A 51,480-nucleotide genomic window follows, 5' to 3' on the forward strand; every position below is an offset into this window, starting at 1 on the left:
GACAGCACGCCGCCGCCGCAGCCGATATCGACCAGCGCCAGCCCCTCCAGCGATCGCAGCGATTTCGGATCGCGCCCGAAGCGTTCGCAGGCGAGATCCTTTACGAAACCGAGCCGCACCGGATTGAACTTGTGCAGCACGGCCATGGGACCCTTCGGGTCCCACCAGGTCCTGGCCATGGCATCGAAGCGCGCAACCTCGGCAGCATCGATCGTCGAGCCGGTTTGAGACGCTGCGGATACCATGCGTGATTCCCCCTTTGTGCCAATCGGGCGCGGACCGCATTGACACTTGCGGTGCTGCCCGTCATCTACACCCGCCCTTCGCCCGGCGCGAGGGGGTCCTTTCGTCCCGGCACGTCGCTGGGCGTTTCTAGAGAGCCCTTGGACCGCTATGGCCCGTCTGGTGATGAAATTCGGCGGGACCTCCGTCGCCACTGTCGAGCGTATCAAGAATGCCGCCCGCCACGTCAAACGCGAGTTCGACGCCGGCAACCAGGTCGCAGTCGTCGTCTCCGCCATGTCGGGCAAGACCAACGAACTCGTGGCCTGGTGCAAGGAAGCGGCACCGCTTTACGATCACGCGGAATATGACGCCGTGGTCGCATCCGGCGAGCAGGTCACCTCCGGCCTGATGGCAATCGTGCTCCAGTCCATGGGCCTGCCGGCGCGCTCCTGGCAGGGCTGGCAGATCCCGCTCTTCGGCTCGGACGCCCATGGCTCCGCCCGCATCGAGGGCGTCGACGGCGCCGGCATCCTCGCCGGCTTCGACCGCAATCGCGAGATCGCGGTCTGCTCCGGCTTCCAGGGCATGCACGCAACGACGAAACGCATCGTCACGCTCGGGCGCGGCGGCTCCGACACCAGCGCGGTCGCGCTTGCCGCCGGCCTCAAGGCCGATCGCTGCGACATCTACACCGATGTCGACGGCGTCTACACCACCGACCCGCGCGTCGTGCCGAAGGCCCGGCGCATGGACAAGGTCTCCTTCGAGGAGATGCTGGAAATGGCCTCGCTCGGCTCGAAGGTGCTGCAAGTGCGCTCGGTCGAGATCGCCATGGTCCAGCGCGTACCGACCTATGTGCGCTCCTCCTTCGACGACCCCGACAATCCCAATCCAGGCACCCTCATCTGCGACGAGGACGACATCGTGGAACAGCAGATCGTCACCGGCATCGCGTTTTCGCGCGACGAAGCCCAGATCACGCTCCGGCGTGTCGCCGACAAGCCGGGCGTGGCCGCGGCCATCTTCGGCCCGCTCGCTGATGCGAACATCAATGTCGACATGATCATCCAGGTCGTCTCGGACGACCAGGCGACCACCGACATCACCTTCACCGTCCCGACCGCCGATTACGAGCGCGCCAAGACGCTGCTCGAGAGCCGCCACGACAGCATCGCCTACCAGAGCCTGCAGGGCGCCACCGACGTGGTGAAGATCTCGGCCATCGGCGTCGGCATGCGCAGCCACGCCGGTGTCGCGGCCCGCGCCTTCCACGCGCTCGCCGAGAAGGGCATCAACATCCGCGCGATCACGACCTCCGAGATCAAGTTCTCGGTGCTGATCGACGCCGCCTATACGGAGCTCGCCGTGCGGACGCTGCACTCGCTCTATGGGCTGGATGCGGCCTGATCCTCAGCGCGTCACGACCGCGCGCAGCACAGCGCGCGGTTTGGAGCCCAGCTGATGCAACACGCGGCCCAAGCCGCCTAGCCGCGCGAGAATTGCAGCCGATGGGCGGTTGGCGTGGTGCGCAGACGCTGCCGGAAATGGTGGCGCAGCGCCGCCGCGGAACCGAGGCCCGCGCGGTAGGCGACCTCGTCGACCCCGAGCGTGGTCGTCTCCAGCAGATCGCAGGCATGGGCGACACGCTCGTTGAGGATCCACTCGCCCGGCGCGCTGCCAGTGGCCTCTGTGAAACGCCGGAAGAACGTGCGCTGGCTCATGCCGGCCCGGTCGCTGAGCCGCTGCAAGGTCAGGTCCTCGGCCAGCGACGAACGCATCCAGTCGAGCAATGGCGACAGGCGCGACCCGGTCTGCGGCGGTAGCGGGCGACGGACGAACTGTGCCTGGCCGCCGCTGCGATGCGGCGGCACGACCATGCTGCGCGCCACCAGGTTCGCAGCCTCGGGCCCATGGTCGCGGCGGACGATATGCAGGCAAAGGTCGATGCCGGCCGCGCTGCCGGCCGAGGTCAGGATGTCGCCCTCGTCGACATAGAGCACATCGGGCTCGAGGCGCACCGCGGGGTAGCGCTTCGCAAAATCAGCACCGTACTGCCAATGGGTCGTCGCCCTGCGCCCGGCCAACAGGTCGGCAGCCGCCAGCACATAGGCTCCGCCGCAGATCGAGACGACGCGGCTGCCGCCGCGATGCGCCGCGCGAAGCGCGCCCGCCAGCGGCTCCGGCACCGGCTCGGCCAGGCCGCGCCAGCCGGGAACGATGATGGTGCCCGCCCCCTGCAGCAGGTCGAGCCCGCCATCAGCCTCGACCGCAAGGCTGCCATGGGCGCGCAAACGCCCGGCCTCGCCGGCGGCGGTGCGGAATTCGTACCAGTTTTCCGGCAGCCCGGGCCGGCGCGAGCCGAACACCTCGGCGACAATGCCGTATTCGAAGGTGCAGAGCCGGTCATAAGCAACCGCGACGACGCGGTGCGGGGCCTGCGGAGATGCCTTTATGCGCTTTGGCATGATTTTTACGATAGTCGTCTATCTCGCCACTTACCAGCACCGCGTTGGGCGCGCATGGTCCGGCCCGTGATCGCGAGGTACCGGGCATGGTGATGCAAGTCGAGATGGTCAGGGACAAGCGGAGCAACCGAACGATGTTGCTGGCGGTCGGCCTCGTGCTGTCCTCCAGCCTGCTCTATGTCCTGGGCTACTCCCTGTCGAAGACCCTGGTCTCCTCCTACGGATTGAGCGCGCTGCAGGTGACCTTCCTGCGCTGTCTTCTGGTCCTGGCGGGAAGCCTCGTCCTGTTGGCCTGGCCGAGGAGCGGCGTCACGCGGGCGCGGTTGCTGCACCCGCCGCGCGCATGGGAACAGCGCGCCGCGGCTGCTGCGCTGGTCGCCTCGAACGTGCTGGCGATCGTCGCCTATAGCCTCATGCCGGTCACGGCAGCCTCGGCGCTTGGATTCACGGCGCCGCTTTTGCTCACCGCACTGGGCGGGCTCTTGCTCGGCGAGCGCGTCTCGCTCGGACGTTGGCTCGGTGCTGCGAGCGGCTTTGCCGGCATGCTGCTGATCGTCAGGCCGGGCGAAGGCGGAGCCTGGCTGGGTATCCTCGCCTCGATCGGCGCGGCCGCCAGCTATGCGCTGTATCAGATCCTGGTGCGCCGGCTGCGCGATGTCGCGAACAGCCTCGATACCGCCATGCAGGTCGCGGTCGTCGGTTTCGCGCTGCTCGCGGCAACGATGCTCTGGTTCTGGCATCAGGTCAGCGCGGAGGCCTTCGCCCTCGTTCTGCTCTTCACGGTGATCCAGACGGCTGCCCTCGCCTGTATCGCTGGCGCGCTCCGGCGCGGCGAAGCCTCCGGACTCGCGCCCTGGCAATTCTCCGGCCTGCTCTGGGCGATGCTGATCGACACCCTCCTATTCACGACACTGCCCTCCCCCGTCTCGCTCCTCGGCGGCGGCCTGATCATCGCGGGAGGCTTGCTGGCACAGGGCAGGGGACGGAGGACGGCCTGAGGCGGCGATCAGCGACCAGCCCAGCTACGCCGCCTGCCTATAGGCGGCGGCGACCTCCCGCATCCAGGCGCAGAACGCCGCAACCCCGGGCCGCGCCCGGCCTGTATCGGGGAAGACGAGAAAATAGGCGAAATCCTCGAGCAACGCGACATTCGCGAGCTGGACGAGCCGCCCCTCCGCGATGTCGGTTTCGATCATCGCCGCCGGCAGCAATCCTGCGCCCTGCCCCGAGAGCACCGCTTTCAGCATCAGGCCTGAATCGTCGAAGGACGGCCCGCGCGGCGCACTGAATTCCTCGACACCCTGCGCCTGAAACCAGCTCTGCCAGGCCTTGCGCTCGCTGTCATGGACATGCGGCCAGCGCGCCAGGCAAGCCGCATCCTGCGGCCTGCCGAGGGATGCGAGCAGGGCCGGAGCCGCGACGGGAACGACCTCGACCGCAACCAGAAGCTCGCTGCGCAATCCCGGATAATGGCCGAAGCCATGCCGGACCGCGACATCGACCCCGTCGCGGACGAAATCGACCAGAGCAGTACCGGTCACGACCCGCAGATCGATATCGGGATGGGCGGCGTGGAACTGCTTGAGGCGTGGCACCAGCCAGGCGCTCGCGAAGAATGGCGTCGTGCTGATCGTCAGCGGGCCCGTGCCGGGATCGGCGTCAATGCGCCGGGATGCCTCGGCGATCTGCCGGAAGGCGTTGCGCACCGGCGGCATCAGGCTCTGCCCGGCGGGCGTGAGGGCCATGCCGCGGTTGATCCTCCGGAAGAGCTGCGTGCCGAAATGAAGCTCCAGGGCCTTGAGCATCTGGCTGACCGCGCCCGGCGTCACGCAGAGCTCATCGGCGGCCTCCTTCACGGAGAGATGCCGAGCCGTGGCCTCGAAGGCGCGCAGAGCATTCAGCGGTGGCAGCCGATCGGTTTTCATTTAGTTTTTCTAACTTATTTTCGCAGAATTGCTAGTTTGCCCCTAGCCCGATCATTCGTCAAATTAGCTACAACTGATCACTTCATTGCAGCGGATCGCCCGCTCCCCTGAAGTGACCAGCAAGAGAAAAACTCAATCATTAGTTATCCATTCAAGCCGGAGCCATGCATGCCCAGCCTCCCCGACGCGACGCATTACCTCTCATTGTCGGAGCTCGCGGCGCGCATCCAGACGCGCGACATCTCGCCCGTGGCAGTGACACGGTCGCAGCTCGAGCGCATCGAACGCCTGGACACGGAGCTTCACAGCTTTGCCGGCGTGATGGCCGATACCGCGCTGGCCGAGGCAGAGGCCGCGGAGGCAGAGATCACGGCCGGGCGCTATCGCGGACCGCTGCATGGCGTGCCGATTGCCGTGAAGGACCTGTTCTGGACGCGAGGCTTTCCGACGGCCGGTGGGATGCGGATCCACAAGCAGCACAGGCCGCGGGAGGATGCGACGGTTGTGCGCCGCCTGCGGGAAGCGGGAGCCGTGGTGCTGGGCAAGCTGCAGATGACGGAAGGGGCCTATTCCGACCACCACCCCATGGTGACGCCGCCCCGTAACCCCTGGAATGCCGCGTACTGGACCGGAATCTCGTCGAGCGGCTCGGCTGCCGCGACGGCGGCCGGCCTGTGCTACGGCTCGCTCGGTTCCGATACCGGAGGGTCGATCCGCTGGCCCTGCGCCGCGACCGGCCTGACTGGGCTGAAACCGAGCTGGGGCCGCGTCAGCCGTCACGGCGCATTCGAGCTGGCCGCAACGCTGGACCATGTCGGGCCGATGGCGCGCGATGCCAGGGATGTCGCCGCGATCCTGCACGTCATCGCCGGTGCCGATCCCGCGGATCCGACCGCGCTCGGCGCGCCGGTTCCCGACTATCGCGCAGCGACCCGGCAAGGCGTCGGCGGCGTACGGATCGGCATCGATCCAGCCTGGAACAGCGAAGGGGTCGATGCGACGACGCAAATGGCTCTGAACGAGGCCATCGCAACCTATCGCGCGCTCGGAGCCGAGATCGTCGAGGTCCGCTTTCCGGATGTGAAGCAGATCGTCGCCGATTGGGCACCGAACTGCGCAGTGGAAGCCGCCATCGCCCATGAAGCGACCTACCCCGCGTGCAAGGACGAATACGGCCCGGTTCTCGCCTCGGTCATCGAGACGGGCCGCGCGCTGTCGGGCCTCGACTATCAGCGCCTCCTGCTGCGACGCATGGCCTTTCGTGGACGCATCGCCGCCCTGTTCGGCACGATCGATCTGCTGCTGACCCCGGTTCAGCCTTTCGCGCCGCTGACGCTCGCGACGATCAGTACATTGGGAGAGCAGCCCGGGCTGATCGCCGACCTGCAGCGCTATACCTGCCCCTTCAACATGACCGGCAACCCGACGCTCACATTGCCCGGCGGCTTCTGCGAGGGAATGCCTATCGGGCTCCAGCTCGTTGCAGCGCAACTGGGCGAGGCCATGCTGATCCGTGCCGGCACAGCCTTCCAGGCAGAGACCACATGGCACCGCCAGCACCCAACCCTTTGAGGAGCCTTGCGATGAGCACCAATCCGGCGCGTCCCGCCTCCCCGATCTTCCATGGCCGGCTTGTGGTCGCGGCGGCGTTTGCGGTCACCTTCGTCGGTTTCGGCAGCGCCTATACCTTCAGCGCCTTCGTCGAATCCCTGCAGGCGGATTTTTCCGCCTCCCGCGCTTCGGTTTCCCTGGTCTTCTCCCTCGCCGGCTTTCTCTATTTCGGCTTCGGACTGATCAGCGGCCCGCTTGCGGACCGCTGGGGAGCCCGTAGGCTTGTCTTCCTCGGCATGCTCCTCACCGGGCTTGGCATGGCCGCGGCGGGAGCGGCGCGGAGCCTGACCGAGATCTACCTGGCCTATGGCCTTGGCGTCGGGCTCGGCATCGGCTGCTCCTATGTTCCAGCGCTGGGCGCGGTGCAGCGCTGGTTCGTCAAGCGCCGCGGCTTCGCATCGGGTCTCGCGGTCAGCGGCATCGGTGTCGGCACGCTCGTGATGCCGCCGCTCGCCTCGCTCCTGATCGAGCAGATCGGCTGGCGGAACGCCTATTTCACGCTTGGCGGGCTCGCGGCGATCATTGGTGCAGCGATGGCGCTCCTGATCGAAAGCGATCCGCGCCGCCGCGGGCTGCTGCCGGACGGGGACGCTCTGCCCCCAGGTGGCATCACGGCACAGGCGACCGGTCTATCGATTCGCGAGGCGGTGTGGTCACGGCCCTTCATCAGGCTCTACGCAGCCTGCCTGATCGGCTCGTTTGGGGCCTTCGTCCCCTTCGTCCACCTCGTGCCCTACGCGCTGGATCGCGGCGTCCCGCAGGGCCGGGCCGTCCTGCTGCTCGCGCTGATCGGTGTCGGCAGCACGGCCGGCCGCTTCTGCCTCGGGAATCTGGCGGACCGGATCGGCCGCCACCGCGCCCTTCTCGTCATGTTCCTGGGCATGGCCGGCGCTCTGGGCATCTGGTGGCTCTCGAGCGGATTCGCGATGCTGGCCGTCTTCGCCCTGCTCTATGGCGTCTTCTATGGCGGCTGGGTCGCCGTGCTGCCGGCGGTCGTCATGGACAATTTCGGCGGGCGCAATGTCAGCGGGATCATCGGCATTCTCTATACGAGCGTCGCGTTTGGAACCCTGATCGGACCGACGGCCGCCGGGCTCATCTTCGATCTGAACCAGAGCTATGCGATCGCGATCCTCGCCTGCGCCTGCGCCAACCTCCTCGCGGCTCTCATCGTGGCACGCTCCGCAAGCCCCCCACGCTCCCTGCCGCGTTGACCTCGCCTCCTGCCGCCCCGATGATGCCGGCATGTCCGCCGGCCCCGCCTCCGCCGCCCCCGAATTCGATCCTGCCCGGCTCGAAGCCTTCCTGCGCTCCGCCCTGCCCGGGCGGGCGGCCGGCGCGATGGCGCTGGAGCGCATCAGCGGCGGGCAGTCGAACCCGACCTTCTTCCTCTCCTTTCCCGAAGCCGGCACGCGGCTGGTCATGCGCAAGAAGCCGCCGGGCCCGCTGCTGCCCTCGGCCCATGCGGTCGACCGCGAATACCGCATCCTCAAGGCGCTCGCGGGTTCGCAGGTGCCGGTGCCGCCGGTGCTGCTGTTCCACGCGGAAGACGATATCGTCGGCACGCCCTTCTATCTGATGGAGCGGCTCGACGGCCGTGTCTTCCATGACGCGGCGCTGCCGGGCGTGGTGCCGGCCGAGCGTCGGCAGATGTATTTCGCCATGGCCGAGACCCTGGCAGCGCTGCATCGCTTCGACTGGCAGGCGGCTGGGCTCGCCGATTACGGCAAGCCGGGAAACTATTATGCCCGACAGCTCGCGCGCTGGGGCCGGCAATGGCGCGAGACCAGGACCCGCGAGATCCCCGAGATCGATCGGCTGATCGATTGGCTGACCGCCCATCTCGATGAAAGCGCGGAGACGACCATCGTCCACGGCGATTTCCGGCTGGGCAATCTGATGTTTCACCCGGTCGAGCCGCGCGTCGTCGCCGTGCTCGACTGGGAGCTCTCGACGCTCGGTCATCCGCTCTCGGACGCCGCCTTTTCCTGCCTGCCCTGGCATTCCGGCCCCGCCATGTATCAGGGCATCATGGGCCTCGACCGCGAGGCGCTCGGCATCCCGACGCAAGCCGAATACCTCTCCCGCTATTGCGCAGCGGCCGGGCGCAAGGACGGGCCGGGACGCTTCCATCTCGCCTTCTCGCTCTTCCGCTTCGCCGTCATTCTCGACGGCATCGCGGCGCGCGCCAGGGCCGGCAATGCCGCGGCGGAGAATGCGGTCGCGGTCGGCGGGATGGCGGAGAGCTTCGCGCGGCAGGCCGCAACCATCATCGACCAGAGTTGAACGGGGATCACCATGGATTTCGCCTATTCCGCCAGGGTCGAAGAGCTCCGCTCACGGCTGCAGGCCTTCATGGATGCCCATGTGCAGCCGGCCGACGCCATATGGAAACATGAGGTCGAGGCCGGGCGCTATCCGCTGGCACTGATCGACGGGCTGAAGGAGAAGGCGAAATCCGAGGGCCTGTGGAACCTGTTCCTGCCGGCGCTGAAGCCCGACGAGCCCGGCACACGGCTGAGCAATCTCGAATACGCCCCCCTGGCGGAGATCATGGGCCGGATCTTCTGGTCATCGGAGGTGTTCAACTGCAACGCCCCGGACACCGGCAACATGGAAATCCTGCACATGTTCGCGACGCCGGCGCAGCGCGAACGCTTTCTCGTGCCGCTGATGAAGGGCGAGATCCGCTCCTGCGTCGGCATCACCGAGCCCGGCGTCGCCTCCTCCGATCCGACCAATCTGCAGACCACGATCACCCGCGACGGCGATGACTATGTCATCAACGGCCGGAAATGGTGGACCACCGGCGCCCTGCATCCAAACGTCAAGTTCTGCATCGTCATGGGCCTCTCGGACACGCGCCCGGAGGCCGACCCGCACAAGCGCCATTCCATGGTGATCGTGCCGATGGATACGCCGGGCGTGAGCGTGATGCGCAACCTGCCGCTGCTCAACCACCATTCGCCGGAAGGCCATACCGAAACGGATTTCGACACTGTCCGCGTGCCGGCCGCCAACATGCTCGGGGAGGAAGGCGCGGGCTTTGCGCTGGCGCAGGCGCGGCTCGGGCCCGGCCGCATCCACCACTGCATGCGCACGATCGGCCAATGCGAGGTCGCGCTCGAACTGATGGTCGAGCGCGCGCTGCAGCGGAAGGCCTTTGGCCGGCATCTCTCAGACTATGCCAATGTCCAGGACTGGATTGCCGAAGGGCGCATGGAAATCGACCAGGCGCGGTTGCTCTGCCTGCGCGCCGCCTGGATGATGGACAAGCACGGCAACAAGGCCGCGCGCACCGAGGTCTCCGCGATCAAGGTCGTGGCGACGCGGCTCCAGACCAAGATCGCCGACCGGGCCATTCAGGTCTTTGGCGCCGCCGGTCTCTCCAATGATACGCCGCTCGCCTTCATCTATAGCTGGGGCCGGGCGCTGCGCTTCATCGACGGGCCGGACGAGGCGCATCTGCGCACGGTCGCCCGTGCCGAGATCAAGAAGCGGCAGGCGAGCAATCGCAGCACGATGGCCGAACAGGGCATAAAGATGCCCTATCTCAAGCCCGCGGGTTAAGGCACCGGCCCGGACCGGGACGTGGTCCGGATATCCAGCAGGCCGCGCAGAAACCGGGTGGAAGCCGGTGCCCGAGGCATGGGAGCCTTCCTCGACACGCACATGCCAGTCGAAGAAGGCCCCCGCCATGCCAGCCGCAGCAAAATTGCCCGAACCTCCATCCCTCGCGGCGCGCGTCGACGCGCTGCACTGGCGCCGGATCGAGGCCGAACTCGACTCCCATGGCGTCGGCCTGACCGGGCCCTTGCTCAGCCCGGCGGAATGCCGCGCGCTGGCTGCGCTCTATGCCGACGAGAGCCGTTTCCGCAGCCGCATCGTCATGGCGCGGCACGGCTTTGGCAGTGGCGAGTACCAGTATTTCGCCCATCCGCTGCCGGAGATGCTGGCGGCCCTGCGGCCGGCCATCTATGAGCGCCTCGCCCCCGTGGCGAACCGCTGGAACGAGACCCTCGGGATCGCGCAGCGTTATCCCGACGCGCTCGGCGCCTTCCTGACCCTGTGCCACGAGGCCGGACAGACCCGGCCGACCCCGCTGCTGCTGAAATACGGCGCCGGCGACTATAACTGCCTGCATCAGGACCTTTACGGCGACCTGTTCTTCCCGTTCCAGATGGTCATCCTGCTCTCGCAGCCAGGCGTCGATTTCACCGGTGGCGAGTTCACCCTGGTCGAGCAGCGGCCGCGCATGCAGTCACGGCCCGAGGTCGCGCCGCTGGCTCAGGGAGAAGCGGCGATCTTCGCCGTGCAGCACCGGCCGATGCGGGGTTCCCGCGGCACTTACCGCGTCAATCTCCGCCATGGCGTCAGCCGGGTGCGCTCGGGCGAGCGCTACACCACCGGGCTGATCTTTCACGACGCGCGCTAAGGCCGACATCCGCTTCCGCCGGGCGGTGGCGATGTCCGCGTCAACCCGACAGCGAGGCCCGCGCTTCCTGCTCCATGCTGCCTCGCAGTCCGCCCGGGACGCAGAGTTTCGGATAGAGCCGCGACATCTCGCGGATCAGGAACTTCACCGGCACGTCAAAGAAACTGCCGTGCTGGGCGACATAATCCATGAAACTGCGGCCCTGCCCGTCGAAGCTCTGCAGCAGCGCATCGCTCTTGCCGTCGAAGCCGAGGGTCGCAACGCCGAGCCTGTCGCAGAGGCGCGCGTTGAAGGTCGGCGAAGCCTTCAGCCAGCGCCCGTCGAGGAAAACCTCGGTATAGCCGTGATAGGCGAAGACATTGGTGCCGACGGCCTCCAGCAGGCGCGGCGTGGCGAGATGGTTCTTGACGTCGGCGAGCCCGATGCGAGCGGGAATGCCGATGGCCCGGCAATAGGCTGCATAGAGCGCAGCCTTGCCGACGCAGTAGCCGATGCCGGCCGCCAGCACGGAGCTGGCGCGATAGGTCTCGGGGTTGAGATAGTCGCCATAGGGGTCATAGCGGATGCCGTCGCGCACCGCCTGATAGAGGATGCCAGCCTGCTCGGCTGGGTCGCTGATGCCCGAAGTCAGCAGGCGCGCCTCGGCGATCACCATCGGATGGTCGCTGTCGACGAACTCGGCAGGGCTCGTGAAGAGAACGCGGTGGGAATCCTGCATTGCCAATCCTCTCAAGCATCGGCGGGAAAAGTGGTTTGCGGCCTTCGGACAAAGCCGATGCAAATACTAGAAAGGCGAGATCGTCGGACCGGACCCGATATCCGGCCGGTGATCTACCGGCCCGTGAACCGGGCCGGCCGCTTCTCCAGGAAGGCCGAGACACCCTCGCTGAAATCCGCGGTCCGGGTCGAGACGTGGAAGGCGTCGCGCTCGGCGTCGAGCTGGGCGCTCAATGTGTTGCTCAGCGAAGCGCCGAGCAGCGCCTTGATGCGGCCATAGGCCTGGGTCGGCCCGGCAGCCAGTTTGCGCGCCAGCGCCATGGCTTCGGCATCGAGACTCTCGGCCGGCACGAGGCGATTGATCAAGCCGAGCCGCAGCGCCTCGCCGGCATCGATCGTCTCGGCGAGCAGCGCCAGCTCCTTCGCCTTCTTCATGCCGACGATGCGCGGCAGATGATAGGTCCCGGACCCGTCCGGTGTCGCACCGATCCGGGCATAGGCCAGCGTGAATTTCGCGTTTTCGGCGGCGATCGCCAGATCGCAGGCAAGCGCCAGGCTGAATCCGGCTCCGGCCACCGCGCCATGCAGGCAGGCGATCGCCGGCTGCGGCAATTCATCGAGCCGTTTCAGCCCGGCATGCAGCGGCGTGATGATCGCCTCGATCGCGGTCTCGGGGTCGCCACCAGCGGTGAATTGCGAGACGTCGCCACCGGCGCAGAAGCCCCTGCCCGCGCCCTTCAGCAGGATGGCGCGGACATCCCGGCGCGCCGCGATCTCCTCGATTCGGGCCAGGAAAGTTTCCGCCATGGCCGCGTCAAAGGCGTTCAGCACGCCGGGACGATTCAGCGTCAGCACTGCGACACCGGCCTCGACGGTCAACAGAATGGAACTGGAGGGATCGGTCATCGGCGGATTCCGGAGCTGCGATTGCCCCGGTTCTACCATGGGCATTTCGGCCTGCGGCACTCCGAATCCTGCGCAACGGACGCGCAGAAATGCTCGCAACGCGAGCGCGAAGCCCCGGGAGCTCTCTCGGTTCAGAGGGCCCCCGGGACTTCTCCCCTCGTCAGGCGACCGCAACCTTCGGTGTATTGGCTTCCTCGCGGCTTTCGAGCGCGGCCATTGCGGCCTGCACGCCGCCGCTGCGATGCGGCACGCCGGCCGCCGCCAGCCCCATCTCCACGCCGGACAGCGCGCCAAGCAGGGTCAGCTCGTTGCATTCGCCGAGATGGCCGATCCGGAAGACCTTGCCGGCCACCTTGCCGAGGCCGGAGCCGAGCGAGATGTTGAACTTCTCGAGCGCCACCTTGCGGTAATGGTCGGCGTCGTGGCTCGGCGGCATCAGCACGGCGGTCAGCACCGGCGAATATTCCGCGGGGTTCTCGCAGAGGATGTCGAGGCCCCAGGCCTTCACCGCGGCCCGCGTCGCCGCGGCAAGGCGCTCATGGCGGGCGAAGACCGCGTCCAGCCCCTCCTCATGCAGCATCCTGACGGCTTCGCGCAGGCCATAGAGCAGGTTCGTCGCCGGCGTGTAGGGGAAGAAGCCGTTGGCGTTGATCTTGACCATCTCCTGCCAGTCCCAATAGGAGCGCGGCATTGTGTTCGCCCGGGAGGCGGCCATCGCCTTTTCCGAGATCGCGTTGAAGCTGAGGCCCGGCGGCAGCATCAGGCCCTTCTGCGAGCCGGAAACCGTGACGTCGACCTGCCATTCGTCGTGTCGGTAGTCGACCGAGGCCAGCGAGGAGATGGTATCGACCATGAAGAGCGCCGGGTGGCCGGCCTTGTCGATCGCCTTGCGGATCTCGGCGATCCGGCTGGTCGAGCCGGTCGAGGTCTCGTTATGGACGACCATCACCGCCTTGATCTTGCGGCCGCGGTCCTCGGCCAGCTTTGCCTCGATCGCAGCCGGATCGGCGCCACGGCGCCAGTCGCCCGGGATGAAATCGACCTCGATGCCGAATCGCCCGGCGATCTGGCGCCAGAGCGTGGCGAAATGGCCGGTCTCGGCCATCAGCACGGTGTCGCCCGGAGAGAGCGTATTGACGATCGCGGCTTCCCAGGCACCGGTCCCGGAGGACGGATAGATCACCACCGGCTGGCTGGTCTTGAACACCGACTTGGCACCGTCGAGCACCTCGCGCCCGAGCTTCGCGAACTCGGCGCTGCGGTGATCGATCACCGGCATGTCCATGGCCCGCAGGATCCGGTCGGGCACCGGGCTCGGGCCGGGAATCTGGAGGAAATGGCGGCCCTGCTGCGATGCCATGGCGATAAACTCCCTATTCGGACGTGGCGGCGCGTCCGGCTCGCCGCTCATGAGCGCCGATGTTTTGCATTCATTTTTGCCTTTGGCAACACCGTTCGCGCGTGCAATATTATGCTGACCGATCTCGACACGGGGCCGTCCACTCGCGTAGCAAACCAGGATGACGACTATCGCGCTCGACACTGAGACGACCGAAAACCCGCCGCTGCGGCGCGAGGACGGCGCCGGGCAGACATCGCTGCACGGCGAACTTCTGGCCGCGCTGCGCGACTATATCGTCGAGGGCAATCTCGCCGATGGCGCACGCGTGCCCGAGCGCCTGCTCTGCGACCGGTTCGGCATCTCGCGCACGCCGCTGCGCGAGGCGCTCAAGGTCCTGGCCGCGGAAGGGCTGATCGACCTGCTGCCCAATCGCGGCGCACGCGTGCGCGCCCTGAGCGCCGATGATCTGCGTGAATTGTTCGACGTGATGGGCGGGCTCGAAGCCCTGGCGGGGCGACTGGCCTGCGAACGCATCAGCGACGAGGAAATCGCCGAAATCGAGCAGTCTCATCACGAGATGTACCGTTTCTACCTGCGGCGCGACATGCACGGCTATTTCCAGTGCAATCAGGACATCCACCGCATGATCGTCGCGGCCGCCGGCAATGCGACGCTCAGCGCGACCTATAACAGCATTGCCGGCCGCATCCGGCGCGTGCGTTATTCCGCCAATCTCGACAAGGAGCGCGACCGCTGGGGCGAGGCGATGCGCGAGCACGAGGCGATCCTCGATGCCCTGCGCCGACGCGCCGGCAGCGAGCTCAGCGACATCATGTTCCTGCATCTGCGCAACAAGCGAAAAGCCGCGCAGCATCAGAGCGCCGCGCAGACGGACGACGAGAACAGCCCTGCCTGAGTCCAACCCCAGCCTGAGACCTCCCGGCATTGATACGGGGTGGCGACCGGGCAGTGTCGTCGTCAATTCGGCCATCATCATTTTTCAGATTGAATGCAAAATTTTTTGATTCTAGGCTCTCGCCACGGCGCCGACAGAGCGCGTTGCAGGGAGGTTGGAAGAGATGAAGCAGCATTGGCTTGCCGCTGGCGCGGCGCTCGCAGCAGTGACCCCCGCCCTCGCCTGGGAGCCGACCAAGGCCATCGAAATCGTCGTGCCTTTCTCGGCCGGCGGCGCCTCCGACCAAATGGCGCGGACGATGCAGGGCATCATCCAGAAGAATAACCTGACCTCGCAGCCGATCATCGTCGTCAACAAGCCGGCCGCCGGCGGCGCCGAGGGCATGCTCGACATCCAGAAGGCGGCGGGCGACCCGCACAAGCTGATCACCACGTCGAGCGGCATCTTCATGACGCCGATGGCGACCAAGCTGCCGCTGAACTGGACCGAATACACGCCGATCGCGATGATGGCGCAGGATTCCTTCGTGCTCTGGGTCAACGCCAAGGCGCCCTACCAGACCGCCGGCGACTTCATGACAGCGGCCAAGGCCGCCTCGCCCCCGCTCAAGATCGGCGGCACCTCGTCGAAGCGCGAGGACAACCTGATCGTCTTCGGCATGGAGAAGGCTGGCGGGGTCAAGTTCGCCTATATCCCGCATACCAGCGGCGGCCAGGCCTCGACCCAGCTTTCCGGCAATCACATCGACGCCAGCACCAACAACCCGGCCGAGGACGTCGCCAACTGGCGCGGCGGGGCGACACGGCCGATCTGCGTCTTCTCCGAACAGAAGATGACCTACTCGACGCCGGTCGCCGACGGAAAATCCTGGGCCGATATCCCGACCTGCGCCTCGCAGGGGCTGAACGTCACCTACCAGATGCTGCGCGGCATGTTCATGCCCGGCAAGGTCACCAAGGAGCAGCAGGCTTTCTACGTGAACCTGTTCAAGAAGGTCTCCGAGACGCCGGAATGGAAGGACTACCTCGCCCGCAGCGCGCTGGTTCCGGACTATCGCGACGGCGAGGCGTTCGTGACCTTCCTCAAGGCCGATGAGGAGAAGCACGCCAAGCTGATGGGCGAAGCCGGCTTCACGGCGAAGTAGCCCTTGCATGATCGGACCGGAAACATATCCGATCCGATCCTGCAGCCTTCTAAGTTTGCATCGGCTTTTCCGAAAGCCGCGCCCACTTTTCGGGCCGATGCCTGAGCCCGACCGGCCCGCCGTCACGGCGGGCCTCATCCCTCTGCCGACGTCCGGAGATGTCGATGTCCGCTCATCCTGAAGGCGAAGCGCCGCGCGGCCTCTCGCGCCGCCCCGTCGAACTCGTCACGGCCACGATCCTGATCGGCCTCGCCTTCGTCGTGCTCTGGGATTCCTATGGCCGCGGGGCCGGCTGGGACAATGGTCCGCAGAACGGCTTCTTCCCCGCCCGCGTCGGCTGGCTGTTCCTGGCCGCCTCGCTGTTCATCCTGGTGCAGTCCTTTCGCACAGAGAACAGCGTCTTCGTCACCTTCGCGCAGCTCGGGCAGGTTTCGCGCGTGCTCGGCCCGCTCGTTCTCTTCGTCGCGCTGATCCAGCCGCTCGGGCTCTATGTCGCCGCGAGCATCTTCATTCTCGTCTTCATGGCCGTCGTCGCGACCTCGCGCTGGTGGAGCATCGTGCTGACGGCCGTCCTCGTGCCGATCGTCTGTTTCTGGATCTTCGAACAGCAGTTCCGCGTGCCCCTGCCCAAGGGTCCGCTCGAAGCCATGCTCGGCTATTGAGGTTACGCTGATGGAAGACCTCTCCTCGCTGATCGCCGGCTTCCAGGTCGCGCTCTCCTGGCACAATGTCGGTTTCATGGTGATCGGCGTGGTGCTCGGCATCATTGTCGGCGTGCTGCCGGGCCTCGGCGGTCCGAACGGGGTCGCGATCCTGCTGCCGCTGACCTTCGGCATGGACCCGACCTCGGCGATCATCCTGCTTTCCTCGATCTACTGGGGGGCCCTGTTCGGCGGCGCGATCACCTCGATCCTGTTCAATATTCCCGGAGAGGCCTGGTCGGTCGCGACCACCTTCGACGGCTATCCGATGGCGGTGCAGGGCAAGGCGGCCGAGGCACTGACGGCCGCCTTCACGGCCTCGTTCATCGGGGCGCTGTCCGGCGTCATCCTGATCACCTTCGTCGCGCCCCTGGTCGCCTCCTTCGCGCTGCGTTTTGGGCCCGCCGAGTTCTTCGCCGTCTTCCTGCTGACCTTCTGCTCCTTCATCGGCATGGGCCGGGAAAACCGGGCAAAGATCCTGGCCTCGCTCTGCATCGGCTTCCTGCTGGCGGCAGTCGGGCTCGACTCGATCTCGGGCGATCTGCGCATGACCTTCGGCTCGACCGAGCTGATGCGCGGCTTCGACTTCCTGATCGTCGTGATCGGCCTGTTCGGCGTCAGCGAGATCCTGCTCACCGTCGAGGAGGGGCTGGTCTTCAAAGGCAAGCAGGCGACGATCGATCTCAAGGTCGTGCTGCGGACCTGGGCCGGGCTGCCGCGCTACTGGGCGACGCTCGTTCGCTCCAGCCTCGTCGGCATGTGGATGGGCGTGACCCCTGGCGGCGCGATCGCCGCCTCCTTCATGGGCTATGGCCTCGCCAAGCGCTTCTCGCGGCGCGGCGCCAATTTCGGCAAGGGCGAGATCGAGGGCGTGCTGGCGCCGGAGACCGCGGCGCATGCCGCCGGCACCAGTGCCTTGCTGCCGATGCTGGCGCTCGGCATTCCCGGCTCGGCCACTGCTGCCGTGCTGCTCGGCGGCCTGCTGGTATGGGGGCTTCAGCCCGGGCCGATGCTCTTCGTCGAGCAGAAGGACTTCGTCTGGGGGCTGATCGCCTCGATGTATCTCGGCAATCTCGCCGGCCTGATCATCGTGCTGGCAACCGTGCCGCTCTTCGCCGCGATCATGCGCATCCCCTTCTCCTTCGTCGCGCCGGTGATCCTGATCGTCTGCGCTATCGGCGCCTATACGATCTCCAACTCGATCTTCGATATCTGGCTGATGCTGATCTTCGGCATCATCGGCTATGTCTTCAAGAAGCTTGATTATCCACTGGCACCGCTGGTGCTGGCGCTTGTCCTGGGCGACCGGGCCGAGGACGCCTTCCGGCAGGCGTTGCTCGGCTCCGGCGGCAGTCTCGGGGTCTTCTTCGCCAACGGGCTCGTCACGACACTGGTTGCGCTCGCGATGATCCTGCTCTTCTGGGGGCCGGTGTCGGACCTGATCGGGGCGGTGCGGCGGAGAAGCGGCCGGGCCGGAAAGGCGGCAGAAGCCGCCGAGTGAGAATGCGTTCGGACGCGAACGCGGGTCGTCCCGGCCAAATTGAAACGCAGAGCCGGGTCGAGATGAACTGGAATGGATACGTGACGCGATGACCCATGCCGCCCCCCTCGCCAAACAGGGCTCGCGCAATCTCGGGCTCGAACGGCGCCTCGCCCAGGCGCTCGAAGGCGAGGTCCGCTTCGACTCATTCACGCGCGGGCGTTATGCCACCGACGCCTCGATCTACCAGATCATCCCGCAGGGCATCGCCTTTCCGAAGAGCGAGACCGACATTGCGGCCGCGCTCCAGATCGCGGCCGAGCACGGCGTTCCGGTGATCGCGCGCGGCGGCGGCACGTCGCAGAACGGCCAGCCGATCGGCGATGCACTGATCCTCGACATGAGTCGGCATTTCAACGCGATCCGCGACTATGACCCGGCCTCGCGCACAGTCTCGGTCGCGCCCGGCATCGTGCTGGAGCAGCTCAACAGCCATGTGAAGAAGGACGGCCTGTTCTTCCCGGTCGAGCCCTCGACCGCGAGCCGCTGCACCATTGGCGGCATGGCCGGCAACAACTCCTCCGGCGCGCGCTCGCTGCGCTACGGCAAGATGGTCGACAATGTCATTGCCCTGCGGGCGCAGTTCCATGACGGTGAGGCCTTTGCGCTGGGCGAGAACCCGGTCGGCAATGCCTCGGTCAGGGCGCGGGACCTGATGACGCGGATGCTGTCGCTGGCGGACGGGCACCGCGACGAGATCGAGCGCATCTTCCCGAAGGTGCAGCGCCGGGTCGGCGGCTACAATCTCGACGAGCTGCTCCCGGCCCGGCCGAACCTGTCGCATCTGCTGGTCGGCTCGGAAGGCACGCTCGCGATCACCACGGAGGCGACGCTCAGGCTCTCGCCCCTGCCGACCCACCGCGTCATGGGCGTCTGCCATTTCCCGGATTTTCGCGCGGCGATGGAGACGACGCAGCATATCGTGGCGCTGGGTCCGATCGCGGTCGAGCTCGTCGACAACAATGTGTTGGTGCTCGGCGCCGATATCCCGCTCTTCGTGCGGACGCTCGCCGACATCACCAGGGGCCAGCCGAACTGCCTGCTGCTGGTCGAGTTCGCCGGCGACGATCTCGCGGCGCTGAAGCGCGACCTGAAGCGGCTCGACCAGTGCATGGCCGATCACGGCTTTGCCGACGCGGTCGTCGAGGTCGTCGAACCGGCACGGCAGAAGCCGGTCTGGGAGGTACGCGAGGCCTGCCTCAATATCATGATGTCGATGAAGGGCGACGGGAAGCCGGTCTCCTTCATCGAGGACTGCGCCGTCCCGCTCGAACATCTCGCCGACTATACCGACGCGGTGACCGAGCTCTTTACCCGTCACGGCACGCGCGGAACCTGGTACGCCCATGCCTCGGTCGGCTGCCTGCACGTCCGCCCGATCCTGAACATGAAGGACGAGGCCGGGGTCAAGGCGATGCGCGGCATCGCCGAGGCCGCCTGCGACCTCGTGCGCCAGTTCAAGGGCTCCTATTCCGGCGAGCATGGCGACGGCATTTCCCGCTCGGAATTCGTCGAACCGATGTTCGGCGGCTCGCTGACACGCGCCTTCGAGGCGGTGAAGGACGGGTTCGACCCGGAGAACCGGCTGAACCCCGGCAAGATCGTGCGGCCGCTCAAGATGGACGATCGCAGCCTGATGCGGTTTCCGCCGGGCTATGCGACGCCGATCCCGGCCGCAACCGCGCTCGATTGGTCCGATTGGGGCGGGCTCGGCGGCGCCGTCGAGATGTGCAACAACAACGGCACCTGCCGGAAACTCTCCGGCGGCACGATGTGCCCGTCCTATCGCGCCACCAGGGACGAGACGCATCTGACGCGCGGGCGCGCCAACAGTCTGCGCCTCGCGATCTCCGGGCAGCTCGGCCCCGACGCCTTCACCTCGCCTGAGATGAAGGAGACGCTCGATCTCTGCGTCTCTTGCAAGGGCTGCAAGCGCGACTGCCCGACCGGCGTCGACATGGCCCGGATGAAGATCGAGTTCCTCCACCATTATCACCAGCGCCATGGCTTGCCCCTCAAGGAACGGCTGATCGCCTGGCTGCCGCGCTATGCGCCCTATGCCGCGAAACTGGCGCCGCTGATGAACTTGCGCGATCGCATCCCTGCTCTGGCCAAACTGAGCGAGCGCTGGCTCGGCTTCAGCGCGCGCCGCTCGCTGCCGGTCTGGCGCAAGCCCTGGGTGCAGGCCGGCAACTCGGCAACGCCTGGCGATGTGAAGGGCGACGGCCGCGACATCGTGCTCTTCGGCGATACGTTCAACCGCTACTACGAGCGCGAGAATATGGAGGCGGCTGAGCGCGTGCTCGCGGCCGGCGGCTATCGCATCCACAAGGTCGAACCGGCTGACGGCGGCAGGCCGCTCTGCTGCGGACGGACCTTCCTCTCGGCCGGGCTGGTCGACGAGGCGCGTATCGAGGCCAAGCGCACGCTCGATGCGCTCTCGCCCTATATTGCCGGGGGTGCCCGCATCGTCGGGCTCGAACCGTCCTGCCTGCTGACCTTCCGCGACGAGTTTGGCGCGATCCTGCCCAAGGAGCAGGTCGAACCCGCGGCCAGCGCGGCTTTCCTGCTCGAAGAGCTGCTCGCGGCCGATATCAAGGCGGGTACGACCACGCTGCCGCTGAAGGACCAGGCGGGCCGCGTCGCCCATCTGCACGGGCATTGCCACCAGAAGGCGTTCGCGGCGATGGGCGCCGTCGAGGCGACGCTCCGCGCGATTCCGGGTCTCGACGTCAAGCCGATCGAGTCGAGCTGCTGCGGCATGTCGGGTGCCTTCGGCTACGGCGCGGACACCATGGATGTCTCGCTCGCCATGGCCGAGCTCTCGCTGCTGCCGGCAGTGCGCAAGGCAGGCGCGCAGGACCTCGTCGTTGCCGATGGCACGAGCTGCCGCCACCAGATCCACGATGGTGCAGGCCGAGAGGCACTGCATGTCGCCCGCGTGCTCGACATGGCGTTGGAGGGCTGACGCGAAAAGCCGGAGCGGCAGCAGGCATCCCAACCAAGGACCCGGACAAACGGGTGAGCCGAAGGAGGACGGACGATGCTAAGGACGATGCTTCTGACTGGCGTAACGGCGCTGATCGCTGCCGGAGGAATACAGGCCGCCATGGCAATGGACTATTTCCTCGCAAGCGGGCGCTGGGACAATGTCGTCCTGGTGATCGACCTGGAAAGGGCGATCGATCCGGCCAATGACGGCACGCCGAAAGCGGTGGTGAACCGCATCCGCGTCACGCCCGATATCGACGCGACCGGGACCGGCAAGGCCGACACAATCTCCAGCGGCCAGCCGATCACCATCACCATCGCGCCGGATTACCGGCGCGCCTATGTGGTCAATCATTCCGGCCGCACCAGGCCCGACGATGCCGCCGCCTTCCAGCACGGCCATGCCGGCACCGTCACCATCGTCGATCTCAAGAAGGCGCTCGATCCGGCGAGCAACGGCACGCTTGCGGCCGTCGAGGGTTATATCGAGACGGAAGGCTTTGGGCCGACCGGCTTCGCGATCGCTCCTGACGGCCGGCATGCCGCGCTCGCCCATGCCGAACAGAAGGGCGACGAGGATGGCGGCCGCCATATCAGCATCGTCGACCTCGCCAGCAACAAGGTCATTCGTCGGGTCGAGCAGGCTTTCGGCAAGCCCGGCTTCCCATGCCCTCCCGATCCCGTGCCGCACCGCGCGCCCGACCCGAAATTCGGCTGTTTCCCTGACACCAACGGCGTGACGATCAGTCCGCTCGGTGGGGGCACGATCTTCGGCGCCAATGGCGGAACGGACGATATCTCGGTGATCAGCCTGCAAAAGGCGATTGCGGGTGAAGTCGGAGCGGAGATCGCGCGCATTCCCGTGCAGGCGGGCGGCTTCGGCATCTCGACCAGCCCGGACGGCAAGCTTGTGGCGCATGCCTCGCGCGAGAACGCGCAGACCGACACCCCCGGCAATACCGTCTCGATCATCGATGTCGAGAAGGCGCTGTCGGACCCTGCCAAGGCCGAGGTCGCCCGCGTGCTGGTCGGCACCGACGACAAGTCCGTGCCGACACGTCCCTTCGTGGCGGCGTTCCTGCCGGACGGAAAGCGCATCCTGTCGACGCATTTCCGCTCGAACAATATCGACATCATCGATGTCGCCAAGGCCATCGCCGGGCAGCCGGCAACGATCAGGCGGGTCGAGTTGAAGACGCCCGGCGGCGAGCCCTCGCGCCCGCGCGGCATCGCGATCACCCCCGACGGAAAATATGCCGCGATTACCGGGGCGCCCAACGGCAAGTCGAATTCCARCGTGGTCTGGATCGTCGATCTCGCGAGCTACGAGGTGAAGGGCCGCGTCACCGAGATCGGCAATGAGAGCTACATGATCGGCGCCTTCCAGGCGAACTGATCACGGCGACGCCTGCGTTGGCGGCGGGCGGTCAGGCATCGGGCCGCATGGCCAAGGCCGAACCCCGGCTGGTAGAGAGCAGGACAACGTGCGTCATTCCGGTGCCAGGACAGGCACAGCCGGGACGACGCGCGGGTTCTCCAGCCGTCAGCGCAATCGATGCTTCAATTCCTTGCCACCAGCACGCCGTTCTTCGCGGTGATCGCGCTCGGCGCATTGGTTTCCGGCCGCACGCTGTTCGGCCCCGATTCCGTCAGGGTGCTCAACACCTTCGCCTTCATGATCGCGACGCCGGCAATGGTGCTGCGCGTGATGTCGCGGCAGCCGATCGCCGAGCTCTGGAACACGACCTTCTTCGTGGCGCTGGCAGCAATCGGCGTGACGATCATGGCGCTTGGCATCCTCATCGGCACGCGGTTGCGCGCCCTGCCCTTCCCCAATGCGGTCTCGCGCGGGCAGAGCCTCGTCGGCGGCAATTTCGCCTTTCTCGGCATTCCCCTGATGCTGGCCTTCCTCGGCGAGCGCGCCGCAGCGCCGATCGCGATCGGCCTGATCTGCGACACGGCGCTGGTCGTGCCCCTGTCGATCGGGCTGATCGAGGCCGGGCGCGGCGCCGGTTCGGCACCCGCCATTGCCGGCCGGCTCATTCGCGGCACGATCCTCAACCCCTTCATGCTGTCGATCGCAGGCGGCCTCGCGCTCTCGGTCAGCGGGGTCGCGATCCCGGAACCGGTCGACCGCTTCCTCTCCTTCCTCGGAAATGCGGCTGCGCCGGTCGGCGTCTTCGCGCTCGGCCTCGCGGCGCGACAATGGAGCGGTGGCGGCAGCAAGCTCCCGGCCCTCGGGATTGCACCACTGGTCGTCGGCAAGCTCGTGCTGCACCCGCTGGTGACCTGGATCGTGCTTGCCGTCGTGCTCAAGCTTGACGCGTTCTGGGTCACGGCCGGCGTGCTCTATTCGGCCCTCCCCATCGCGGCGAATGTCTTCGTCATCTCCGAGCGTTTCGAGACCGATAGCCGGCCAATCGCGGCTGCGATCGTGCTCTCCACGGCCCTGGCGGCGCTGACCTTCCCCGTCGCGATCTGGCTGGTCTCGGCTGCCACGGGAGCGCCGTAGCGCTCTCTTCGCAACTGCAACCGTGCCCTTGCGCTGTTGCCTGTAGTCAGCGGCTTGGCGAGACGGCTAGAAACAGCCGGTCGGCGGGTCCGTCCGCGCGGCGCGATGGAACCGCCGGAGGCATCATGACCAGCCAGCTCTTCACCCCGTACAAGCTCGGCGGCCTCGAACTCGCCAACCGCATCGTGATCGCGCCGATGTGCCAGTATTCGGCCGAGGATGGCCGGGCGACCGACTGGCATACGATCCATCTCGGCCATCTCGCCCTGTCCGGCGCCGCGCTGATGTTCATCGAGGCGACGGCCGTCGAGCCGGAGGGCCGGATCAGCCCGCTGGACCTCGGCCTCTGGTCGGACGAGACGGAAGCGGCCCTGGCCAGGACGCTGGCGGCGGTCCGTGCGTATTCCGACATGCCGATCGGCATCCAGCTCGGCCATGCCGGGCGCAAGGCCTCGGTGGCCGCGCCCTGGACAGGCGGCGGCCAGCTCGGGCTCGACCAAGGCGGCTGGCAGACGCTTGCCCCGTCCGCCATCCCGTTTGGCGATCATCCCCGGGCGCCGCTCGCGCTCGATCTCGCAGGCATCGCCCGCATCCGCGAGAACTTCGCCGCATCGGCCAAGCGCGCCGTGCGGCTGGGCTTGCAGGCGATCGAGCTGCACGCCGCCCACGGCTATCTCCTGCACCAGTTCCTCTCGCCGCTCTCGAACCAGCGCGGGGATGAGTATGGCGGCTCGCTCGAGAACCGCATGCGCCTGCCGCTCGAAGTCTATGATGCCGTGCGGGCCGTGGTCCCAGCGGAGATCCCGGTCGGCTTCCGCGTCTCCGGCACCGACTGGGTCCCGGGCGGCTGGGACGTCGAACAGACCGTCGCCTTCGCAAGGGCGGTCGAGGCGCGCGGCGGCAGCTTCATGCATGTCTCCAGCGGCGGTCTCTCGGCCAAGCAGGCGATCCCGCTTGGGCCGAATTACCAGGTCCCGTTCGCCCGGGCCGTGAAGCAGGCGACCAATCTGCCGAGCATCGCCGTCGGGCTGATCACCGAGCCGGATCAGGCCGAAGCGATCGTCGGCACCGGCGATGCCGATCTCGTCGCGCTGGCGCGCGGCATCCTCTACGATCCGCGGTGGCCCTGGCACGCCGCCGCCCATCTCGGTGCCAGCGTCAAGGCGCCGAACCAGTATCTGCGCTCCCAGCCGCGGCAGTTCCGCAATCTCTTCGGCTGAACGCAAGCCTGAGCCGGCTGGATCAGGTCTCCAGCTGGAAGCGCTCGAACCGGTGCAACGCGTCCTCGATGGCCGCCTTGTGCCGCTCGACAGAGCGCTCGCCGACCCAGTTCCATTGCTGGACGAGAAGCGTGCCGTTCGCGCGGTCGGCCTTGAGGTCGATCGCCGCGACGATCTCGTCGCCAACCAGAACCGGCAGGGCAAAGTACCCCATCGCCCGCTTCTCCTTCGGCACATAGGCCTCGAACAGGTGATCGTAGCCGAAGAAAAGCTTCAGCCGCTTGCGCTGGATGATCAGCGGATCGAAGGGCGAAAGGATATGGACCAGCTCGGCATCCGGTGCCGGCGTCGGTTCGAGCATGGCGGGTTGCGCCCAATGCTCCTGCTTTCCCGCCCCTTCGATCGTGACAGGCACGAGCGTTCTGCGGCTTAGCCTCGTCTCGATCAGTTCGCGGATCGCGGGCTTGCGCGGCGCGTCGAGATGGCAGACCGAGTCGAGGCTGACGATGCCCTGCGATCGCAAGGCCCGGTCGAGGAGATAGTCGAGAACCTGTTTCTCGGTCGCCGGGCGTGGGGCGCGCTCCCAGCCGAAATGTCGCTCCGGAAGCTCGTAGCTCTTCAGCATGCCGGTGCGCTCGCAGATCGTCAGCGCACCGCTGAAGAAGGCGAGCTGGAGGGCGTGTTTCGAGGGCTTGCGGCTCGCCCAGGCATGATCCTTCTCGATGAGCACATCATCGTCGATGTCTCGGATCGAGAGCGCGCCATCGCGCCGAACGCGGCCCATGACCTTGCGCAGGTCCTCGTTCGTCACCGAATTGAACCAGCTCGGAGGGTTTTCGCGCCGCCGCTTCATCTCCGGCAGGAAGAAGCGCAGATCCTGGGTCGGGACATAGGCCAGCGCGTGCGTCCAGTATTCGAAGACGCTCTTGTCGATGCTCTGGGCCTGGCGCAGATGCGCGCGCTGATAGTCCGGAATGCGCGTCCACAGGATGTGATGATGGCAGCGTTCGACCACGTTGATCGTGTCGATCTGCACATAGCCGAGATGGTCCACCGCCGCCGGCGTGGCTTCGGGGCCGTCGCCAAAGGGAGCGAGCGTATCGAGCCGCTGGGCGCGTAGCCAGATCCGGCGGGCCTGCGACGGGCTGATCGAGAGGGGTTTTGGCGGACGTCTCGGCATGTCGGATCTATAGCGACGCTGCGCGCGCCCTCCTGTCAGGAGCGATCATGAACCGGCCCGCCGCGCGCGCTCGGACTGGGCGGCACCCGGACCGGTCGCGAGCCAGATCACGTGCCTTGCGCCCCCGCGCTTGCCGTTGGCGCGCGTCTTCACCTCCTCGACGGCATAGCCGCTCTTGCGCAGGCGCTGGGTGAAGCCATGATCGGGACCGGACGACCAGACGGCGAGGACGCCGCCAGGACGCAGGGCTGCGCGTGCGACGGCGAGGCCCGCCATGTCGTAGAGATCGTCATTCGCCCGGCGCGTCAGCCCCTCCGGGCCGTTGTCGACATCGAGCAGGATCGCATCGAACGCCGCGGGAGCGGCGCCGATCGTCCGTGCGACATCCTCCTCGCGGATGGTGACACGGGGATCGGCGAGGCAATCGCCGAAGACCTGAGCCATCGGACCGCGGGCCCAGGCGACGACGGCCGGCACGAGCTCCGAGACCACGATCTGCGCGCCTTGCCCGAACGCCGCCAGCGCCGCGCGCAGGGTAAAGCCCATGCCGAGCCCGCCGATCAGGATGCGGGGCTCCGGCCGGCCGGCAAGACGCGCCGCGACCAGCGTTGCCAGTGCCTCCTCCGAGCCGCTGAGGCGGCTGTTCATCAGCTCGATCGCGCCCAGCATGATCGAGAACTCCGCACCGCGCTGCTTGAGGCGGATTTCGCCGCCGCCACCCGGCATCGTCGCGGTATCGATCTGGATCCAGGGAATCACGGGTTCACTCGGCTTCTGGGGCGGCAGGGTTTCTGGGGTAGCAGCCGCCCGCAACAGCATAGCAGCGCCGGCCGCGCAATTCCCGCTCCGTGGATTCGCCACGTTCAGGCCGGACTCCAGCGAATACCCGTTGCCCGGGAAGCGGCTGCCATCGCGCTCGCCTGATGCCGCGCGCACGCCTATAAGGCACGAAAACAACGACTGGAAGAAACGTCATGGAGCTTCAGGCCGCAGCGTCGCAAGCGCCTGCCATCCGGCCCTCCAGCGGCCTCGGTCGCGCTGTCGGCCTCGTCGACCGCAGCGTCGGCGGACTGGTCGAACTGGTCGTGGCCGCGCTCGTCGTCATCGAGATCGGCCTGCTCGGCGCCGGCGTCACGGCGCGCTACGTCTTCCATGCACCGCTGGTCTGGTCGGACGAACTGGCCTCGATCCTGTTCCTCTGGCTCTCCATGCTGGGCGCGGTGGTTGCGCTCCGGCGCGGCGAGCATATGCGCATGACCGGCCTGGTCAGCCGTGTCGGCCCGCAGACGCGGGCCTGCCTCGAGGCGCTGGCGATCACCGCCGGCATTGCCTTCCTGCTGCTGCTCCTGCCGCATGCGCTCGAGTATGCCGAGGAGGAGGCGTTCATCGTCACTCCGGCGCTCGAAATCACCAATGCCTGGCGCGCAGCCGCAATCCCGGCCGGTATCGGCCTGATGCTGGTCGTCGCCTTCTGCCGGATGCTGCGCCTGCCTTCGTTCAAGCCGGCCCTGATCGCGATTGCCCTGACGGCCGCCCTCCTGCTGCTGTTCTGGCTTGCCGGCCCCGTCCTGAAGCCGCTCGGCAAACTCAACCTGGTGATCTTCTTCGTCGGCGTCGTCGCGCTGAACGTCTTCTCCGGCGTGCCGATCGCCTTCTCCTTTGCGCTGGCGACCTTCGGCTATCTCGCGCTGACGACTTCGACCCCCCTGATCGTCATGGTCGGACGGCTCGATGAGGGCATGAGCCACATCATGCTGCTCGCCGTGCCGCTCTTCATCTTCCTTGGCGCGCTGATCGAGATGACCGGCATGGCGCGTGCCATGATCGAGTTCTTGGCCGGGCTGCTCGGCCATGTCCGCGGCGGCCTGTCCTATGTGCTGATCGGCGCGATGTATCTGGTCTCCGGCATCTCGGGCTCGAAGATCGCCGATATGGCCGCGATCGCGCCGGTGCTCTTCCCCGAAATGAAGGCGCGCGGCGCGGCGCCGGGCGATCTCGTCGCCCTGCTCTCGGCGACCGGCGCGCAGACCGAGACGATCCCGCCCTCGATCGTGCTGATCACCATCGGCTCGGTCACCGGCGTCTCGATTGCGGCCCTGTTCACCGGCGGCCTGCTGCCGGCAATGGTGCTCGGCGTCGCACTCTGCTGCGTCGTCAGGTGGCGCTATCGCCACGAGGATCTCGGCCATGTCGTGCGCCAGTCGCGCCGGCAGATCGGCAAGCTCGCGCTGATCGCGCTGCCCGCCATCGCCCTGCCCTTCGTCATCCGCGCCGCGGTTGTCGAGGGCGTCGCCACGGCGACCGAAGTCTCGACCATCGGCATCGCCTATTCCGTGCTCGCCGGCCTGCTGCTCTACCGCCAGTTCGATTGGCGGCGCCTGCCGAAGATGCTGGTCGATACCGCCTCGCTGACCGGCGCGATCATCTTCATCATCGGCTGCGCCACCGCCATGGCCTGGGGCCTGACGCAATCGGGTTTCTCGCAGGATCTCGCCCGCATGATGTCTGCGATTCCCGGCGGCACCTGGGGCTTCCTGGCGATCTCCATCCTCGCCTTCGTCATCCTCGGCAGCGTGCTCGAAGGCATCCCCGCTGTCGTGCTGTTTGGCCCCCTGCTTTTCCCGATCGCCAAGCAGGTCGGGGTGCACGAGGTCCATTACGCGATGGTGGTGGTGCTCGCGATGGGCATCGGCCTTTTCGCCCCGCCCTTCGGCGTCGGCTATTACGGCGCCTGCGCGATCAGCAAGGTCAACCCGGACGAGGGCCTGAAATATATCGGAGCCTATATGCTCGCCCTGCTCATCGGCCTCGTGATCGTCGCCGCTGTGCCGTGGATCTCGACGGGCTTCCTGTAGCGCTGATCCTGCAGGCCATCGGGGACGGAAGCGCGGCTCAGGACGCGCTGCTGCGTCTTGCCTGCCGGGGCACCGGAGCAGTGCTGGCGGCGACGGCCGACGCATCATTGGCCGCCTTGGCCAGCGTCGCCGCCTCGAAGATCGCCGCCTCCTCGCGCAGCCAGGCGACGAGCGCCTCGAAGCCCGGCCTGTGCTCGGTGTTGGGGCTGAAGGTGAGCCAGCAGCCGGTTGCGCTCTCGAAGCCGAGACCGAGCGGGTTGATCAGGGCGCCCGAAGCCAGTTCCTCCGCCACATAGCAGCGTGGCGCCAGCGCGACGCCGAGCCCCGCCATCGCCGCGCGGATGATCACAGAATAGTAGCCGTAGCGCACGGTATGCGCGGGAACCGCGCCCCGCAGGCCATGCGTCTCGGTGAATTCGGCCCAGAAGGTCGGCATCTGGAAATGCTGAAGCAGGGTCATCTTCTGGATATCGGCCGGACGCTGGAAGCCGCCCATCCGCTCGACCAGCGAGGGGGCGGCCACGAGCGCGACCTGTCGTCCGAAGAGATAATGTGACTCGCGCCCCGGCAGTGGCCCGCTCTGGTGGCCGATGTCGATATCGGGCTCCTCCGTCTCCTCCTCGCTGACGAAATTGGTGAACTGCACGTCAATCTCGGGATGGGCCTGGGCGAAGACCGGAAAGCGCTCCATCAGCCAGCGTTCCCCGGCGATGGCGATCATGTGGAGGCGGATCGGCCGCCCCTGGGCGGCGCGTTCGCTCAGGCGCCGCGCGCCGCGTTCCATCTGCTCGATCGCAGCCTCGGCATAGGGGTTATAGATGGAGCCCGCTTCCGTCAGCTTCAGCCCCTGCGGCGTGCGCTCGAACAGCGTCGTCCCCAGATGCTCCTCGAGCGCCTGGATCTGCTTGGAGACGGCGCTCTGCGTCAGATTGACCGTGACGGCCGCCTTCGCGGTCGAGCCAAGCCGCGCAACCGCGAGGAAAACTCTGAGTCCCGTCGTCGATGGCGGGAGGCGATTGCCGGCCACAATAGCTATTCCTTTTTGGACTACCCTTCGGAGATCGTTTCGTTTGCTGGCTGACGGGTCAAGGGGCAGTCTTTGCAAAAGACCAAAGGGGAGAGCGATGAACCAGACGACACGCCTGTGGGGTGGCCGCTTCCGCAAGCAGCCGGATCCGCGGCTGATGCGGCTTTCGAGCGCCGCCAGCGCCCATGCCCGTCTCGCCCCCCAGGATATCGCCGGCGGCAAGGCCCATGCAGCGGAATTGCTGCGCGCCGGACTGCTCACGGCCGCCGAAATGGAGGCGATCATTGCCGCCCTCGAAGCCATCTCGCAGGAGGTCCAGGCCGGGACCCTGAGCCCGAGCGCCGATGACGAGGATGTCCACACTTTCGTCGAGCGCGTCCTGATCGCCCGGATCGGCGACGCCGGGGCCAAGCTCCGCGCCGGCCGCTCACGCAACGACCAGGCGGCCAACAACCTGAAACTCTATCTGCGCGAGCAGGTTCGCCTGATCGGCGCCATGCTGGTGGAACTGCTGGACGCCATCGCGGCCCAGTCGGACACCCACGCCGCCTCGGTCTGCCCGGGCTTCACGCATCTGCAGAGCGCCCAGCCCGTGACATTCGGCCATTGGCTGATGGCGCATGGCCAGGTTCTCGCCCGCGACGCCTCGCGCCTCCAGGATTGGGAGCGCCGTTCCGGCCAGTCGCCGCTCGGCGCGGCGGCGCTTGCCGGCTCGGCGATCGCGTTGACGCCCGAACTCAGCGCCAAGGCACTGGGCTATGACGCGCCCTGCGAAAACTCGGTCGATGCCGTCGGTGCGCGCGACCATGTCGCGGAATTCCTGTTCGTCGCCGCCATGCTCGCGACCAATCTCTCGCGACTGGCCGAAGAGGTCACGCTCTGGACCTCGCGCCAGTTCGGCTGGGTCACGCTCGACGACGCCTTCGCCACGGGCTCGTCGATCATGCCGCAGAAGAAGAACCCGGATATCGCCGAGATTTCGCGCGGCCGGGCGGCGCGGCTGACCGGCGACCTCGTCACCATGCTCGGCGCGCTCAAGGGCCTGCCGCTCGCCTATAATCGCGACCTCGCGGAGGACAAGCGCGCCGCGTTCGATGCCGTCGACGTGCTGGGCGAAGTGCTGCCGGCCTTCGCCGGACTGATCGCCAGCATGGAAGCGCATCCGCAGGTGATGCGGGCGCAGGCCGGCACCGGCTTCGCGCTGGCGACGGAGGTCGCCGACTATCTCGCGCGCAAGGGCGTGCCCTTTGCCGAAGCTCACGAGATCACCGGGACGTTGGTCCGCTACTGCGAGGAAATGGGGCGCGAGCTCGAACAACTCGAGCCGATCGAGCTCCGCGCCATTGATCCGCGCCTCGGTGAGGATGTAAGGGCCTGTCTCACCCTTGATGCCGCGGTGGCCGCCCGCAGCGGTTTTGGCGGCACCGCGCCAGCGCGCGTCGCCGAGCAGATTAGCCGGTTCCGCATCTGGCTCGCGGATTTTGACGTTTGGACCCGCGGAGCGCAGCGATGACCAGCGCAGTCGGAATTGGAATAGGGCGAGACCTTGCCGGGATCGCCGGGCTGAAGCTCGTGCCGCGCCGCTATTACGGGCGCTGGGTCGCTGCCGCGCTCATCATTCTGGTGTTGGCCTGGGTGATGAAGGCTTTCGCCGAAGGCCAGATCGACTGGAAGGTCGTCGGGCAGTTCTTCACCGCGCCCGCAATCCTGAGCGGGCTCGTCAACACCATCATCATGACGGTCTGCGCCATGGCGCTCGGCATCGCGCTCGGCGTCATCTTCGCCATCATGTACATGTCGCCGAACCCGGTGCTGCGCGGCGTCGCGCTGTTCTACATCTGGTTCTTCCGCGGCACGCCGCTGCTGCTGCAGCTCCTGCTCTGGTTCAACCTCGCGCTGGTCTTCCCGACGATCGGCATCCCCGGCCTGGTCGAGTGGCGCACCATCGACATCATTGGCCCCTTCATGGCGACGCTGCTCGGGCTCGGCATGAACCAGGGCGCCTACACCGCCGAAGTGGTGCGTGGCGGCATTCTCTCCGTCGATGTCGGGCAAACCGAGGCCGCCAAGTCGATCGGCATGACACAACTGACGACGCTGAGGCGGATCGTGCTGCCGCAGGCGATGCGCGTTATCATCCCGCCGGTCGGCAACGAGGTGATCAGCATGGTCAAACTGACCTCGATCGCCAGCGTGATCCAGTTCTCCGAGATCCTGCGCAATGCGCAGACGATCTACTATGCCAATGCCCGCGTCATCGAGCTCCTGATCGTCGCCGCCGGCTGGTACCTGATCGTCGTCACGCTGCTGCAGATCGGCCAGTTCTTCCTGGAGCGCTACTTCTCCAAGGGGCGCGGCGACCGCCGTGCCAAGCCACAGATCGTCGAGGAGGCCGGAGCATGAACGCCTCCCCTGCAAATGCGATCGTCGCCGCCGCCAACGTCACCAAGCGCTTCGGCGACCTGCGCGCGCTGAACAATGTCTCGCTGACCATTGCGCCCGGCACGGTGCAGTGCATCATCGGGCCGTCGGGCTCCGGCAAGAGCACCCTGCTGCGCTGCATCAACCAGCTCGAGAAAATCGACCAGGGCGCGATCTGGGTCGATGGCCAGTTGATCGGCTTTCGCATCAAGGGCGATGAGCTGCATGAACTGAGCGACGCCGAGATCGCGGGCCAGCGCCTCTCGACCGGCATGGTCTTCCAGCGCTTCAACCTGTTCAACCACATGACGGTGCTCGAGAACATCATCGAGGGCCCGGTCACGGTGCTGAGGCGGCCACGTCAGGAGGCGATCGCCGAGGCCGAGAAGCTGCTCGCCCGCGTCGGCCTCTCCGAAAAGCGCAACGCCTACCCGATCGAGCTCTCCGGCGGCCAGCAGCAGCGCATCGCGATCGCCCGCGCGCTGGCGATGAAGCCGAAGCTGATGCTGTTCGACGAGCCGACCTCGGCGCTCGACCCCGAGCTCGTCGGCGAAGTGCTCGCCGTGATGCGCGATCTCGCGGCCAGCGGCATGACGATGATCGTCGTCACGCATGAGCTCGGCTTCGCCCGCGAGGTCGCAACCGATGTCGTCTTCATGGACAAGGGCGAGATCGTCGAGCGCGGCCCGCCCAATGCCGTTCTGGTGGCGCCGCAACAGGCCCGCACGCGCGACTTCATCGCCGCCGTTCTGAAATAATCGGTCAAAAAGGAGAACCCGATGCTTCGTTTCACCCTGGCAGCGACGCTGCTCGCCGCCACCGCGCTGTCCGCCCAGGCCCAGGCCCTGCCGGAGCGCATCAAGACCGCCGGCAAGATCATCATCGCGACCCAGCCGAACTATGCGCCGATCGTCTACAAGGACCCGGCCACCAACACGATGACCGGCTTCGACTACGAGCTCGGCGAGGCCATCGCCAAGGAACTTGGCGTCAAGGCCGAGTGGCAGGAGACCGCCTTCGCCCAGATGCTGCCGTCGCTGCATACCGGCCGCGTCGACATGGTCATGGCCGGCATGAGCGACCTGCCGGCCCGTCGCGAGACTGCCGACTTCATCGACTACATGGTCTCGGGCGCCCAGTTCTACACCGTCACCGCGCTTGCCGGCTCGATCAAGACGCCTGAGGACCTCTGTGGCAAGAGCGTCGGCGCCAGCCGCTCGACTAACTGGCCCCGCCAGATCGGCGAGTGGAGCGAGGCCAATTGCGTCGCCAAGGGCAAGCCCGCGATCAACGTCGTCGGCACCGAGGGTTCGGTCGATGCGCGCACGCAGCTCAAGACGCAGCGCCTGCAGGGCGGTGTCCAGGGCAGCGAGACCATGAGCCACAACCAGAAGCTCGAGCCCAACACTTATGTCCCGCTCGGCACGCCCTTCACCCGTTCGCTGACCGGCATCCCCTTCCCGAAGACCGCCGAAGGCACGCAGCTGCGCGATGCGGTCAAGGGTGCGCTCGATCGTCTCCAAGCGAACGGCACCTATGACGCGCTGATCGCCAAATACGGCCTGCCCAGCAATGTGCTGAAGCCGATCGTGATGAACCAGGGCGAGTAAGCCCCATCAGCCCATGTCCGAGGCCTGCATGGTCAGGTCGGACAACAGTCCACGATCGCCCCGCGAACCCAGTTCGCGGGGCGATCTGCTTTGATGGCAGCATGCCGCGTTCAGGACTGTATCCGGCGCCGTGCGCGCAGGATCCGGATCGGCGTCTCCAGATATTCGACCGGCTCGGCCCGCGCGAAAATCCGCTGAATCGCGTCGCGCCCTGCGATCACCTTGCCGAAGGCCGCAAAGCCCGCCCTGTCCGGGTTGCGGCCGCCGCCTTCATCCAGTTCCGGCTGGTCGCCGACGCAGATGAAGAAGCCATGGCCGCCGGTGCCTGGCGCGAGCCGCGCCAGCGAGAGCGTGCCGTCGAGATGCCGCAGCCCGGTCACCGACGTCGGCTCATGCGGCACGGGCGGAAAGGGTGGCTCGCGCTCGTCGGCGGGCGCCGGCCAGCCCCATTGGATGACCTCGATCTTGTGTACCGTCGCTGGCGGCTGGTTGGCCAGCGTCACGATCCGATAGACCGAGGCATTGTCGAGGAGCCCGCCATCGACATAGGCGAGGAAATTCCGGGTGGTCAGGGGCGCGCGCGCCACGTCGATGGCGAGAAGGAACGCCCCCTCCGGCGTCTCGACCTCGACCTGTACGGGCGCGTCATCGAACATCTGACCTGCCATGGCTCTCTGCCCTGCTGAAATCCCGTCGAGCTGCGTGGGCGCGGCCGGACGACTCAATCCGGGCGCCAGTATCGCGCAGAGGCCTGTCCGCCGGAACCATTGGTCCCGCCGGGTTGGGCGGGCGCTTCATCCGACGTTTCTAGGGTGGCCACGAGGCGAGCTCGTCAGACCAAGGTCCGTTCCAAACCGCTGGCGAGGAGGGATATAATGGAGGACCACGGAAGGGAGCGCTCGACGTGATACGGCGCCTGTTCCTCAAGCATCGAACAGCCTCCGCCGGGCCTGGTCCCGGTGCATCGAGGCGTTTCCCCGGCCCGTGCGCCAGGTTGATCGTCGTGGCGGCGTCCCCGCCATAGACGTCCTCGGACCTGGCTTCGACTGCGGGGAATGGCATGACCAAGATGACAGACAGCATGCGTGCCACCATGCTCGCCAGCGCAGCGAAGCTGCGGCCTGGCTGGCGACCGGAAACGCAATCGGCAAGCATGCCGGCGGCGGTTCAGCTTGCGAGACGCGGGGATCAGCAGGAACCGCATCGCCTCAAGCCCCCGACATCGCAAGGCCTGCTGCACCAGTCATCGCGTGGCATGGTCGCGGCAACCCGCCATCAGCACAAGGGACGGAGCCAGGCCGGCTTCACCCTCGTCGAAGTGCTCGTAGTCCTCAGCATCATCGGCCTGGTCGTCGGCCTGATCGGCCCGCGTGTCGTGGGCTATCTCACCGATGCCAAGGTTTCGACCGCGCGTATCCAGGCGACGACGCTCTCGAACGCGGTGGAATTGTTCTTCATCGACAACGGCCGCTACCCGCTGGAACAGGAGGGGCTCCAGGCGCTGGTCGCCGCACCGTCGAATCTGCGAACCTGGAACGGCCCCTATCTCAAGGGCTCGACTGTTCCGCGCGACCCGTGGGGCAGGCCCTATGGCTATGCCGTGCAGAATGATGGGCGCGGCTTCGCGATCACCATTGCCGGCAATGACCGGCCGGGCGGAGGCGAGGACAGCCTGGCGCAAAGGCAGCTTTCCGCGACACGCGGGAACGTGACCCGATGACCGGCTCCCGTCGGCTGAGCTCCGGGATCGCCTCCCTCGCGGAGTTCTGGGCCAAGGAGCTACGGGCCTCTCTTCCCGATACGCTCCGCAGATGGGCCGCGCCCGACCGCTTCCTGCGGCTCGTCATCGTCCCTGCCGAGGAGCATGTCACCATCACGCTCTTTGCGCCGGATGGCCGGGAGCTGTTTGCCGAGCGCGCGAACTGGGCGCAGTACAGCCGCAGCGTGCTCAACCGCTGCAAGGAGCAGGCGGCCTCCTTCGCACCCAGCAGCCGAATCCGGCTCGTGCTCTCGGCTCCTCAGGCCATCGCCCAGTCGCTCGTCATCCCGCGGCGCGCCCAGACGCGGGCCGAAGGCATCGTTCGGGAGCACATCGCGCGGAAAACACCGCTCAAGCCCGAGGACATCTTTGTCGGCTATGATCTGAGGGGAGCAGCCGCCGGCAAGCTCGAACTGCGCTATCTTCTGCTTCCCCGCGCGGTGCTCGATCAGATGCTGGCGCGCCTTGCCGTCGCTCCCTCCGAGATCGCGACGCTGGAGGGGCCCGCCTTCGAAGGCCTGCCCCCGGTATCCGTCCCATTTGCGCAGAAGCCACACACACCCTCCCCCTGGTTCAAGCGGATCGCCATCGCGCTCGTGCTGCTCACGGTGCTCGGCGCAGTAACCGGGTATCTCGTCCTCGCCTGGCGGCAGGCCCAGCTCCTGAAGAGCATGGAAGCGGAGATTGCCGAGATCTCGGGACCCGCCCAGCAGTCGACGGAAAGCCTCAGATCCGTCTTTGGGCTCGCCGACGACGTCTCGCGGCTGACAGCGCAGCGGAGCATACCTGGCATCGTCCAGGTCTGGGACGAGATGTCCCGCATTCTTCCCGATTCAACCTTCCTGACGGAACTCGAGATCACCGGCGCCAATCTGCGCGCGACCGGCTATTCCGATGCGGCTCCGGCCCTGATCAAACTGCTGGAGGAATCGCCGATCCTGCACAATGCGGCCCTTTCCGGGCCACTGGTCTTCGACCGCGCCACAGGCAAGGAGAACTTCTCGCTCCGCGCCACCCTGCGCAAGGCCCGTCTCCCAACCGAGGAGGGCAAATGAAATGTGGCGACAGATCAAGAGCTGGACCCGTTTCACCGCCTTCATCGCCGCGAACGGATTGATCCTGGCGGGGATCTACCTGTTCGTGATCGACCCCGCGCTCCAGATCCTGAGGGACCAGGAAACCCAGATCACCCAGAACGCCGTCATGATCGAGCATCTTGGCTCGGCTGTCGCGCGCAGGCAGTCGCTATCCGCGCTGCGCCCGGAGGATGTCGACGGGGCCAGGCGGCGCTTTCTCCAGGGTGACACCGAGAGCCTTTCGACGGCCGACCTGCTGACCCGGCTCCGCGAGGTCGCCGATCAGCACGCCGTGAGCTTCAATTCGGTGACGACCTTGCCGCCGCGCAACTGGTCCGGACATCGCATGATCGGAGCGAGGGTCGAGTTCACCGCAGCGACGCCGCGCGTGGCCGAGGTTCTGTCGAGCCTCGAAGACGGTCCCTCGTTTCTCTTCATCCGGAACGCGAAACTGACAGCACCGAGCGAGGCGGAGGCCAGCGACAACAAACTGGGCGTCACGATCGAGATCTATGGGGTGACGCGATGGTCAAAGGGCTGAGCATCGGCGGGGCTGGCCTCGCCAAGGCTGCAGGCTTCGCAGGACTCGCCGCAATGGCGGCCGTCGCCGTGAATTTCGGCTGGCGAAGCCTGGCGGACCCTATCGAGCCTCCGCCCGCTTCGGCGGTGACGAAGGCCGCATCAATCACGAGCGACGCCCTCGCTCCGCCGGCGGAAACGCCGCGCTATCAGCCCGACATGGTGAATGCGAGGCCGCTGTTCTCCTCCAGCAGGCGGCCACCGGCAAGCTTCGTCGCCAGGGCTCCCATGCCCGAGCCGGTCGCGAGCCCGGTCTTTGAGCCACCACCGAGCTATCTGATCGGTGGCGTCGTCGTCTCCTCGGGCTTGAGCAAGGCGCTGCTGCGCCGACAGCTGCGCGAAGCCGGGCGATGGTTCGCCCTGGGCGAAGCGACCGATGAGGGCTGGGTCGTCGCATCGATCAATCCGGAGATGGTGACGCTGGCCCGTGGAGCACGGCAGGTGACGCTGCCGCTCCATGCCCGCGCGCACCGCCAGTCGGCCACGATGACGCGTTGAGCGCTCAGATGGACCGACCTTGCCGAAAACCGCAATCCACTTTTCGGGCCGATGCTTTAGCCGCCGTGCAACCGCCATAACCAGGCATCGATGGTCTCGGCCACCGATGCCCCGGTCAGGATTGCGAAGCCGGTGACAGACACGACACCCACCCCCAGGAACGGGCCGAAGGGCATTGGCTGCCGGGCGTCGAAGCTGGAATCGACGAGGCGGCGCGCCAGCAGGTAGAGCAAGGCCGAGAGCGAAGCCAGGACGAGCGCGATGGCGAGGCCTTCCATGCCGGTCCAGGTCCCTGCGGCGGCTGCGAACTTGACGTCGCCGAGCCCGAGGCCGTCATAGCCGCGATAGGCCCGAAAGGCCCGTTGCACGAGCCAGAGACCACCTCCCCCGAGCGCAGCCCCGGCGAACGCCGAGGCTGGACCGGTGACGCCGAGAAGGAAAGATGCCGCGATCCCGGATATGAAGATCGCCAGGTTGACCGGATCGGGAATGATCATCTGCCGGAGATCGACCGCGGCCGCGTAGCAGATCAGCCCGACGAGAACCGCGAGTGCCGCGAGGTGAGCGAGATCCGGCATGCGCAGGCCCTTACGGACGATGTTTCAGCATGGCGGCAACCGCCCGCCAGCGTCGGTATCCGAACGCGCCGCCCCTTCACGCCATTCGCGGATACGATAGCCCGTGGGCAGGTCCTGCGAGATTTCGACGATGGCGTCGCGCGCAAAGCGCACGCCGGAGCCGGTCAGCGCTTCGCTCCCGATCAGGAAAGCCCTGCCTGCCGTTTCGGAGATGTAGAGGGCCGGCAGATCCCGTCGCGCCACCTCCCGCGACAAGGCGGCGCCCCCCGGCGCCAGGGCCACGAGCAATTGCAGCGGTGCGACGGTGGGGTCGAAGCCGGTGCTGCCGGAATTGACCGTCATCAAGGGAAGCAGCGCCCGGAACAGATCGCGGCTCATACCGGGGATCTGATTGAGCTCGAACACGGACTTCAACGCCCGCACCGAGGACGAACTCCCTGATGCCGCGCTGCCAGTGTCTTGCGAGAGCTCGCGCAACCCCCTGATGTTCCGCACGATCATGGCTGCCGCCTCGCCGTTGGCATTCACGCCGCGGATGAGCGCATCGACCAGTTCCATGTTTGCGGTGTTGAAATCGACCTTGCCGCCCTCGTCCGCGACGGAAATCGCCAATGTCCAGCCGTCGCCCAAGCTGCAGCCCACAGGCGTCCCGTCAGAACCGAAGCGGCCGCTGCGAGCCTTGCCCTGCGAGGTGCCGGAGAGAAGATCGAGAATCGCGATCTTGATGCCGATATTCGCCATGGCCTCGGCGCGGGCATGCTGCGACAGGCTCGCGGCCTCGATGGCGCGATAGCGGGCCGCCACGATGTAGGTCATGAACAGCAGGCCAAGGATCCCGGTCGCCCAGATCACGACGAGCAGCGCAAAACCGCTGTCGCTGCGGCTTTCCACGCAGTCCGCTGGCCTCGGGCTTCCCGCAGGCCGGCTATGGAGATAGCAGCCCGGCCGTGCTCTCATCATCTGCCGCCCGAATCCAAGGCAAGGACCCAGGGACTGTGGCGCTGCCCTCGGGAAATGTCATTCCCAAAGCGAGAATGGTGGTTGCCGGCCATCGGCAGGCAACCACCGGCACGCAGGATGCAGGTCAGTGACGATGCCCCGCAGGGGGGGCCTTCTTGTTCGACGCAGAGACATAGGACATGGCGTCGACATAGGCGATCAGATCCGCCGCATCATTCTTCGACAGTCCCAGCGTCGGCATGCGGATCTTGTAGGCTCCCGCCAGCTCGAGCGCGATCGGGTCCTTCTTCGCCCGCATCTGGTCAGGCTCCATCAGGTAGCTCACGATCCAGTCGCGATCCCGCCGCGCAGTGAGCGCTTGGAGATCGGGGCCGACGCGCTTGCCGCTGCCGATGGTATGGCATGCGGCGCAGGCCTTGATGAACAGGGCTTGGCCAGGCAATCCCGTCGAGGTCGCCGCAATGGGACGCTCGCCGCGCGCGGCAACACCATCTGTTGCGACGGTCTCGGCTTTCCCCATCTGGTTGCGCCAATCTGGATCCATAGACTTGATCGTCATGGCGAGCGTGTTGAGGTCGCTGAAGGCCGAATCCTTGGCCCACTCGCCGGTCACGTCGTTGCCCAGCATGATATCGCTGCGATGTTCGAACACCTTGCGGCTCCGCTCGCCAAGCTTGTGCCGGAGCACCGTGATGTCCGCGGCATTGCCGGTGAGGAAGACCCATCCTGGTCCGGTCTGGAACACCTCCGCATAATTCTTGAGCTTGTCGGGGGTGTCGACTTCCGGCTCGATGCTGATCGAGACGAAGAAGATGCGGCTGCCCACGAGATCGCCGAGCTTGTCCTTCACCTGCGCCAGGCGCGCCGTCATCACAGGGCAGATGTCTCGACAGGTCGTGTAGATGAAGCTGACGACGACGATCTTGTCCTTGATCACGTCATCGTAGAATCGCAGAGTCTTGCCGTCCTGCGTGATGACGGGGACGTTGGGCAGGTACCCTGGCCCCCAGGGCGAGCCACCAGGGGCCGCGATGCTGCCGCCGACACTTCCAAACAGTGCGAGTATGGCGCTGATCGCAAAAAGTCGTCTGAGCATGAACGGCCCCTTTAGTAACGAATGCGGTCTCGACTTCGGCCCACCTTCTCGGGGCGCAGACGCCCGCTCAGGTCTTGGAAGCGACTTTCACCACCCTGGGATCGCCCTCAGGCAGAATTTCGGGCTGCTTCCAGACGACGCCATTGGGTGTCGGGATCGGCGTCATCGTCGGCACATATTGCGGCTGCCCCTTGTAGTTGGGGTCGCCTGGCGGCGGGGTGAGCAGCTGGTAGCGCAGCAGCATCGCGAAATCCTCGTGAACCGTGTTGTGGCAATGGTTCACATAGGCGCCGCCGAACTCACCGAAGCGCACCTGGAATTTCACCCTTCCGGAGGGCCGCAGACGCCAGACATCCTTGCGGACCAGCCGCTCGGTAGCGGGAATGGAGAGGCTCCCCCGGTCCATGGTGACGCCCTCCTCGAAGTGGAGATGGATGGGATGGTCCCAGCCGCCGCCGCCATTGATGAGCGTCCAGTGCTCCACCTCTCCCGGCTTCGGAATGAGGGCGGAGATACGGTTGGCGTTGAGCGTGTGCGCCGCCTGACCGTTGACCTTGATGCTCCAGGGGAAGGCCTTGGTGTCTCCGCAATCGGGTGTGCACTGCCCGTCCGCCCCGAGTGAATCGCCATCCCCCGACCTGCCAAACTCGATCACCCGCTCGCGAACGGGCGCGACGATCGGAATCTGGGTGGTCAGGGTCTTGACCCCAGTTCTCCACTCGGGATCGGCAAAGTTGGCGCTGCGATCCTTGTCGATCGGATTATTGGCATTGTAGACCTTGCCGGGATTGTCGACGCTCTGGACCTGGCTGACGACCCTGAATTCGAGGATTGGACCAACGCAGGGGTCGTCATCCCTGCCTTTGAAGGCCTTGTCCATCGAGACGGCGCCCTTGGGCTTGCGCCCGTCGGTCTGCTCCAGCAGATTCACCAGAAAGACGCTGTCGCCCGGCGCAAAGGCCGAGAAATCGACAACGATGTCGTAGCGCTCCGCAACGCCCTGCTCGTCCAGTTCGGTGAGCAGAATCGGGTTGACCACCAGGTTGCCGTCATTGGCGATGAAGTAGAACGGCACCTTCGTGCCTTGCGAGAACCGCGCGCTTTTGTTCACGCCCAGAGCGAGCTTGATGAAGCGCGACATGGACGCATTCAAGAAGCGGAAGCGGTAGCGCCGCGGCAGCACCTCGAAATGCGGATAATAGGTGCCGTTGACGCAGAGCATGTCGCCAAGGAAGCCGTCGGTGTCGAAGATGTCGAACCGACACTGGCCATCGGTGTCGAAGGCCGGGTTCGAAATGACCATGTTAACGTCGAAGTCGAGATTGCCCCATTTCAGCTGCGTGCCGCTCGGCAATCGAAGATTGATGCCGTCGTCGAGATCCTCCCGCCCGCGGTCGGGCCCGCTGTAGAAATTGCAGACCGCGAACATGCCCTTGTGGACGTTCTCGGCGGTGAAGAAGAAGCGGTGATCGTGGAACCAGAGGCTGCCCTGGATTTCCCGGAAATCTCCGGGAACGGGGACGAGACCATCGCCGTCGTCGGGGCCGGAGCATTTGCGCACATAGTCGCGGTCGCCCGTCGGCCAGAGGCTCGGCATGTCGCGCCGGGCCATGGTTATTCCCCAGTGATAGTCATAGAAAGTGCCGGGGAAGTGGAAGGCGTTGCAGGCGCCATCGCTCTCGGCGCCATTATGCGCGTTGTGGAAATGGATCGAGACCTCGTTCCGGCCAAAGCCGCCATTGGCCGCCCGGTCGACCGGGAGATCATTGTACATCCGAGTGAGGACCGGTTCGCCATAGCGCGCCTTGATCAGGATCGGCATGCCGAGACCGTTGCGTGTGCCGGCCATATTGCCCGCCTGTCCTGGCTGCCGAGGGCCAAAGCTCCACATCGCGTTCGGGTTCTGGTCAGGCATGCCGTCGCAGAACTTGTTGCCCACTCGAGCCTGCCCTAGCGACAGCAGATAGCCCTGCTTCGGATAGAGTTCCTCCCAGCGCTGATGGGCGAAGAACTCGCCTGGCGGACGCCCTTCCATGGGTCCGACTCCGGTCACCGGATTGCGGTAGGCAGCGCCACGGGAATTGCTGAAATCGGTGTGATACGAGAAATTCTTGGCAGGCGGCTCCTGGCCTCCTGAGGCGAACTGCCAGGCGGCATCACCATTGGGCATGCGCAGAAGCGGCACCGGCTTCTGGACTTCGGGCCGCCGCATGGCGTCGTGATACCTGACCGCGCCAAAGGTGGGGCTGCGTGGCGCCCCGGTCGGGACCTGAGCATAGGCGCTCTTGGCGAAGGGACTGAGCCCGTTCTTCGCGATCAGCAACCCGCCGGCAGTGAAGAAGCCCCAGCGCAGCAGGTCGCGTTTGGTGATTTCGCCCAGCGAGAGGGCTTTGACGATCTCGAGCCGGTTCTCGAGGGCTCGCTGAGCTTCTCTCAACCGGATGCCAGTGGTTTCGCGTGGAAGATACACGACCGCCTCCCCCGAGCTGAAAACGTGCAAAATATCGCAGGAATTCTAGTTTTCAGGAGGAAGCAACTGAAGGGGCGAAGGTCGGTCCGCGCATGGAACCAAAGTCCGTGACCTTGGTCGTAGTCCCCTCTTCTCTCGCGTAAATGCTATCACAGCGAGACGGTTCTACAGAACCGTCAGATTGCCAAACCGCTCACGACGCAGAATTAAATCAAAAAAATAAAAATCAGACCTACAACATATATGAATATCGCAACAAGTTCTTTCGATAATAATACAAATACAATTATATCACTCTGTAAAAATAGGAAAATTTAACTCAAAATCCTCAAATCTACGCTCGACGATAACCCTGACACGTAGGCTGACAAGACGCGGCAGCCGCTCGGAATTTCTCCATTCATCATGCCAACGCCCGGGGGAACCCTCTTCCCGCGAGCCGAAATAGCTGAATGTTGCCGAAGCCACGCCGCGTGCAAGGACCTCTCCCGTGTTCTGGGCCGACAACGCGCCGGCACCAATCGACATGAGCGATGAGCCGAAAACCAGGGCGCCGGCGCCCTGGGCACCTGTGTTCTCACTCGCAATCGTGATCGCAAGTATTCCCCCTGGCTGTGCGTCTCCGTTGCTCAAGGTGACGAAAGACACCCTGTCGGCGAGACCTTCGAACATCACCAGCGGCCGCTCCGTCGCACGCGGCTGAATGAGGGGCAGCGCACCGGCCAGCCAGCCGGAGATTGCGGCAGCCCCGATGGCGATCTCGGCGCCGCGGTCGCGCAGCCGCCCAGCCTCGGCGACCCTGCTCGCAAAACCCAGCATCAGGGCAAAGAGCCCGAGCGTCAGGGAGAGCAGGATCAGCCCGACCAGCACCTCGAGAAGGATGAAGCCACCGGTCCGGGCTCCGGAAGGTGTGCTTCTCATCATGGCCCTGACCTTGGCGCGATTTCGAGGGACGACAAGGTCACCGAGCGAGTGCCATTGCTGGCGGGGTCGGAGACTGTAACATCGACCCACAGGCTCTCGACCTGCCGGTTCTCGCCCAGCCTGACCGAGCCGTAGCTGCGCACGACGGCGCGCCATTCATAACCATTGTCGAACCTCGCAGCCGTCGCTCCCGGCCTCAAGGGGAAGTCCTGTCCGGCCGACGCCAATTTGCTCTTGGCGAGCAGCGTCCCGAAAGTGAGGAAGCTCGCCTGACGGTCGCCACGCATCGCGACGGCAAACGCCGTCAGGAGGGCGGCCAGGACGACCACCAGGATCGCGAAGGCGACCAGGAACTCGAGCAGCGTATAGCCGGCCTCGCCGCCGCCGCTCAGGCCCCTGCGCCTGGCGCTATTGATCGAGCGTGACATGGCCGGTGGCCCAACTGACCCGCACGCGCGCGGCGACCTGGCTCAGCTGCAAATGGATGTCGCCGCCGGTCGAACGCCCGCTCGGCAGAAAGCGGATACCGCCGACACTGGAGGAGCGGCGCTCCGCCTCGGCCAGCGCCATGTCGATGCTGGTATGGGGCGCCATCTGCGTTTCCCCGATCACGGGTGAGGCGTAGATACGCCGGTCCGCATCGATCAGGAACAGCATGTCCCGGCTCTGCGCCATGGCGGCAGCGCGCGTGACCCGGAGTGCAGCCGCCAGGCGGGTCGCGTCAGCCGTCACCTGTGCCTGCGACGGCGTACGCCTGAGCAGAGGCGCCGCCATGGTCACCGCAAGGCTCAGGATGGCGATGCAGATCAGCACCTCGATGAGCGTGAAGCCCGCATTGGCAGGGATGGCGCGCCGTGTCCTGGTCATCGCAATGCCAGTTCATTGATCGAGAGCACGGCTCCCATCACCGAAAAGATGATGACCGCGATCATGCCTGCAACGAAAATCGTGATGACCGGGGTCAGCGCCGCGAGCGCGCGGGAGGTCCGGACCTGTTCCTGGCGCTCGAGGATCACGGCCGCGCGCAGCAGCATGTCCTGCAAACGGCCGCTTTCTTCGCCGACCGTGATCATCTGCTGAGCTACAGAGGGCAGCGCCTCGGCTGCCGAGACCGCCTCGCCGATGCTGACGCCTGCCCGAACATCCGTGACGGCCCGGTCAAGCCGCTCGCGCGTATGCTGGTTCCTGACGAGGGGACAGGAGGCCTGAAGCGCCTGCAGCGGCGGGACACCGGCCTTGACCAGGGTCGCAAGCGTGCGCATGAAGCGCCCCGCCTCGCGGAGTTCCGCAATGCGCCCGATGACGGGGAGAGACAGGTAGAGTCTGTCCAGCTTGATCCGAAGCGCAGTACTCCGCCGGGCCGCGAGGATGCCCAACCCACCGATGACCAGTATCGCGGCGGCAAGGCCCAGGATCCACGCCCCGTTCTGCCGAACCGCTTCCATGGCCGCCAGGACCGTGGGTAGCGGCATGCCGTTCTCCAGGAAGAGCGGCGTCACCGCCGGGACCAGCAATCCCAGAACGATCGAGATCGACACCGCGGCAAGGCAGACCAGGAGGGCCGGATAGGCCATGGCGGAGCGAATCCGGCTCCTGATCTCGACCCGCCGGTCAAGCAGTTCGGCCAGTTCCTGCATGGCGCCGCCGAGATCGGCGCCGACATCGCCCGCCTGAACGATGCGGATATATTCGGGCCGGAAGCGGCCCGGCATTCCCTCCATGATCTCCGCAAGCATCGAGCCCTGCTGAACCCCTTCCATCAACTGAAGCGCGAGGGCCCGCATCCGCGGCTCTTCCGTGGTCGTCGAGGCGATGCGCAAGACGGTGTCGAGCGGCAAGCCGGCCTGCAGGAGCACAGCAAGATCGCGAGCCAGGCGCGCGAGTTGCGCGTCGTTGACCCGCCGCGAGCCGCGCTCCAGGCTGATCTCGCGAAACAGGAAATCCCCTCCCCCCGAGGCCCGAACCTCGTAGGGGGTGACACCGCGAGCGCGAATGATGTCTCGCGCCTCGTCGGTCGACGCGGCTTCGACATCATCCTCGATGAGGTTTCCCGCCCCATCGAATGCCTCGAAGTGGAACCTCATGGCTGCTCCACCGTCAGCGCGGTCGTCACGCGCAGCACTTCCTCGACCGTCGTCAGACCCCGCCAGGCCTTGGCGACGCCGTCCTCATACATCGATCCGCCGCCAGCCCTGCGCGCCATGCGTTCGATCTCGATCGCGGGCAGGCGCTGCAGGATCACCCGCTGCACGCTATCGTCGACGACCAGCAGCTCCGCGATCGACAGCTGGCCGCGGAACCCGCTGAAGCCGCATTTCTCGCAGCCATGGGGCCGCAGCAGTTTCGCGGGGCCGAGTTGGCGAAGTGCCGGAACCGTTTCAGTCAGCTGCTCCGAGATCTCGTGCGCGACCTCGTGCGGCTCTGCGCAGGAGGTGCACAAGCGCCGCACCAGCCGCTGGGCCATGATCCCGCGCAAGGTCGAGCCGAGCAGGAAATGCTCGATCCCCATGTCGATCAGGCGCGTCACCGTCTCGGCGGCGCTGTTGGTGTGCAAGGTCGAGAAGACGAGATGGCCGGTCAGCGACGCCTGCACCGCGATCCGGGCGGTCTCCGTGTCACGGATCTCGCCGATCATGATCATGTTGGGGTGATGCCGCAGGATAGCCCGCAGGCAGGCCGGGAAATCGAGGTTGATGGTCTGCTGGACCTGCACCTGGCTGATGCCCGCGAGCTGATATTCGATCGGGTCCTCCACGGTGAAGATCTTCACCGTCGGGCGATTGACGTGTTTCAGCATGGTGTAGAGCGTCGTCGTCTTGCCGCTGCCGGTCGGCCCCGTGAGGAGGATGATGCCGTTCGGCTGCTCCATGACCTTGTGCAGCACCGCGATCTGGGCCGGCTCGAAGCCGAGGCTCGAAAAGTCGAGCTTGACCCGGCTGCGGTCGAGCACGCGCATCGTGACCGTCTCACCGTCGATGGTGGGGATGGTGGCGACGCGGAAATCGATATCATTGCCGCGGATCGCAAGCTTGATGCGCCCGTCCTGCGGCAGGCGGCGCTCGGCAATGTCGAGCCTCGCCAGGATCTTGATGCGCGAGATGACGGCGGCCCGCAGCCGCGCAGGCACCTCTTCGGTGACGCGCAGCATCCCGTCGATCCGGTACCGGACGGAGAGCCCGTTCCCGATCGGTTCGACATAGATATCCGAGGCGCGGGCATCGACGGCGGCGGAAATGATCTGGTTGACGAGGCGGATCACCGGCGCCTCGCTGGCGCTGTCGCGCAGCCGCTGCAGGTCGTGCTCGCTGGGATCCTCGCCCGCATGAACAGGCGCCGCCAGCGTCTCAGCAGAGCTCATTTCGCCATAGAGCACCGCGGCAAGACGCTCGAACTCGGCAAGCGTGATGACCTCGTGGCGGATCGCGTGGTCGACGACGAAGCGCACCGAATCCAGCGGCATCTGGTCAAGCGGGTCGACGACGGCAAGCGTCAGCGTGCCCGCTTCCAGGCGGATCGGGAGAATCCGGTTCTGGATCACGAAGGAAGGCGGCAGCTTGTCGGTGAGAAGCGGTTGCAGGCTCTCATCCCCCGGCGCGAAGAGCGGGAGCCCGAGATAGCGCGCGAGGCTGAGCGCGAGATCCGCCTCGGACATGATGCCGAGCTTGGCGAGAACGAGGTCGAAGCGATCTCCGGCGGTCACGGCGGCGCGTTGCGCGCGGCCTATCGATGTCGCGTCGAGAAGCCCCTGCGACAGCAGGAAGGCTCCGAATTTATCCGAGAACGATCGGCTATGCGGATCGTTCTCTGACAGTGCGGTTCGAGCGTGCTCGGTCATGCTCCCTCCATGGGAAGCTCAGTGCCGGAGATCGCCCTGATGATCTCCGTGTCATCGTAGCACGCGCTTGGCGTTCTGGATCACGACGCGGCCGGGATTGCGGGTCGGGGCAAAGGCCTCGACTTTGCGCCGGTACTCGTCGGTGACCGCCTTCGCCTCGTTCAGATCCCGCACGACGCGCGGCGTCAGCATGATGACGAGCTCGGTCTTCTCGACCAGATCCTGCTTGTCCTTGAACGCATTGCCGAACAGGGGGATATCGCCAAGGACCGGAACCTGCGTCGCCACCCGCGATGTCCTGTCCTGGATCAGGCCGCCCAGGGTGATGCCCTCCCCGTCGTTGACGACAACGGTGGTGCGCACCCGCCGGCGCCCGAATGTGGGCGAGTCGATGCCGGAGGTGGTGGTTCGCTGCACGGTCGAGACCTCCTGCTCGATATCGAGCAGGACGCGGCCGGACTCGTTGATCCGCGGGGTGATATTGAGGATCACGCCCGTATCCTTGTAGGAGACCGAGTTCACGACCGGGGCTCCGGGCGTCAGCACGCTCACCGCCGACTGGGTCGTGATCGGCACCTGATCGCCGATCTGCAGGGTTGCAGTCTTCTTGTCGACGACCATCAGGCTCGGCGAAGCGAGCACGTTGACCCGCCCGACCTGGGCGAGCGCATTGATCGTGACGTTGGCCTGGGCTGCCCTGAAAACGTAGGAAAAGCCCGGGAACGCGGCGCTGATGGCCCCGTCGATCGCATTGGTGAAGGTGCCCGTCTGATTGCCACGCTGGTTCTGGAGGAACCAGCGGACGCCGAATTTGAGGTCGTCGTTCAGCGTCACCTCGGCGATCGTCGCCTCGATCAGGACCTGATTGGGAACGATGTCGAGATTGGCGATGACCCGGGCCACCCGCTTGAAGTCTTCCTGGGAGGCGAGGATCAGAAGCGCATTCTGCGCCGGGTCGGCCACGACCTTGATCCGCGGCTCGCCGCCCGGCCCACCCGCTCCGAACCCCGTCGAAGCCGTTTCGGCGGCAGCGCCATTCTCCTGGCCTCCCGTGGCCAAGGTCGCACCGCCAATGGGCAGGCCCGAGAACATGTCGAAGCTGCGGCGTGCTGCGCCGCCCCCAAAGGCGCCCGAGAAGCGGTCACCGCCCGCGCCGCCACCTGAGAATCCCGTGGCCTGGGCCAGCTGGCCCGGCACAGCCGCGGCATCCGGCTCGGAGCTACGCACCCTCTGCCCGCCGCGTCTGCCTGCATCTCCGCCGCCTGTAACCTCATTGGCGAAGATCGAATTCAGGACCTCCACGAGTTCCTTGGCCTGCCGGTTGCGGAGCACGTAGCTGTGGATTTCCCGCTGTGGCCCGGCAGCCTGATCGTCGAGGCGGCGAACCCATTGCTGGGCCTCACGCAGATATTGCGGCTGCCTCGCCATGATCAGGATGGACTTGAGCTTCGCGTTCGGCACCAGTTGGACCATGCCGCTCATCGCGCCTTCGGCATTCGATGAGAAGATGCGGTTGACCCCATCGACAATGGCATCGGGTTCGCCGCCTCGCACAGGGACGAGCGCGAACGACATACCCTTCATCGCGTTGACGTCGAAGACTGAAATGGCCTCCTCGATGGAGCTCATTTCCTGGGCGGTGCCCGAGATCAGCAGCGCATTGCGCGATGTGTCGACCCGCACCACCCCGCCGAACGACACGATCGGCTCGAGGATGCGCTTCATTTCCGTCGCCGCGATGTACCTCATCGGCACCACCTTGACCGAGTTCCCGATCTGCTGGCCACCACCATCCGAACCGCCGAGCCTAGCTCCCATCGCCGCTTGATCGGCCGTCACCACCCGATAGATGTTGCCGTTCTGAACGATCGCGGCGCCGACGGTCCGCAGGGACGCCTCGAAGAGTTCAGCGATGCCGGCACTGTCGACCGGCCTCGTCGTCTGAATCGTGATCCGGCCCTCGATCTTCGGATCGACAGTGAAGCTCGTCTTGAAGATATCACCCAACACGGCCTTCGCGCCTTCGGTCACCGAGGCATCGACGAGATTGAGTGTATAGGTCTGCCCCCCGGACGCCCGCGGAAGAGCGCTCGGCATCCGCGACTGGTCGGGATTGCCGGTGAACTCTCCCCCCGAAAAGACCTTGGCGGCCTGCGCCGGCCCGGCGCCACTCGGGTCCGGCAGGCTCGCATAGGGTCCGAAGGGGCGGCTCTTGCCGTCATCGTCGACCGAACGTGTCGAGTGAGTGGCGTTGACCTGCTTCTCGAAGGAGACGATTCCGGATTCCTGGCAGGCGCTCAACAGCAGCGCCCCAAGCAGAGCCAACGCAATGCATCTGGGGCTTTTAGAGAGGGGCGGCTTCCTGCCATCTACGGATGTACGAGCCATGTCCCGCCAACTACTGATAATGAGGTAGGCAACGCTTTGCTGGTACGCCCCGCGAGTTTGGCGAACGATTCGTTCGATTCCAATTAAATTCGATCGGGCGTGATCTTATTCCTTGGATAATAAGCGTCTGCGCAACAGTGCCCCCGAGCCGTATTCATGGGCTCTTCGGCCGATTTCCCTGCAGGCAACGCACGCCAAGCACGCGAAGACAAATATGAGACAGTAACCGGGAATCCGCAGTAGAAGAGATGACCGGACGAAACCTCGGCTCGCCGACGCATTGGCAACTCCGACGGCCGGACTGGACTGCAGCCGCGACGGCAGGCTTGCATCGTCTTCTGCAGGCTGAAACGTCGCTTCGTGGGGCCGCTGCCACATGGTACTCTGCAGGCTGGTCATGCAGATGGGCGCGTGCAGGGCCAGATTGCGGAGCAAACTCCTTGAGAGACCGCCCTTCGCCGCCAATCCTCCCAACAACAAGACGGCGTGAAATTCAGCTCCACGCTTCGATCATTCGAACGATCATGCGCAGAGACGCCCATTCATTCGCCCCCAAAATCCAGACAAAATTCTCAACACTCAAATATTCATAGACACAAAAATTGATTTCTCCGCAGCCTCAGGGGAACATCAATGGCCGAATACAGAATATCCATCATCGACAACCACCCTCTTCTCCTGGAGGGCATGGCTGCGCTCGTCCGGCGCAAACCCGGCCTGGCATTGAGCGCGATGGGCTCCACTGTCGGGCACATCCGCTCCATCGCCGCCGATCACCGCCCCGATGCGATGATCCTCGACTTCAATATGCCCGGAGACGCCTTCCGCGCGCTTCTGGAAGTTCTCTCGGGCTGGCCAGCAATGAAGGTCCTGGTCTTCACCGCCTCGACCGATACCAATCTCGCCATCGCGCTTCTTGATGCGGGTGTCAGCGGCTTCGTGCTGAAATCAAGCTCGACGGATGAACTCTGTACGGCGATCGATGCAATACGCCGCGACGAGGTGTTCATTTCCCCCTCATTCGCAGCCCGGATCATCGGCGCCCTGAAACACAAGCCCGTCAACACGCGACCGGCGCCCATGCCGAACTTCAGTGCCCGGGAACATCAGATCGTCAGGCTGCTTTCCAGCGGCAAGCGAAACAGGGAGATCGCAAGCGCCCTGTCGCTGAGCGAAAGGACCGTGAAGGGCTACATGACGCTGCTGATGCAAAAGCTCCACGCCCGCAATCGCCTGGAGGCCGTCATTGCCGTGCAAGGTCTCAGCCAGGCAGCTGCACTGCGTGGCGATATCGAGAATGACACCCTGTCAGGGCCGTTCGGTTAGAAGCAGGCTTGGCAAGGCGCCTTGCCCTGATGGGATCGTGGCCACGGGCCACGCCTGTCTGAAGCATTGCCACGCCCCTCCCCTCGTGTCGGCTCCGTTTCACCTCTCCTTGAAGATCCTGTTGGCGTGGTCGGCGAAGGGTTTCGTCAGGAACGAGAGCGCGGTGCGTTCCTCGGTGGTGATGAAGACCTCGACCGGCATTCCGGGCTGGAGCTTGCGGTCGCCGAGGGCGGCGACGAGATCGCCGT

45 protein-coding genes (1 of these 45 only partly in view) are annotated in these 51,480 nt (G+C 66.0%); 25 read left to right on the forward strand and 20 right to left on the reverse strand.

Annotated features, from left to right (window positions below):
• Nucleotides 1–245, reverse strand: partial view of a bifunctional 2-polyprenyl-6-hydroxyphenol methylase/3-demethylubiquinol 3-O-methyltransferase UbiG gene (gene ubiG, locus AB4118_RS05510; protein ID WP_441488783.1) — the beginning only. Its footprint begins 511 nt before the window's first position; 245 of the gene's 756 nt are visible here — the first part of the coding sequence; the start codon lies at nucleotides 243–245; the stop codon falls past the left edge of the window.
• Nucleotides 246–393: 148 nt separating this feature from the next.
• On the opposite strand from ubiG, the gene AB4118_RS05515 reads away from it, so the two are divergent.
• On the forward strand, nucleotides 394–1,632 hold the full coding sequence (locus AB4118_RS05515) for an aspartate kinase (protein WP_441488784.1): 1,239 nt from the start codon (nucleotides 394–396) through the stop codon (nucleotides 1,630–1,632).
• Between the two features lie 77 nt (nucleotides 1,633–1,709).
• On the opposite strand, the gene ftrA is transcribed toward AB4118_RS05515, so the two are convergent.
• Nucleotides 1,710–2,690 (reverse strand): transcriptional regulator FtrA, encoded by a 981-nt coding sequence (ftrA, locus tag AB4118_RS05520; protein WP_441488785.1) that lies wholly within the window; start codon nucleotides 2,688–2,690, stop codon nucleotides 1,710–1,712.
• An 86-nt stretch (nucleotides 2,691–2,776) separates the two neighbouring features.
• Between ftrA and AB4118_RS05525 the strand changes: the two genes are divergently transcribed.
• Complete coding sequence (locus AB4118_RS05525) at nucleotides 2,777–3,688, forward strand: DMT family transporter (protein ID WP_441488786.1); 912 nt, start codon at nucleotides 2,777–2,779, stop codon at nucleotides 3,686–3,688.
• A 24-nt stretch (nucleotides 3,689–3,712) separates the two neighbouring features.
• Here AB4118_RS05525 and gcvA read toward each other — a convergent pair whose 3' ends face one another.
• Nucleotides 3,713–4,615 carry a transcriptional regulator GcvA gene (gcvA, locus tag AB4118_RS05530; RefSeq protein ID WP_441488787.1) on the reverse strand — a complete coding sequence of 301 codons (903 nt, stop codon included), beginning with the start codon at nucleotides 4,613–4,615 and terminating at the stop codon, nucleotides 3,713–3,715.
• 168 nt (nucleotides 4,616–4,783) lie between these two features.
• On the opposite strand from gcvA, the gene AB4118_RS05535 reads away from it, so the two are divergent.
• From AB4118_RS05535 to AB4118_RS05555, 5 genes are all read left to right on the forward strand, one after another.
• Complete coding sequence (locus AB4118_RS05535) at nucleotides 4,784–6,187, forward strand: amidase (RefSeq protein ID WP_441488788.1); 1,404 nt, start codon at nucleotides 4,784–4,786, stop codon at nucleotides 6,185–6,187.
• Nucleotides 6,188–6,198: 11 nt separating this feature from the next.
• On the forward strand, nucleotides 6,199–7,440 hold the full coding sequence (locus AB4118_RS05540; RefSeq protein ID WP_441488789.1) for an MFS transporter: 1,242 nt from the start codon (nucleotides 6,199–6,201) through the stop codon (nucleotides 7,438–7,440).
• A gap of 31 nt (nucleotides 7,441–7,471) precedes the next feature.
• The gene (locus AB4118_RS05545) at nucleotides 7,472–8,512 is read left to right on the forward strand and encodes a phosphotransferase family protein (RefSeq protein ID WP_441488790.1); all 1,041 of its coding nucleotides are present in this window, start codon (nucleotides 7,472–7,474) and stop codon (nucleotides 8,510–8,512) included.
• A 12-nt stretch (nucleotides 8,513–8,524) separates the two neighbouring features.
• A complete protein-coding gene (locus AB4118_RS05550; RefSeq protein ID WP_441488791.1) occupies nucleotides 8,525–9,796 on the forward strand; it encodes an acyl-CoA dehydrogenase family protein in 1,272 nt (423 codons plus the stop codon).
• A 127-nt stretch (nucleotides 9,797–9,923) separates the two neighbouring features.
• Nucleotides 9,924–10,661, forward strand: a complete 738-nt coding sequence (locus AB4118_RS05555; protein WP_441488792.1) for a 2OG-Fe(II) oxygenase — start codon at nucleotides 9,924–9,926, stop codon at nucleotides 10,659–10,661.
• A gap of 40 nt (nucleotides 10,662–10,701) precedes the next feature.
• On the opposite strand, the gene AB4118_RS05560 is transcribed toward AB4118_RS05555, so the two are convergent.
• The 3 genes from AB4118_RS05560 to AB4118_RS05570 form a co-directional block, all read right to left on the reverse strand.
• Nucleotides 10,702–11,379 carry a transglutaminase-like domain-containing protein gene (locus tag AB4118_RS05560; protein WP_441488793.1) on the reverse strand — a complete coding sequence of 226 codons (678 nt, stop codon included), beginning with the start codon at nucleotides 11,377–11,379 and terminating at the stop codon, nucleotides 10,702–10,704.
• Nucleotides 11,380–11,492: 113 nt separating this feature from the next.
• Nucleotides 11,493–12,284: an enoyl-CoA hydratase/isomerase family protein gene (locus AB4118_RS05565; RefSeq protein WP_441488794.1), complete on the reverse strand. Its 792-nt coding sequence runs from the start codon at nucleotides 12,282–12,284 to the stop codon at nucleotides 11,493–11,495.
• Between the two features lie 160 nt (nucleotides 12,285–12,444).
• Nucleotides 12,445–13,644: a pyridoxal-phosphate-dependent aminotransferase family protein gene (locus AB4118_RS05570; RefSeq protein ID WP_441488795.1), complete on the reverse strand. Its 1,200-nt coding sequence runs from the start codon at nucleotides 13,642–13,644 to the stop codon at nucleotides 12,445–12,447.
• Nucleotides 13,645–13,804: 160 nt separating this feature from the next.
• On the opposite strand from AB4118_RS05570, the gene AB4118_RS05575 reads away from it, so the two are divergent.
• The 8 genes from AB4118_RS05575 (at nucleotide 13,805) to AB4118_RS05610 (ending at nucleotide 24,650) form a co-directional block, all read left to right on the forward strand.
• Nucleotides 13,805–14,542 carry a GntR family transcriptional regulator gene (locus AB4118_RS05575; protein ID WP_441488796.1) on the forward strand — a complete coding sequence of 246 codons (738 nt, stop codon included), beginning with the start codon at nucleotides 13,805–13,807 and terminating at the stop codon, nucleotides 14,540–14,542.
• A 163-nt stretch (nucleotides 14,543–14,705) separates the two neighbouring features.
• A complete protein-coding gene (locus AB4118_RS05580) occupies nucleotides 14,706–15,686 on the forward strand; it encodes a Bug family tripartite tricarboxylate transporter substrate binding protein (protein WP_441488797.1) in 981 nt (326 codons plus the stop codon).
• Between the two features lie 164 nt (nucleotides 15,687–15,850).
• Nucleotides 15,851–16,348: a tripartite tricarboxylate transporter TctB family protein gene (locus tag AB4118_RS05585; RefSeq protein WP_441488798.1), complete on the forward strand. Its 498-nt coding sequence runs from the start codon at nucleotides 15,851–15,853 to the stop codon at nucleotides 16,346–16,348.
• A gap of 10 nt (nucleotides 16,349–16,358) precedes the next feature.
• Nucleotides 16,359–17,888: a tripartite tricarboxylate transporter permease gene (locus AB4118_RS05590; protein ID WP_441488799.1), complete on the forward strand. Its 1,530-nt coding sequence runs from the start codon at nucleotides 16,359–16,361 to the stop codon at nucleotides 17,886–17,888.
• Between the two features lie 88 nt (nucleotides 17,889–17,976).
• On the forward strand, nucleotides 17,977–20,895 hold the full coding sequence (locus AB4118_RS05595; protein WP_441488800.1) for an FAD-binding and (Fe-S)-binding domain-containing protein: 2,919 nt from the start codon (nucleotides 17,977–17,979) through the stop codon (nucleotides 20,893–20,895).
• 75 nt (nucleotides 20,896–20,970) lie between these two features.
• Nucleotides 20,971–22,314, forward strand: coding sequence for a YncE family protein (locus tag AB4118_RS05600; protein WP_441488801.1), 1,344 nt, complete (start codon nucleotides 20,971–20,973; stop codon nucleotides 22,312–22,314).
• 159 nt (nucleotides 22,315–22,473) lie between these two features.
• Nucleotides 22,474–23,430 carry an AEC family transporter gene (locus AB4118_RS05605; RefSeq protein WP_441488802.1) on the forward strand — a complete coding sequence of 319 codons (957 nt, stop codon included), beginning with the start codon at nucleotides 22,474–22,476 and terminating at the stop codon, nucleotides 23,428–23,430.
• Nucleotides 23,431–23,555: 125 nt separating this feature from the next.
• Entirely contained in the window at nucleotides 23,556–24,650 is a 1,095-nt protein-coding gene (locus tag AB4118_RS05610; protein WP_441488803.1) for an NADH:flavin oxidoreductase/NADH oxidase, read from the forward strand.
• Nucleotides 24,651–24,672: 22 nt separating this feature from the next.
• On the opposite strand, the gene AB4118_RS05615 is transcribed toward AB4118_RS05610, so the two are convergent.
• Nucleotides 24,673–25,830 carry a winged helix-turn-helix domain-containing protein gene (locus AB4118_RS05615; protein WP_441488804.1) on the reverse strand — a complete coding sequence of 386 codons (1,158 nt, stop codon included), beginning with the start codon at nucleotides 25,828–25,830 and terminating at the stop codon, nucleotides 24,673–24,675.
• A 45-nt stretch (nucleotides 25,831–25,875) separates the two neighbouring features.
• Nucleotides 25,876–26,589 carry a spermidine synthase gene (locus tag AB4118_RS05620; RefSeq protein WP_441488805.1) on the reverse strand — a complete coding sequence of 238 codons (714 nt, stop codon included), beginning with the start codon at nucleotides 26,587–26,589 and terminating at the stop codon, nucleotides 25,876–25,878.
• Nucleotides 26,590–26,804: 215 nt separating this feature from the next.
• On the opposite strand from AB4118_RS05620, the gene AB4118_RS05625 reads away from it, so the two are divergent.
• A complete protein-coding gene (locus AB4118_RS05625; RefSeq protein WP_441488806.1) occupies nucleotides 26,805–28,685 on the forward strand; it encodes a TRAP transporter large permease in 1,881 nt (626 codons plus the stop codon).
• A 37-nt stretch (nucleotides 28,686–28,722) separates the two neighbouring features.
• Here the strand turns inward: AB4118_RS05625 and AB4118_RS05630 are convergent, their stop codons facing one another.
• Nucleotides 28,723–29,712, reverse strand: a complete 990-nt coding sequence (locus tag AB4118_RS05630) for a LysR family transcriptional regulator (RefSeq protein WP_441488807.1) — start codon at nucleotides 29,710–29,712, stop codon at nucleotides 28,723–28,725.
• Nucleotides 29,713–29,809: 97 nt separating this feature from the next.
• Here AB4118_RS05630 and argH point away from each other — a divergent pair, with 97 nt between their 5' ends.
• The 4 genes from argH to AB4118_RS05650 are packed head-to-tail and all read left to right on the forward strand — an operon-like array spanning nucleotide 29,810 to nucleotide 33,743.
• Nucleotides 29,810–31,225, forward strand: coding sequence for an argininosuccinate lyase (gene argH / locus AB4118_RS05635; RefSeq protein WP_441488808.1), 1,416 nt, complete (start codon nucleotides 29,810–29,812; stop codon nucleotides 31,223–31,225).
• A complete protein-coding gene (locus tag AB4118_RS05640; protein WP_441488809.1) occupies nucleotides 31,222–32,115 on the forward strand; it encodes an amino acid ABC transporter permease in 894 nt (297 codons plus the stop codon). The genes argH and AB4118_RS05640 overlap by 4 nt, the downstream gene beginning before the upstream one ends.
• Nucleotides 32,112–32,891 carry an amino acid ABC transporter ATP-binding protein gene (locus AB4118_RS05645; protein ID WP_441488810.1) on the forward strand — a complete coding sequence of 260 codons (780 nt, stop codon included), beginning with the start codon at nucleotides 32,112–32,114 and terminating at the stop codon, nucleotides 32,889–32,891. Before AB4118_RS05640 ends, AB4118_RS05645 begins: the two co-directional genes overlap by 4 nt.
• 21 nt (nucleotides 32,892–32,912) lie before the next feature.
• Entirely contained in the window at nucleotides 32,913–33,743 is an 831-nt protein-coding gene (locus AB4118_RS05650; RefSeq protein WP_069877090.1) for an ABC transporter substrate-binding protein, read from the forward strand.
• Between the two features lie 110 nt (nucleotides 33,744–33,853).
• Here the strand turns inward: AB4118_RS05650 and AB4118_RS05655 are convergent, their stop codons facing one another.
• The gene (locus tag AB4118_RS05655) at nucleotides 33,854–34,411 is read right to left on the reverse strand and encodes a peptidylprolyl isomerase (RefSeq protein WP_441488811.1); all 558 of its coding nucleotides are present in this window, start codon (nucleotides 34,409–34,411) and stop codon (nucleotides 33,854–33,856) included.
• A 392-nt stretch (nucleotides 34,412–34,803) separates the two neighbouring features.
• Here AB4118_RS05655 and gspG point away from each other — a divergent pair, with 392 nt between their 5' ends.
• Genes gspG through AB4118_RS05675 form a run of 4 tightly spaced genes read left to right on the forward strand, consistent with a single transcriptional unit; the run spans nucleotide 34,804 to nucleotide 37,655 of the window.
• Nucleotides 34,804–35,463 carry a type II secretion system major pseudopilin GspG gene (gene gspG / locus AB4118_RS05660; RefSeq protein ID WP_441488812.1) on the forward strand — a complete coding sequence of 220 codons (660 nt, stop codon included), beginning with the start codon at nucleotides 34,804–34,806 and terminating at the stop codon, nucleotides 35,461–35,463.
• Nucleotides 35,460–36,557 (forward strand): PilN domain-containing protein, encoded by a 1,098-nt coding sequence (locus tag AB4118_RS05665; protein ID WP_441488813.1) that lies wholly within the window; start codon nucleotides 35,460–35,462, stop codon nucleotides 36,555–36,557. Before gspG ends, AB4118_RS05665 begins: the two co-directional genes overlap by 4 nt.
• Before the next feature lies 1 nt (nucleotide 36,558).
• The gene (gene gspM, locus AB4118_RS05670; RefSeq protein WP_441488814.1) at nucleotides 36,559–37,119 is read left to right on the forward strand and encodes a type II secretion system protein GspM; all 561 of its coding nucleotides are present in this window, start codon (nucleotides 36,559–36,561) and stop codon (nucleotides 37,117–37,119) included.
• The gene (locus AB4118_RS05675) at nucleotides 37,104–37,655 is read left to right on the forward strand and encodes a hypothetical protein (RefSeq protein ID WP_441488815.1); all 552 of its coding nucleotides are present in this window, start codon (nucleotides 37,104–37,106) and stop codon (nucleotides 37,653–37,655) included. The genes gspM and AB4118_RS05675 overlap by 16 nt, the downstream gene beginning before the upstream one ends.
• Nucleotides 37,656–37,711: 56 nt before the next feature.
• Here the strand turns inward: AB4118_RS05675 and AB4118_RS05680 are convergent, their stop codons facing one another.
• The 10 genes from AB4118_RS05680 to gspD form a co-directional block, all read right to left on the reverse strand.
• Nucleotides 37,712–38,233, reverse strand: a complete 522-nt coding sequence (locus AB4118_RS05680; RefSeq protein ID WP_441488816.1) for a prepilin peptidase — start codon at nucleotides 38,231–38,233, stop codon at nucleotides 37,712–37,714.
• Between the two features lie 24 nt (nucleotides 38,234–38,257).
• On the reverse strand, nucleotides 38,258–39,124 hold the full coding sequence (locus AB4118_RS05685) for a hypothetical protein (RefSeq protein WP_441488817.1): 867 nt from the start codon (nucleotides 39,122–39,124) through the stop codon (nucleotides 38,258–38,260).
• A gap of 193 nt (nucleotides 39,125–39,317) precedes the next feature.
• Nucleotides 39,318–40,289 carry an SCO family protein gene (locus AB4118_RS05690; protein ID WP_441488818.1) on the reverse strand — a complete coding sequence of 324 codons (972 nt, stop codon included), beginning with the start codon at nucleotides 40,287–40,289 and terminating at the stop codon, nucleotides 39,318–39,320.
• 67 nt (nucleotides 40,290–40,356) lie between these two features.
• Entirely contained in the window at nucleotides 40,357–42,759 is a 2,403-nt protein-coding gene (locus AB4118_RS05695) for a multicopper oxidase domain-containing protein (protein WP_441488819.1), read from the reverse strand.
• A 291-nt stretch (nucleotides 42,760–43,050) separates the two neighbouring features.
• Nucleotides 43,051–43,629, reverse strand: coding sequence for a hypothetical protein (locus AB4118_RS05700; protein ID WP_441488820.1), 579 nt, complete (start codon nucleotides 43,627–43,629; stop codon nucleotides 43,051–43,053).
• Between the two features lie 50 nt (nucleotides 43,630–43,679).
• Nucleotides 43,680–44,111 (reverse strand): type IV pilus modification PilV family protein, encoded by a 432-nt coding sequence (locus tag AB4118_RS05705; protein ID WP_441488821.1) that lies wholly within the window; start codon nucleotides 44,109–44,111, stop codon nucleotides 43,680–43,682.
• A complete protein-coding gene (locus AB4118_RS05710) occupies nucleotides 44,092–44,550 on the reverse strand; it encodes a pilus assembly FimT family protein (protein ID WP_441488822.1) in 459 nt (152 codons plus the stop codon). The genes AB4118_RS05705 and AB4118_RS05710 overlap by 20 nt, the downstream gene beginning before the upstream one ends.
• Complete coding sequence (locus AB4118_RS05715) at nucleotides 44,547–45,767, reverse strand: type II secretion system F family protein (protein ID WP_441488823.1); 1,221 nt, start codon at nucleotides 45,765–45,767, stop codon at nucleotides 44,547–44,549. Before AB4118_RS05715 ends, AB4118_RS05710 begins: the two co-directional genes overlap by 4 nt.
• Nucleotides 45,764–47,518, reverse strand: coding sequence for a GspE/PulE family protein (locus tag AB4118_RS05720; RefSeq protein WP_441488824.1), 1,755 nt, complete (start codon nucleotides 47,516–47,518; stop codon nucleotides 45,764–45,766). The genes AB4118_RS05715 and AB4118_RS05720 overlap by 4 nt, the downstream gene beginning before the upstream one ends.
• 51 nt (nucleotides 47,519–47,569) lie before the next feature.
• Entirely contained in the window at nucleotides 47,570–49,843 is a 2,274-nt protein-coding gene (gene gspD, locus AB4118_RS05725; protein WP_441488825.1) for a type II secretion system secretin GspD, read from the reverse strand.
• A gap of 696 nt (nucleotides 49,844–50,539) precedes the next feature.
• Between gspD and AB4118_RS05730 the strand changes: the two genes are divergently transcribed.
• Entirely contained in the window at nucleotides 50,540–51,232 is a 693-nt protein-coding gene (locus tag AB4118_RS05730; RefSeq protein WP_441488826.1) for a LuxR C-terminal-related transcriptional regulator, read from the forward strand.
• The last annotated feature ends 248 nt before the right edge of the window (nucleotides 51,233–51,480 follow it).

It is taken from the genome of Allobosea sp. 2RAB26, from assembly GCF_052115465.1.
GTDB lineage: Bacteria > Pseudomonadota > Alphaproteobacteria > Rhizobiales > Beijerinckiaceae > Allobosea.

Coding starts and splice junctions, on each gene's coding strand:
- AB4118_RS05690 (WP_441488818.1), bottom strand. CDS start 40,289: ATGCTCAGACGACTTTTTGCGATCAGCGCCATACTCGCACTGTTTGGA.
- gcvA (WP_441488787.1), bottom strand. CDS start 4,615: ATGAAAACCGATCGGCTGCCACCGCTGAATGCTCTGCGCGCCTTCGAG.
- AB4118_RS05715 (WP_441488823.1), bottom strand. CDS start 45,767: ATGAGGTTCCACTTCGAGGCATTCGATGGGGCGGGAAACCTCATCGAG.
- AB4118_RS05705 (WP_441488821.1), bottom strand. CDS start 44,111: ATGTCACGCTCGATCAATAGCGCCAGGCGCAGGGGCCTGAGCGGCGGC.
- AB4118_RS05625 (WP_441488806.1), top strand. CDS start 26,805: ATGGAGCTTCAGGCCGCAGCGTCGCAAGCGCCTGCCATCCGGCCCTCC.
- AB4118_RS05645 (WP_441488810.1), top strand. CDS start 32,112: ATGAACGCCTCCCCTGCAAATGCGATCGTCGCCGCCGCCAACGTCACC.
- AB4118_RS05565 (WP_441488794.1), bottom strand. CDS start 12,284: ATGACCGATCCCTCCAGTTCCATTCTGTTGACCGTCGAGGCCGGTGTC.
- AB4118_RS05515 (WP_441488784.1), top strand. CDS start 394: ATGGCCCGTCTGGTGATGAAATTCGGCGGGACCTCCGTCGCCACTGTC.
- AB4118_RS05650 (WP_069877090.1), top strand. CDS start 32,913: ATGCTTCGTTTCACCCTGGCAGCGACGCTGCTCGCCGCCACCGCGCTG.
- AB4118_RS05710 (WP_441488822.1), bottom strand. CDS start 44,550: ATGACCAGGACACGGCGCGCCATCCCTGCCAATGCGGGCTTCACGCTC.
- AB4118_RS05605 (WP_441488802.1), top strand. CDS start 22,474: ATGCTTCAATTCCTTGCCACCAGCACGCCGTTCTTCGCGGTGATCGCG.
- AB4118_RS05575 (WP_441488796.1), top strand. CDS start 13,805: ATGACGACTATCGCGCTCGACACTGAGACGACCGAAAACCCGCCGCTG.
- AB4118_RS05580 (WP_441488797.1), top strand. CDS start 14,706: ATGAAGCAGCATTGGCTTGCCGCTGGCGCGGCGCTCGCAGCAGTGACC.
- AB4118_RS05555 (WP_441488792.1), top strand. CDS start 9,924: ATGCCAGCCGCAGCAAAATTGCCCGAACCTCCATCCCTCGCGGCGCGC.
- AB4118_RS05535 (WP_441488788.1), top strand. CDS start 4,784: ATGCCCAGCCTCCCCGACGCGACGCATTACCTCTCATTGTCGGAGCTC.
- AB4118_RS05560 (WP_441488793.1), bottom strand. CDS start 11,379: ATGCAGGATTCCCACCGCGTTCTCTTCACGAGCCCTGCCGAGTTCGTC.
- AB4118_RS05540 (WP_441488789.1), top strand. CDS start 6,199: ATGAGCACCAATCCGGCGCGTCCCGCCTCCCCGATCTTCCATGGCCGG.
- AB4118_RS05595 (WP_441488800.1), top strand. CDS start 17,977: ATGACCCATGCCGCCCCCCTCGCCAAACAGGGCTCGCGCAATCTCGGG.
- AB4118_RS05545 (WP_441488790.1), top strand. CDS start 7,472: ATGTCCGCCGGCCCCGCCTCCGCCGCCCCCGAATTCGATCCTGCCCGG.
- AB4118_RS05615 (WP_441488804.1), bottom strand. CDS start 25,830: ATGCCGAGACGTCCGCCAAAACCCCTCTCGATCAGCCCGTCGCAGGCC.
- ftrA (WP_441488785.1), bottom strand. CDS start 2,690: ATGCCAAAGCGCATAAAGGCATCTCCGCAGGCCCCGCACCGCGTCGTC.
- AB4118_RS05720 (WP_441488824.1), bottom strand. CDS start 47,518: ATGACCGAGCACGCTCGAACCGCACTGTCAGAGAACGATCCGCATAGC.
- AB4118_RS05680 (WP_441488816.1), bottom strand. CDS start 38,233: ATGCCGGATCTCGCTCACCTCGCGGCACTCGCGGTTCTCGTCGGGCTG.
- AB4118_RS05610 (WP_441488803.1), top strand. CDS start 23,556: ATGACCAGCCAGCTCTTCACCCCGTACAAGCTCGGCGGCCTCGAACTC.
- AB4118_RS05570 (WP_441488795.1), bottom strand. CDS start 13,644: ATGGCATCGCAGCAGGGCCGCCATTTCCTCCAGATTCCCGGCCCGAGC.
- AB4118_RS05730 (WP_441488826.1), top strand. CDS start 50,540: ATGGCCGAATACAGAATATCCATCATCGACAACCACCCTCTTCTCCTG.
- AB4118_RS05585 (WP_441488798.1), top strand. CDS start 15,851: ATGTCCGCTCATCCTGAAGGCGAAGCGCCGCGCGGCCTCTCGCGCCGC.
- gspG (WP_441488812.1), top strand. CDS start 34,804: ATGACCAAGATGACAGACAGCATGCGTGCCACCATGCTCGCCAGCGCA.
- AB4118_RS05590 (WP_441488799.1), top strand. CDS start 16,359: ATGGAAGACCTCTCCTCGCTGATCGCCGGCTTCCAGGTCGCGCTCTCC.
- gspM (WP_441488814.1), top strand. CDS start 36,559: ATGTGGCGACAGATCAAGAGCTGGACCCGTTTCACCGCCTTCATCGCC.
- AB4118_RS05675 (WP_441488815.1), top strand. CDS start 37,104: ATGGTCAAAGGGCTGAGCATCGGCGGGGCTGGCCTCGCCAAGGCTGCA.
- AB4118_RS05655 (WP_441488811.1), bottom strand. CDS start 34,411: ATGGCAGGTCAGATGTTCGATGACGCGCCCGTACAGGTCGAGGTCGAG.
- AB4118_RS05550 (WP_441488791.1), top strand. CDS start 8,525: ATGGATTTCGCCTATTCCGCCAGGGTCGAAGAGCTCCGCTCACGGCTG.
- argH (WP_441488808.1), top strand. CDS start 29,810: ATGAACCAGACGACACGCCTGTGGGGTGGCCGCTTCCGCAAGCAGCCG.
- AB4118_RS05525 (WP_441488786.1), top strand. CDS start 2,777: ATGGTGATGCAAGTCGAGATGGTCAGGGACAAGCGGAGCAACCGAACG.
- AB4118_RS05665 (WP_441488813.1), top strand. CDS start 35,460: ATGACCGGCTCCCGTCGGCTGAGCTCCGGGATCGCCTCCCTCGCGGAG.
- AB4118_RS05640 (WP_441488809.1), top strand. CDS start 31,222: ATGACCAGCGCAGTCGGAATTGGAATAGGGCGAGACCTTGCCGGGATC.